Genomic DNA, 57466 nt, shown 5'->3' with positions numbered 1-57466 from the left:
TGAACTGGTGCACGCCACCGGTCCAGGCCGGGAAACCGATGCCGAAGATCGAGCCGATATTGGCGTCGGCGGTGGTGATCAGCACACCCTCGTCGAAGCACTTCTGGGTCTCGATCGCCTCGATGAAGAGCATGCGGTCGATCAGATCCTGCAGCGGCACCGTGAAATCGGCGGTCGTCTTGAAGTGATCGCGCAGGCCCTGGAAGATGCCGATGCGCTTGCCGTCTTCGTCGTAGTCGTAGAAGCCGGCCTTCTCCAGGCGGCCCGGGCGACCCTGCTCGACCAGGTAGTCGATGACATCCTGGGCCGGGTGACGCTTCTTGCCCAGGGTGGCGTCGCCGTGCGAGGCCGCCTCGAGGGTCTCCTTGGCGATCTTCTGCATGAGCTTGAGGTTCAGCTCATCCGACAGCTGCAGCGGCGCGGCCGGGTAGCCCGCCTGCAGACCTGCCTGCTCGATGGTCGCAGGCTCGATGCCCTCGGTCAGCATGGCGATCGCCTCGTTGACGAAGGTGCCGATGACGCGCGAGGTGAAGAAGCCACGGCTGTCGTTGACGACGATCGGAGTCTTCTTGATGGCGAGGGTGTAGTCGAACACCCGAGCCAGTGCCTCGTCGGAGGTCTTCTCACCCTTGATGATCTCCACCAGCGGCATCTTGTCGACCGGCGAGAAGAAGTGGATGCCGATGAAGTCCTCCTGGCGCTTCACGCCGGTCGCGAGACCGGTGATCGGCAGGGTGGAGGTGTTCGAGCCGAGCAGCGCGTCCGCGTCGACGATGTCCTCGATCTCCTGGAACACCTTGTGCTTGAGCTCGGTGTTCTCGAAGACAGCCTCGATGACGAAGTCGACACCGGCGAAGTCGGCCGCATCCGCGGACGGCTTGATCCGGTCCAGCAGCGCCTTCGACTTCTCCTCGGTGGTCTTGCCACGCGAGAGGGCCTTGGCCTCGATCTTCTCGGAGTAGTTCTTGCCGCGCTCGGCCGCCTCGATGGTGACGTCCTTCAGCACAACCTCGTAGCCCGCCTTGGCGGAGACGTACGCGATGCCCGCGCCCATCATGCCCGCGCCGAGCACGCCGACCTTGCGGATCTCCTTCTTCGGAACATCCTTGGGTCGCGAGCCACCGTTGTTGATCGACTGCAGGTCGAAGAAGAACGCCTGAATCATGTTCTTCGCGACCGGGCCGGTCAGCAGGTGCACGAAGTAGCGCGACTCGATGAGCGACGCGTTGTCGATGTCGACCTGCGCGCCCTCGACCGCGGCGGACAGGATCGCCCGCGGCGCAGGCATATTGGTGCCCTTGAGCTGCTTGCGCAGGTTGGCCGGGAACGCGGGCAGGTTCGCCGCGAACGCCGGGGTGGACGGAGTGCCACCGGGGATCTTGAAGCCCTTCTTGTCCCAGGGCTGCACGCCGCCCTCGGGGTTGGCCTTGATCCACGCCTTCGCGGCGGGCACCAGCTCCTCGATCGAGCCGACGACCTCGTTGATCAGGCCGATTTCCTTGGCCTTCGCCGGGCGGTACTTGTTGCCCTGCAACAGCACCTGCATCAGCGCGCCCTGGAGGCCGAGCATGCGCACGGTACGGATGACACCGCCACCGGCCGGCAGCAGGCCGAGGCTGACCTCGGGGAGGCCGAGCTGCACGCCGGGCACGTCGGCCGCGATGCGGTAGTGGGTCGCGAGGGTGATCTCCAGGCCACCGCCGAGCGCGGCACCGTTGATCGCGGAGACGACCGGCTTGCCGAGGGTCTCCAGGCGACGCAGCGCGCCCTTGATGTTGGCGAGCTCGTCCATGAGGGCCTGGCCGTCTTCCGGGCCGACCTTCATCATGTTCTTCAGGTCGCCGCCCGCGAAGAAGGTCTTCTTCGCCGAGGTCAGCACCACACCGGTGATGTTGTCCTTCTCGGCTTCGAGGCGCTCGACGGTCGCGGTCATCGAGTTCTTGTACAGCTCGTTCATCGTGTTGGCGCCCTGGTTCGGGTCGTCCATCGTCAATACGACGATGCCGTCCGAATCCTGCTCCCAACCGATCATGTTGGTCTCGCTCACAGTTCTGTGTCTCCTTGTGGATTAGCGGCGTCCGCGGGCCTGACGCGAACGCCGCTGTGGAATCTGAAGTCTCGGTTGGGGTTTAGACGCGCTCGATGATGGTGGCGACGCCCATGCCGCCACCGATGCACAGGGTGATCAGCGCGTAGCGGCCGTTGCGGCGCTCGAGCTCGTCGACCATGGTGCCGGTGATCATCGCGCCGGTGGCGCCGAGCGGGTGGCCCATCGCGATGGCGCCGCCGTTGACGTTCAGCTTCTCGTCCGGGATGTTCAGGTCCTTCTGGAACTTCAACACCACGGAGGCGAACGCCTCGTTGATCTCGACCAGGTCGATGTCGTCGAGGGTCAGGCCCGCCTTGGCCAGCGCCTTCTTGGCGGCCGGGGTGGGACCGGTCAGCATGATGGTGGAGTCGGCGCCGCTGGTGGCGGTGGCGACGACGCGCGCACGCGGGGTCAGGCCGGAGGCCTTGCCCGCCTCTTCGGTGCCGACCAGCACCAGCGCGGCGCCGTCGACGATGCCCGAGCTGTTGCCGCCGTGGTGCACGTGGTTGATCTTCTCCACGAAGTGGAACTTCTGCAGCGCGACGGCGTCGAAGCCACCCATCTCGCCGACGACGGCGAAGGACGGGTTCAGCTTGGCCAGGTCCTCTGCGGTGGTGCCGGGACGCATGTGCTCGTCCTTGTCCAGCACGATGATGCCGTTCTGGTCCCTGACCGGGACGACCGACTTGGCGAAGTAACCGCCGGTGGTGGCCGCGGCGGCCAGCTCCTGCGAGCGCACCGCGTAGGCGTCGACATCATCGCGGCTGAAGCCCTCGATGGTCGCGATCAGGTCGGCGGAAACACCCTGCGGAACGAAGTAGGTGTCGTAGTTGGTGGCCGGGTCCAGTGCCCAGGCGCCACCGTCGGAGCCCATGTCCACACGGGACATGGACTCGACGCCACCGGCGATGACCAGGTCGTCGAAGCCGGAGCGGACCTTCTGTGCAGCCAGGTTCACGGCCTCGAGGCCGGAGGCGCAGAAGCGGTTGAGCTGGAAGCCGCCGACGGTGTCGGGCAGGCCCGCCACGGTCACGGCGGTGCGCGCGATGTCCATACCCTGGTCGCCGACCGGGCTGACAACACCGAGGATGAGGTCGGAGATCCGGTCCTCTTCGAGGTTGGGGAAGCGGTTACGCAGCTCCTGGATCAGACCAACAGTCAGGTCGATCGGCTTCACCGAGTGCAGCGAACCCGTCTTCTTGCCGCGGCCACGTGGAGTGCGGATGGCCTCGTAGATGTAGGCCTCTGTGGTCATATCGGAGTGTTTCCTTCCTTGGGGTGCGAAGGCCGAACTTCCGTCCGTCCAAGCGCTCTCTGCGGTGGCGCCGCCTATCCGGCGCGGCCGCGGGTAACCTCGTCGACCGATCCTTCGACCGACCGTCCTGACGCTGTATAAAACTCGGCAAGCAGCGGCGGACGAACATTCCGGACGCCCAGACGCCTGGGCATACCATAGAACTTCGCCATACCGGAGCTCACGGCCACCCGTTCATACTACCGTGGTGTGCGAACTCCGGTTAACTTAACGTCGTCGAGGCGGGGCTTGTCAACCATCCAGCCGTGTGGCACCCAGCTCACTCTTGAGCAATTCGAGAGCGATCTCGTCGGGGTCGCGCCGCTCGCCGGGGGCCACCGGCTTCGCCGACTCGGCCAGCATCTCCCGCTCTTCCTCCGGAGTCGCAGGTGGCGGCACCCCATCCACCGGCGCATAGTCCACCGGCCCCGGGTCATCCGGTAGATCGGGGAAGTCCGGCGGCGGAATGTCGTCCTCGGCCGCACGCGACCGTACGTCGGGACCATCGCTCGGCCGCTGCCCACTCCCGCTCCCCGCGGCATCCGCGGCCGCGCCACGAGCCTGGCTCGGCCGCGAGAATCGCGGCGGCGCGGCGGCATCCGAACCGCGGCCCGTCGCGGCGCCGGGTTCACGTGCCGACGCATTCCCGGTTTCGCGGGCGCCCGCACCCCGCCCGCGACCTGCCGCGGCCGCGGTGGCCGCCGGTCGCGGCGCGGGTGCGCCGGCCTCCCACCGCACCTCGTGATCACGGCCGAGCACGGCCTGCACCGCAGATCGGACCGCCGCGAGATTCCGCGGATCGGACAGGCGCTGCGCCAACGGCGCGTGCTGATGGGCGAACACGATCACGTTCCCCTCCAGCCGCGACACCGACGCCCCGGACAGCAATGCCTGCACGGTGGGCCCGAACTCCCGCACCTTCGCGCGAATGTCCACCCAAGCCGCCTCGACCGCCCGCAACAGATCGGCGTCCTGCTGGACCGGAGCGGCCACCGGAGCCTGCGCTGACGCAGCAGATTCCCGATCGACTTCCTCCCGGCCCGTTGCTGCTGGCATCGAAACCTGTTGCACTGCTGCAGATTCCGTAGACTCTGCGGCCGGGGCCGGGGCCGGGGCAACGTCCGGAGCGTGGGCGGCGACCGAGGTCGGCCCAGCGGTTGCGGCCTGCCCAGGAACCGACGCATCTCCAGCGGCTGGGATTCGCCCAGCGCCGGAGACCTGCCCACCAGCTGACGCGTTCCCAGCTGCAGAGGTTTGCCCAGCGACTGAGGTCTGGCCGCCCGGCGGCGGCTCAACTGCCGGGGCGTGCTCGGCAACCGGAGCAGCCGCGGCAACGGGGGTCGCCTGAGCGATCGGAGCCGACGCAGCGTTCGCGACGCGCCCAGCGTCCGCAACCTGCTCAGTGCTCGGGGCTTGTCCCGGGCCCGGGGTATGTCCAGCGCCCGGGATTTGCCCAGTGCCGGAAGCAGGTTCAACGACAGAAGTCGAGTCAGGGACCGGAGCTTGCTGAGCCGGCGGAGCCGACTGCGTGGCAGCGGGAGCTTGCGGGGGCGCATTCCGGCCCGCGGCGGCATTCGGTTCGGCGACTCCGGAGCCTTCGCTTGCGGCACGAGTCTCCCGTCGTGCCGCCGCCAGCAGTTCCGCCCCGCGGCGACGCGGTGGCTCCGCGGCCGAACCATGCGCAGGCGCGACCGGTGCCGAGGCGGGCGCGGGGCTCGGCGAGGCGACGCCTGCACCCGTCGCCTGCGGGACCACGCCACCGGCAATGCCGCGCTCGAGCTGCTCGATGCGCTGCAGGGTCGCCGATTCGGCATCCGATACCGAGGGCAACAGCATTCGGGCACAGACGATTTCGAGCAACAGCCGGGGCGCGGTCGCACCACGCATCTCGCCGAGACCTTCGTGCAGCAGTTCGGCATGGCGAGCCAGGGTGGCAGGGCCGAGACGCTGCGCCTGGTCGCGCATGCGCTCGAGCACATCGCCCGGTCCGGAGACGAGGCCGCGATCGGCGGCGTCGGGGACGGCGCGGAGCAGGATCAGGTCACGCAGGCGTTCCAGCAGGTCGACGGCGAAGCGGCGGGGATCGTGGCCGGCCTCCATGACCCGGTCGACGGTGCCGAACAGGGCCGCACCGTCACCGGCGGTCAAGGCATCGATGGCGTCATCGATCAGCGCGACATCGGTGACGCCGAGCAGCGAGACCGCCCTCGGATAGGTGACGCCTTCGGGGCCCGCGCCGGCAAGCAGCTGGTCGAGCACACTCAGGCTGTCGCGCGGCGAGCCGCCGCCCGCGCGGATCACCAGCGGATACACCGCCTCGTCGACCGGGACGTTCTCCTGCTCACAGATCTTTCCGAGCAGTCCACGCATAGTCGCGGGCGGCAGCAGCCGGAACGGGTAGTGATGGGTCCGGGAGCGGATGGTCGGCAGCACTTTGTCCGGCTCGGTGGTGGCGAAGATGAAGATCAGGTGCGCGGGCGGCTCCTCGACGATCTTCAGCAGCGCGTTGAAACCCGCGGTGGTGACCATGTGCGCCTCATCGACGATGAATACCCGGTACCGGGACTCGGCGGGCGCATAGAAGGCACGGTCACGCAGTTCACGAGTGTCGTCGACACCGCCGTGGCTCGCGGCGTCCAACTCGATCACGTCGAGGTTCCCAGGGCCGCCGGGGCCGAGCGCTACGCAGGAGGGGCACACACCACACGGCGTCGAGGTCGGGCCCTGCACACAGTTCAGCGAGCGCGCGAGAATGCGTGCCGAGGAGGTCTTGCCACAGCCACGCGGGCCGGAGAATAGGTAGGCATGACTGATCCGGCCGGTGTCGAGGGCGATGCTCAGTGGGTCGGTGACGTGCTCCTGGCCCACCACCTCAGCGAATGTTGCCGGTCGGTACTTCCGGTACAGAGCCACGGCCAGAGGTTACCGGCGCGCACCGACAAAGAACATTCCCGCAGGCGCCCGCACCCGGCGCGGCGCGGCAGCCGCCAACCCATGACCCGAAACGTGACATAGATCACAAGATGCACGAAGATTATTTCTGCCCGGATGATCAGCGACGCAGGCGGCAACAGGAGAGCAATCGCCCGCCGAGCGGGGGTCGAATCCGACACCTTGTCGCTTGACCACCCCTCTTGGCAAGCATTAGTTGAACTCACGCCCCGGTTTTCCGCCCGTTTCTGGAGATAACGAAACCATCAACTCGAGTGACATCGACGCTATCGGCTGGCTACCGTGGTTATCGGCAACTTCGGTAGCCAAACCTTCATCAGGTTGGTGGCCCCGGCCGGTCCCTCATCCCGACCGGGGCACAACCTGGAATCCGCAGGCAGTTCGCCGAACACTGACGCTTCCACCGGAGGGCCGTTTCCCCGTGCCGTCTTGTGACGACATCGCCGCCGCCTGGCTTTCGAGCACCGACTTCGCCGACGACCACGCGGCCGTCGACCTGCTGAGCCGGGCGATCAGCCCACAGGATTTCGCGATCAAGCGCGACTCGCTACCGGTGGCCGCCGCCGCCGATCCGGCGACCGCCGCAGCGATCCTGGAACTACTCGAGCGCGGCCAGGTGCCGACCATGGCTGCCATCCGGACCCTCACCGCACAGAACGAGATGCGACGCGAAGCCGAGCGCATCGAACGTCTCGGCCGCCGCGCCCAGCGCAGCATCGACGATTTCGGCCGTGTCCTCGCCCAGCTGGCCCACGACCACTGGACCGAACACGGCACCGGCCCCATCCGGCGCGACGTGTTGCAGTCCGCGCCGGTGATGGCCCTGATCAGGGAACTAATCGGCGATATCGCACCCGGCGCGGTGAAACACCTCTGGCTGATCGAGCGCGCTCAGCGCGCCGGCTGGATCGCCTCGAATGCCGAGCCAGGATCACTGTGCGCCGCACGACGTTTCCACGCCGCCAAGTACGGCAACCGGGTGTCGCTGCGCCCGGTCAACGCCATCGGCACCCTGGTAGCGCGCTTCCTCGACGAGCACCTGACCGAGCACGACCGCCCGCCGCGCTGGTCGGTCCTCGCCCACGATCTGCGTGACGATCGCGGCCGTCGGGTCTTCCACGACACCGCCGACGCGCGCACCCAGCAGCTGTGGCTCACCACCGCCGAATGGATGGCGGTGCGCGATGACCTCCCGGTGCCGGGCCGTCGCGGTGCGCGAGCACTCGCCCGCAAGCCGAAACGCTGATCCACGGGCCGCGCTCGGCTAAAACACCTGGTGGTGCGCGGCCGGATCGTGACCATTCGGTAATTTCCTTGCAACGCATTCCTGCGTGAAAGGAGTTACCCGTGTCTTCAACCATCGATCCCGCGGCCACCGCCTGGCTGCTCATCAGCACTGCACTTGTGCTGCTGATGACACCGGCCCTGGCCATTTTCTACGGCGGGATGGTGCGCTCGACCGGCGTACTCAACATGCTGATGATGAACTTCATCGCCATCCCGCTGGTGACCGTGGTCTGGTTGCTCGCCGGCTACAGCCTGGCCTTCAGCGAGGACGCGGGCGGCGGCCTGATCGGCAACCTCGGCCACTTCGGCATGGCAGGCATCGACCCGAACACCGTGCACGGTTCGGTTCCCGAGCTGCTGTTCGCCACCTTTCAGCTGACCTTCGCCATCCTGACCGCGGCACTGGTCAGCGGTGCGATCGCGGACCGCGCGAAGTTCGCCGGCTGGATGGCGTTCGTGCCGTTGTGGGCGCTGGTGGTGTACGTGCCGATCGCGCACTGGGTGTGGGGTCCGGACGGCTGGCTGGCCTCCTTCGGTGCGCTCGACTACGCGGGTGGGCTTGTCGTGGAGATCGCTTCCGGTGCGTCCGCGCTCGCGCTGGCAATCGTGCTCGGCCCGCGCATCGGATTCCGGATTGATCAGATGCGTCCGCACAACCTGCCCTTCGTGCTGCTCGGCGCGGGTCTGCTGTGGTTCGGCTGGTTCGGCTTCAATGCCGGATCGGCACTGTCCGCCAATGGTGTCGCGGCAGCGGTGTTCCTGAACACACTGGTCGCGGGCTGCCTCGGCATGCTCGGCTGGCTCGCGGTCGAACAGATCAGGGACGGGCGGCCGACCACCTTCGGTGCGGCCTCCGGCGTGGTGGCAGGTTTGGTCGCCATCACCCCGTCGTGTGGTTCGGTGAACACCCTCGGCGCGCTGATAGTCGGGCTCACAGCCGGTGTGGTGTGTTCGTTCGCGGTCGGCTGGAAGTTCAAGGCGGGCTATGACGATTCGCTCGACGTGGTCGGCGTGCACTTCGTCGGTGGTGTCGTCGGCACGCTGCTGATCGGCCTGCTCGCCAACCAGGTGATGACCGGCGGCGTCAAGGGCCTGCTCTACGGCGGCGGTGCGACCCAGCTCGGCAAGCAGCTCGTCGGCGTGCTCGTGGTCGCGGCGTACGCGTTCGGTGTGACCTTCGCACTGGGCAAAGGCATCGACCGTGTCATCGGCTTCCGGGTGACCAAGGAAGACGAGACCGCGGGCATCGACTTCGCACTGCACGCCGAGACCGCGTATGCCGAAGGCGTGCACGGACATGCGCCGCGCCGGTTCGGTGAGGGACACTTCGGCCATCCGCACGGCGGCGCCGAAGACCGGGACCGCTGACCCGCGAGAACGCAGGCACCCGGCTGCCGCATCGGACCGGTGTTGTGACGACACCGGTCCACGGGCGACCAGCGGGTGCCGCCGCCGGGCCCGGGTCGCCGCACGCCGTTGTCAGCTCACCGCACCAGCCGGAGCGGTGAACGTATTGCACTGTGCCGCACGGTTTTTATCCACACCGATCTCGAACCAAGCGCCGCCGTTCTCCGCGGTGCCGTGATCGCGCATATCGCCGCGCTGATCGCCGCGGCCGTGCGCATCCCGCTTGGCGAGGCTGATCTGGTTGCCGGTCAACGAGCCGCCGCCGGACGCGGACGCCATGTACATGCCGTCGAAACAGTTGGCCTGCAACTCGACTCGGCGCGATAGCTCCAAACCCTTTTCGCTGCGCGCACCCGCGTCGACCCGCTCGCTGTTGGCTTTGCGCAGGATTCCCGACATGGCCTGGACATGATGGCCGTACTCGTGCGCGAACACCGAAAGATAAACCACCCAGTTGTCTTTGAACAGCTCGGTCTGCAGCTGGCTGATCGGCATGTAGATGGTCTTGTTCGCCGGGCAGTAGAAGGCCGCGAAATTACTGGTGGTTCCGGTGCACGGCGTGGTGATGCCCGAGGTCGTCGCGCTGACATTGAGCGCAGGCGGCTGAAACGGCAGATTCGACTTGGCCAGCACCGGTTTCCACGCCGCCTCCAGGCAGCCCGCGGCAGACTCGAAGAACTTGCGTGCCGTGTCCACCTGGGTGCCCCACGGCGAGTAGTTGCAGCGCGCGGGAATCAGGGTCGAGCTCGGATCGGTCAGCAGCGGGTTGGTCCCTGTCTCCGCGCTGCCCGCCGCGCCACTGGGATCCGGAGTGAAGGTGAAGCTGGGCGCGGGTCCCGACGACTCGGCGCTGTGCCTACCCGTCGAAATCGCGTAGCGCACCAGGGAACCCGCCACCAGGAACACAATGACCAACAGCAGCGCGGTCAAACCACCGCCACGTTTACGGGGCGGGCCGGGCGGACGGCCGGGTGGGCCGTAGGGCATCGGCGGCGGCATGGGCGGGCGGAATCCGGGCGGCGGATAACCAGGGGGCGGACCGTATGCGGGCGGCGGGCCATATCCCGGAGGCGGTTGATAGCCGGGCGGTGGGCCGTATCCGGGCGGGGGCCCATAGCCGGGCGGCGGCGGAACCGGACGCCCACCAGGCGGAACCGGTCGATAACCGTACGGTGGTTGTGTCACTCCCCCGTACCCCCTCATCTCATGATCGCCGACAGCCGCTGACGCAGAATAGCAACTTGTCTAGAGTAGGCAGCCATGCTGACTTTTCGGGGGGGCGCCGCTGGTAGCGCCGCGGCGCTGATTCTCGCAACCGCGGGAATGATTGCGGCCGCTCCGTTTGCCCACGCTCAGCCCGAGCCCGACGGCGTGCACATCACCGCCGATCTGAAACTCAGCACGCAGGGCGTGCTCGAGGTCGTCGAGCAGGTGGTCGTGCCTGCCGATAGCGAGTTCAAGATGTCGCTGCCGCTGCGACTCAAGGTCGGCGCGGACGTCGAACGCGTCTTCAAGGTCACCGATGTCGACACCAAGGGCTCCGGCACCGCGACGGTCGCGAACGATCAGTTCACCATCGACGCGAAACCAGGCGAGTCCACCTTCACCTACGCGATCCACAACACCGTCAGTGATGCGCCGGGCACCCAGGTCTTCCGCTGGCTGGGCATAATCAATGCCGATGTCGCCTCGATCAGCGCATCGTTGATCAGCCCGTCCTACGAAATGGGCATCGTAGACTGCAAACTCGGCCCGCCCGGGAACCTCAGACAGTGCTCCGACCTGCACATCGAGGCGGATGGGGTGCTCTTCTGGGAGCAGACCGATCTGCACAAGGGCGACACCATCGACCTGACATTGCAGCTGCCGCCCGGCACGGTCCCGTCCAACGCCGACGTCCGCGGCGGCGGCGCACCCGGCCCGTTCGCCGTCACCACACCGGTTCTCGTCGCCTTCGGTGTGCTACTGCTCGCGCTGGCCGGACTTGCCGCCTTCGTGCTGCGGGCGCGGCGCGAAAACGCTGCTGCCGGAACCGGATCGAACACCATCGATCCGCTGCTGCGCGAGGGCGACCGCGTGCAGTTCACCTCCCCCGACGGCATCCTGCCCGGCGAAGCGGGCCTGGTGCTCGACGAGCACGCCGACCCCGCCGACATCGCTGCCACCGTGGTGGATCTCGCGGTGCGCCGCTATCTGTGGATCACTCCGATCGGCGACTCCGACTGGCGGATCAACCGGGTCAACGCTCCCGACGACCAACTTCGCGACTACGAGACGACGGTCTACCAAACCCTGCTGCCCGAGGGCACGAACTCGGTCACCATCACCGAACTTCGCGCACCCGGCCGCGTGCAGGCCGAGCCGGTCCGCACCGCCATGCTCGCCGACGCGATTGCCCGCGGCACGTTCATCGCACGGTCCGGCCTCGGTCCGACGACCTGGCTCGGCGGTGGCCTGATCGTCGCGGGCATCGCGACGACCATCGCACTCGCCGCCACCTCCGGCCACGCCCTGGTCGGCGTAGCCATCCTGCTCGCCGGCATCACGACCTTGCTGCTGCCCCGCTACCTGCCTGCCCGCACCACACCGGGCCGCGCGCTCGCCGGACAGGTCCGCGCACTCCAGCGCGGCCTCGATGCGACTGTGCGCGAACAGATTCCGCCCGCCGACCAGGAACTCGTGTTCTCCAGGGCACTCCCCTTCACCGTGATCAGCGGCCGCGCCGACAACTGGATCCGCGCCTTCCGCGACCTGAACCCCGCCGCGGACTCCCAACCCGGCCTCTACTGGTTCGGCAGCTTCGAACGCGACCACAACCTCCAGCGCTTCGCAGGCCACTTCCCATTCTTCATCACCGCGCTCGAAGGACTCTTCAGCACTTCGGGCGGCAACAGGTAGGTCAGGGCAAGCCGGCGGAGCACACCGACGGCCGGGCTCATGGCCCGGCCGTCAGCTCCTAGCGATCGGTCGTCGCAGCGATCAGTCCACAGTCGCGGCGCGGCGCATCGCGGACAGCGGGTCCGCGTAGAGCGCGCTGAGCGAGGTGACCACAGCCGCGAATTCCTGGACCTTGCCGCCGAATCCGCTGATTCGGATGTCGGTGGGCGGCAGGGTCGAGGACTGTTGGAAGGCGCGCGCCACGTGTGTCACGGCCGGGCGGTAGCCGGTGAAGGCCTGCCCGCCCAGGATCACCCGGTCCGGGTTGAGCATGTCCCGCACCAGCGCCACGGTCTGGCCGAGCGTGGTCGCCCGCTCCGCGAGCAGTTCCTGGGCCGGCTCGGAACCCGCCTCGGCGGCCCGGTACAGATCGGCGATGGTGGAACCCGCGGTGCCGTTGTAGGCCGGAATGATCCCGCGTCCGACGGCCCTCGCGTGCAGCGACCGGTCACCGACCGTCACCTCGAGGCAGCCACGCCGGCCGCAGGGGCACACGACATCGGAGCCGGTCGGCAGGTGCGCGATCGAGCCGGGCCCGTTGCTCGGCGTGTGCACACGGCCATCCAATGTGACTGCGACACCGGCAGTTTCGCGGACGTAGAAGTACAGGCTGCTGCCGCGTTCGGTTCCGGCGCCGCGCGCGTCACGCTGGTCGGGAGTCGGAAGCAGCAGCTCGGAAGCCGCCATGGCCTCCACATGCGGCGCAACCGAAACCGGCAGCTCGAGCACCTCGCCGAGCACCGAGCCGATCTGTGCGCCCTTCCATTCCAGCTTGGGGTGGTCGACAACGCCGGTGAGCGGGTCGACCCGACCGCCGATCGCGACACCGGCCCACAGCGCCTTGCGCCGGTGCCAGCGCTGCAGGAAAGCCTTGGCGCTGCGGGCGACGGTCGTGGTCGCGAAGTCCTGACCGGTCTGCGGGGTGGCGATGGCGAGTCCACCGAGGATCCGCCCGCGCACATCGGCCGCGATGATCTTGGTGGCCGCGGCGCCGATGTGAATGCCGAGGGTCAGGTACGCCTCGTGGTCGATCTCGAAAGGCACCCGCGGACGCCCCACCGCACCCGAGGCGGTCAGGTCGGGACGTTCCCGCAGCAGGCCCGCGGTGAGCAGCGCGGACACCTGACGGTTGACCGTCGCGATGCTCAAACCCGTTGTGCGCGCAGCATTGTCGCGGGAAACCGGACCACCGGTCGCGGCGCGCAGCACGGCTGCCGCCGGATTGTCGGCGATGCGGAGTTCCGGTGCGACAACGGGACGCTGAACACGAACACGACCGTTCGCAACCCGGGAGAGGGGTCGCTCGAGAGTGAGGGACATATGAAGATTCCTTGCCGAAGTCCCGTAACTACGGGACGTGCCTACATGTGTGGCGACGAGGCAGCGCGCGAATGCGAAGAATCGCTCAGCTGCAGCGGCAGGAACGACACAGTTCCCGCGTCAGCGGCAGCCGCAGACCCAATGCGGCGGTCACGTAAGTGACCCGCAGTGCGGTCGGGCGGCTAGTAGACATGGGATCAAAGTTAACACCGAAATCGCCGCCCACCAAGCCCCCTCGACAGCTTCGGGCGATCCCACTATAGTAGCGCGCTCCGAAATCCTTGCCCCACACCGGGTTCCGATCCCCTGTGTCCCAGCGCACGAAGTGTCCAGAAATGCCGAATGGGGCCGCCGATACGGCGACCCCATCGGGTGACTTGCTTTCCCCTTACGCGGCTTCGGCAACCACCTGACGGCGGGCCAGCAGTGCGGTGGCCGAGGCAGCGAGTCCGACCAGCGCGACCACGGTGACCAGGTACAGGCCGGGCCGGTACTGGGCGATGCTGGTTGCAGCGCCACCGCTGATCAGGCCGGTGACGACGGCGAGCACGACCGCCCCGCCGATCTGACCAGAGGTCTGCACCAGACCCGAGGCCAGACCCTGCTCGTGGTCGGCGATGCCCTCGGTGGCCTGGACCATGACCGAGGAGAAGCCGAGCGCAAAGCCGAGGCCGAGCAGCAGGAAGGCGGGCAGGTAGTCGACGACGTAGGTCGGGTCCGCGCTGCCGCCGAAGGCGATGAACCAGAGGTAGCCGAGCACGAACGAGGCCATCGAGGCAATAATCATCGGAGTCGTGCCGTAGCGGTCGATGAGCTTGCCCGCGACCGGCGACAGGATCGCCACGATGATGCCCGCCGGAGCCAGCGCGAGCGCCATCTTCAGCGGCTCCCAGCCGAGGGTGTTCTGCAGGTACAGCGAGACGATCGTCTGGAAGCTGATGTAGGAACCGAAGATTGCCAGCGCGGCCAGATTGGCCCGCACGATCGACTTGACCTTGAAGATGCTCAGCCGGACCAGCGGATGGGCGACCTTGTTCTCCACCACGAAGAACGCGCTGAGCAGCGCGACGGCGACGACGGCGGTGGCGAGCACGCTTGCGGTGAGGCCCTTTTCGGGTGCGGTGACGATCGTGTAGACGGCGGCGAGCATGCCACCGGTCAGCAGTGCGGCGCCCGCGAAGTCGATGCGGCCCTTTTCCTTTTCGATGTTGCGCGGCACCACGATGTAGGCGGTGACGACGACTGCGGCGACGACAACGACCGGCACGTAGAAGGTCAGCCGCCAATCGATGCCGGTGAGCAGACCCGAAACGATCAGCCCGGAGGCGTATCCGGTGGCGCCGAAGACCGTGAAGATCGACAGCGCACGGTTGCGATCATGGCCTTCTTTGAAGGTGGTGGTGATGATCGACAGGGCAGCCGGTGCGGTGAACGCGGCGGCGACGCCCTTGACGATGCGACTCGCGATGAGCAGCGCGCCGTCGTCGACGAGTCCGCCTGCCAGCGAGGCCACACCGAAGACCACCAACGCGGTCAGGAAGACCTGGCGGCGGCCGAGCAAATCGGCGGCCCTGCCACCCAGCAGCAGCAGACCGCCGTAGCCGAGGATGTAGCCGTTGACGATCCACTGCAGGCTCTCGGTGTTCAGCCCGAGTTCCGATCCGATGGACGGGAGTGCGACGCCGACCATCGAAACGTCGAGTGCGTCGAGGAACATCGCCAGGCCCGCCACGAACAGCACGGCCCACAGCTTGGGCCCCCAACGACCCGGGACGTGATCGGTTGATGCGGTGTTCAACGCCCCTGGGGCGGTAGCTGTCATAGTCACGCCGGTAAATTTAGATGCATGCGCATTAAATGTCAATGCATCTAATGCAGGCGCACAAACCGCCTGGTCGGACCGGTACAGCGAAAGGCCCCGCCCGGTCGAGAACCGGGTGGGGCCTGTTTCCGCGGCGGTGACGACCGTGGATGTCGATTGCGCGCAGCGACCTACTTGGCCGGAGCCGGAGCCGGAGCGGCAGGTGCGGCCGGGGCAGCCCCTGCGTTGAAGGGCTGATTGACGGTGGTGAAGTACTGGATCGCCGCACCGATCGCCACCGGGGCGGTGATGAAGATTTGACCCAGCACGGTGCCGACCGCACCAACCAGGGCGATACCCGCGATGCAGCCGACAGCAGCCGCGGGGAGGAAGGGCCCGAACAGGCCGACGATGGTGCCGAGGGCGACCGTGCCGCCCAGGATGCCGCCGAGGACGCAGCCGATGGCCGCGCCGCTGAGCCCGCCGACCAGGGTGCCAACGGTGGCGCCCATCGCGATGGTGCTCGTCAGCCGGGTCCAGGCGGCCACCTCACGGTCGTACTCGGTCTTCCACGGCGCCTTGTCCTCATACGGCAGGGCAACCGGCTTGTAGACCGCCTTCGCCGCATCGATCTGCGGAGTGAGAGTCGCTGTACGGCCGGAGATTTCGGTAGCGATCGGGAACTCGAACTCGTCGAGTCGGAACTTCAGCGGCGCGCCTGCGACAACAGTGCCGTCGGCGGCCTTGATCTTCAGTGCGTCGTCCTCGACGACGAGCGAGCCGGCATCGATCGTCACGATCGACTGCGTTTCGGTGGTCTGGGCGGTGAAATTGATTGCGTCGCCGGTCTGTTCGGTCGCCGCCGGCGCCGCGCCGGAGGTGCCCGAAGCAACCCCGGTCGCGATGGTCACCAGCGCCGCGACAACGGCGAGCTTCCTCATCCTCATGTACTGCAATCCCTCATCTCAGGTGGAGCTTCCGAGGGGAAAGCATCGACGAGAAATCACGAGGGGACGAGGGAAAAACGCAGACAGATTCCAAATAGGCAAACCTGGAGCGAACAGAATGGAAACTACTTCGCCTTCGCGGCAGCCTTGGCCTGCTTCTTGAACGCGCGCACTTCCAATAGCGAATCGGCATCGACGATGTCGGCGGCGGACCGGCGCGAACCCTGCTCCGAGTAGGCCCCCGCCGCTGCTTCCCAGCCTTTCGGACGCACTCCGAGCTGTTTGCCGAGCAGGGCGAGGAAGATCCGCGCCTTCTGATCGCCGTATCCGGGCAAGGCGTTCAGGCGCTTGCGCACCTCCTTGCCGTCCGGGTCGCCCGCGGTCCAGATCGCCTCGACGTTGCCGTCGTAGTGTTCCAGCACATACTTGGCGAGCTCCTGGGTCCGGCGTGCCATCGACCGGCCGTAGCGGTGAATCGCCGGCGGCGTCGCACAGAGTTCCTCGAACTCGGCGGAATCGGCCTCGGCGATCCGGTGGATGTCGAACCCACCCATCCGGTCGGCGATCTTCTTCGGACCGCGGAACGCGTGCTCGAGCGGAAACTGTTGATCGAGCAGCATGCCGACCAGCAGCGCGAACGAACTCTCCGACAACAACTCGTCCGCCTCCGGGTCCTGCGCGAGGCACAGCTTCACAGTCACGGACTTCCTTTCCCGGTCTTCGACGCCACGATCGACTCGTCCTCGATCATCTCATCAACCGACCGCGCGTGGTCTCGGCCACCCGGATCGGCGGACGCCCCGATCGTGATGCACCTCACAGACCTGCCGTGCGATGTGGTAAGCCCCCGCGTAGGCTCTCGGCCATGCCTCAGACGACGGCCGAACCGAGGGACGGAATCGGGCCAATGGATTCGCACGGATTGCGCCCGGACCGCTTCGACAGCGCGGGTCAGGATCAGTTGGTCGATGTACGCGATCTACATGCGGCGCTGCCCGGCATCCGGAGACTGCGGACCTGGGCCCACGACGCACTCGCACTGCAGCCGGGCGAGCGCGCGGTCGACATCGGCTCCGGCTCCGGATCGGAGGTGCTCGCCTTCGCGGACGCGATCGGACCGACCGGAACCGCGATCGGCGTCGAACCCGACCCGCACCTGCTCGCTGCCGCCGAACGCCGCGCGGCCCAGGCCGGGTCGACCGCCAAATTCCATTCCGGCGATGCCTACGGCCTGCCCTTCGGCGCCGACAGTTTCGATGCGGCACTGTGCGAGCGGGTCTTCCAACATCTGACCGCGCCGATCCGCGCCGCCAACGAGATCGCGAGGGTGCTACGTCCCGGCGGTCGGGTTGTGGTGGTGGACAGCGATTGGGGCACCGCGATCGTGCATCCCGGCAATCGTCAGGTGGTCAGGGAGGTCGTCGACACCCTGCTCTCGGCGACGACCAACCCGCTGTCGGGCCGGCTGCTGCCCGGACTGCTGACCAAGGCGGGCCTGGTCATCGATGAGATCGGATCCCATGCGCTGGTACAGGACCGCAGTGTCGGCGCCGGTGCGCTGGTCAATCGGATCTCGGCAATGGCGGTGGCGCGCGGCGTCATCACCGAGGCGCAGCGCGATCAGCTGATCGCCGACCTCGAGGCGGGCGCCGAGAGCGGCGATATCCATCTGTCGGTGACCATGTTCGCCGTGCTGGCCCACAAGCCGCTCTGACCCCCGAGAACGCGACAGCGGGCGCCCACCGGATTCGGTGGGCGCCCGCTGTCGTTGCGGGCTACCTGCCGAGGAGCTTCTCGGTGGCGGCCAGCAGCACACAGGTCGCGAGGCCGTCCATCGCCTTCTCGAGTTCGGCTTCCTTCGGGAAGCTCGGCGCGATTCGAATGTTCTTGTCCTCCGGGTCATTCCGGTAGGGGAACGCCGAACCCGCCGCGGTCAGCGCAATCCCGGCGTCCTTGGCAAGCGCGATCACCCTGGCCGCGGTGCCTTCGAGCACATCGAGGCTGATGAAGTAGCCGCCCTTGGGTTCGGTCCAGGACGCCACTTTCGACGCGCCGAGCCGGTCCTCGAGAATCCGCAGCACCAGCGCGAACTTCGGTTCGAGGATGGCGCGGTGCTTCTGCATGTGGGCACGCACACCGTCGGCGTCCTTGAAGAAGCGCAGGTGCCGCAGTTGGTTGATCTTGTCCGGGCCGATGCTCTTCTTCGACGCGTGCCCGAGGTACCAATCCAGGTTCGCCGTCGAGGCGCCGAGGAAACTGACTCCCGCACCCGCGAAGGTGATCTTGGAGGTGGAGGCGAAGACGATGGGGCGGTTGGGGTTTCCGGCCGCGGCGGCCAGTCCGAGTACGTCGATGACCGGGGCGGCGGTGTCGGTCAGTGGATGCACCGCATAGGCGTTGTCCCAGAACAATCGGAAATCCGGCGCGGCGGCGGGCATCGAAACCAGTTCCCGAACAACCTCTTCGGAGAACACCACACCGGTCGGGTTGGCATAGTTCGGCACCGCCCACAGACCCTTGATCTGCGGGTCGTTCGCCAAAAGCTCTGCGATGGCGTGGGTATCGGGGCCGTTGTGGTTCATCGGGACCGGGATCATCTCGAACCCGAGCGCCTCGGTGATCGCGAAGTGCCGGTCGTAGCCGGGGCTCGGACACAGGAACTTCACCGTGGGCTCGGCCGCCCAGCGCTGTTTCGACTCGGGCGTGCCGTACAGAATCGCGTAGGTGATGACGTCGTGCATCAGCTCGAGGCTGGCGTTGTTGCCCGCTATCAGGTTGTCCACCGGAATGCCGAGCAGCTCACCGAAGATGGCGCGCAGCTCCGGGAGTCCGTGCAGCCCACCATAGTTGCGGCAGTCGGTGCCGGTGCCATCACGGAAGTCGCCGGCACCGGGCAGGGAAAGCAGCTCCGCGGACAAGTCGAGTTGTTCCGGCGAGGGTTTTCCCCTCGTCAGGTCCAGCGTGAGCTTCTCGGTCCCGAGCTTCGCGTAATTCGCGTGTTGGGTCTCGTGTTCCGACACGAGCTCCGCGTGGCTCATCAAACCGATCTGCGTTTGCCGGGGCATCCTGGGCAGCCTTTCGAAGCAGCAAAAGGGGCGAGTGGTGACGTCCGGCCGATGTCCGTATGACCGTCGGCGGACCGCTGTTCACGTTACCCGGCGGTTGCTCCGAATTGGAGTGGATAAGCGGCTCGGGATCGTCGACCCGCCGAGCGCTGAAATTAAGGGGACCCCGCGCACCCGGCAGAGCCCGTTGACCCTTGCTGCCTTCCGGCCCTGGGGGAGTTCACAGGATGCGCGCCGCGCGGGATCCGTTGGCCAGTGTAGCGGCTCGTCGATCACACCCCACCATCCGGGGCCCACGCACACTCGCGAGCACTGGTTACGATCTTTCCAATACCGGAGGGGCTTCCCCACCGTACGAGGGGATCGACAGGTGACAGACAAGAATCCGCCGCACAGCGGCCATGAGGTGCCGGCACCGGCGGCGTCCAGCGACGCGGAGCCGACACCCCAGTGGTGGGAAGCTCCGACCACCAGCGACAGCTCCGGCTCTTCGTCGGGCGCCGACCCGACGATGGTCCGGGTACCAGGACAGTTCGACGCCTACACGCCGCCACCGCAGCCCTACGCGCCGCCACCAGGGCCGTACCCGCCGCAGCAGCCGCCACAACAGCCGTACACGCCACCGCAGCAGCACTACGCGTCGCCACAGCAGCCCTATGCACAGCCGCAATACGCACAGCCCGCTCCCCAGCCCCCTGGGCCGCCCAGTTATCCACAGGCGCCGGTCTACGGCGCCGGCTACCCCGGCACGCCACCGCGGCGGCGGAGCAACACGGGGTGGATCATCGGCGGCATCGCCGCGTTGGTCGTGGTCATCGCCCTGATCGGCGGCCTGGTCGTCGCGGCGAAGAGCATCGGAGGCGACAGCAAGTCCTGGACCGGCGACTACGCCATGGACAAGGTGACGGACTCGTGCAGCCTCATCACGCCATCGGTCCTCACACGGTGGGCGCCCACCCAGAAGGAACTCACGCACACCGAGGACCAGCCCGACAGCGACTACGGCGGCGGTTCGCTGAACTGCGATGCCAAGTACGAAGGCACCAGCATCAACAGCGCGTCACTGACCATGGACGCGGACTTCGCGAGCAAGTACGGGTCGCCGCATTACAACATCTGGAAGGACATCGACACCGGTACCTCGGGCACCGGACGGAGCTCCGGCGCAGTCAGCGGACTCGGCGAGGAGGCGTACTTCTCCTACCGCGAGGACACGTCCACATCCTTCAACTCGCTGGACTACACCATCGGCGTGCTGGACAGCAACCTCTCGCTCCAGGTCGAGATCAGCATCTACTCGAAGACCTCGATCGACCGGTCCGCAGTCGCCGCCGCCGCCGAGGCGCAGGCCCGCCAGGTCATGGCAGGCCTGCGAAAATAGCTCCCCACCAGGCCCATTTGGCGACCGACGGGGGGCACCCGCTATGCTGCTCCACGGAGGATTCGCCTAGTGGCCTATGGCGCTCGCCTGGAACGCGGGTTGGGTTAACGCCCTCAGGGGTTCAAATCCCCTATCCTCCGCCACGGCAAACGCCTCTGACCAGACTTTACTGGCTGGTCAGAGGCGTTTTTCGTCACCTATCCGTGCCGGCAAACGCTCAGCGTTGTTGACCATAAGGCCTGTTCAGGGCGGTTTTCAGAGCCTCTTACAGTCATTTTCGCAGGTAGAGGGCGTGTTGACCGCGTCAACAAACCTCGGGATAGGGGATCAGCTCCCCTGGGTGTTCGGCGCGGCCGCAATGCGCTGAACAGGAGTCGGCAATCTGAACACGGTGCGTAGTGCGCGCAGCGCGGCGCGGTCACCGGTCGCGACGGCCGTGGCGTTCCGGACGGCGGCTGCGAGAGTGGTTCGGCCAGCAGCGATTTCGCGGAAGGTGCGATCATCGGTGGTGATGGTGAGATCGGGGTGCCGAACCGGACCGTGGACGGTGTCGATGGTGCCGTCGTCGATCCGAGCGTGGAAGACCTCGTCGCCGACGCGGAATTCGTAAACCACCCGCAGGCCGGACGCGGCGTCGGAGTCGAAGCACGCGCGCAGGGCGAGGACGGCCCAGCCCGGGTGGAATACTTCGTCGTCGCGGGGGTCTGCCATCGCCCACTTCATGCCCCAACGGGCCAGACTCAGCACTGCGGGGGCGAGCTCAGCACCGGCCTCGGTGAGCTCATAGGCGGGTGCGCGTGCGGGGGGCGGCAGGGTGATCTTCTGGGCGAGCCGTTGCTGTTCGAGGTATTTGAGCCGCGTCGAGAGCAGTCCGGTGCCGAGACCGCGGAGGCTGCGCTGAAGGTCGCTGAACCGTTTGGGGCCGGTAAGCAATTCACGGATCAGCAGTAGGGTCCAGCGCTCCCCGACGATGTCGAGGGTGCGTGCGGTCGCGCAGTACTGGTTGTAACTTCGCTGCTCCACTACATAATTCTAGACTTTCAACCCTTGTTTCTTGAACTCTGTGCTGCACAAATCTGAATGAGCAACCGGGCGAGCCGCGCCGGATGGGTGAGCATGACGTCGTGTGGTCCATCCAGTCCTACGGCCGCATAGCCGATATCGGCAGCGAGTCGGTCGAAAGGATAGGTCTGCGGGCGGCAGTAGATGGCGGTGCCAGGGATTCGGTCGACGGCGCCGATCAGACGGGTGCGGTCGGTGAAGGTGCGCAGCGGATGCGGTCGCAGACTGCCGGCCAGCAGCTCCGCGTCGACGGGGTCGGTGATGCCGAAGGCAGCCGGAGGCGGTGGCGGAATGACCGGCCCGTCGCCACCCGGCCTGGCGGCGGTGCGGATGGCGGTGACAAATGCCGGTGGCGCAAGGTCGAACATGCCGGTCCCATCGGGACCGGCCCAGCCATCGACGAGGATCACGTGGTCGACGAGATGCGGACGTAGATCGGCGGCCTGTCGCACGACAAGACCGGCGTAGCTGTGCCCGACCAGTACTACATCATCCGCGCGCCGAGCATCCTCACCATGCACGAGGCCATCGAGAGCGGCGAGGACCTGATCGACGTGCGTTGATAGATCCGCGCCGCTAGCGGCGGTCAGTTCGGGGACATGGGTGTGTGCCGCCGCCTCGTGGAGCAGCGGGGTTATCCGATCCCAGGCCCACGGGCCGTGCCAGGCGCCATGTACGAGAACGAAACGGGTCATCGACGGTCTCCGAGCGTGAGTAGAGGCAGGACATCTGCGGCGAACGCACCAGTGCCGCCTGGTGGTCTTCGACCGCCAGGCGGATCACCAAGTGGCGAGCACCAGCCGTGAGGTAGGAGTTGAGCCAGTCGGCGGCCTGCGCGACGGTTCCAGCGAACATCGCCTGCACCGCTTCGACTGCCTCGAGTGCAGCGCCGGGAGCAGCACCGCGGTGCCCAGGGTGATCCGGTCGGTCACCGCGGCAATAGCCGACAGCAGCAGGAGCGGGTCCGCGCGCGGGCGAGCCACTGGGCTGTCCCCGGCCCACACCGAGTCGAAGCCGAGGAATTCCGCGCGGCGTGCCTGCTCGATCAGGGCGCGCAGGTCGTAGCGGCCGACCGCGACGTCATCGCGAGTCGGTAGCAGATAGCCGACCTCTGGCTTGCGCATAGCACTCTCCTGTCTGCCCGGCAGCTACGCAACCACGCAATTGACTTCTTGTTTTTGAAGCTTAAGATCGATTTTCAGGAAGTCAACTTGAGGAGTTGTAGTGACGAAAGCGCTGTACACGGCACAGGCACACGTGACGGGCGGGCGGAACGGCCGCGGCCGCACCGAAGACGGTCGACTCGATCTAGATCTGCGGCAACCGAAGGAGCTGGGCGGCGACGGCGACGGCGCCAACCCGGAGCAACTCTTCGCCATCGGCTACGGCGCGTGCTTCGCATCCTCACTGGCGCTGGTCGCAGAGCGGCGCGGGCTTGCGGCAAGCGATGTGACAGTCGACGCGAGGGTGATGCTGGTTCCCGCAGCGGACGGCCGATTCCGGCTCGGCGCCGAACTCGACGTCTCCCTACCGTCGATCGCCGACGTCGACCAGGCCGTCGATCTGGTCCGCATCGCACACCAGGTATGCCCATATTCGAATGCGACCAGCGGCAACATCGCCGTCGCACTGACCGCCAACGGAACTCGCCTATGAAGTCGTTGGGGGCCCACTAACCTGAGCAATACCTCGCGACCGGCGTTGACCACGTCAACACCTGGCCCTGACGTGGGCATCGTCAGTAGCGCCGAAACAGCCTGAAACGCAGCAGATCCGACTGGTCGCAGAGTTCACCTGCGGAAACGGATGGGTTCAAATCCCCTCTCCTCCGCCGGGAAGGACGCGGGTCCACACTCCGGTCCACAAACCAGAATCCGAGGGGATTCGGCGCCGTGACCTAGCGAGGCACGAGCATGACCACTAGCTCGAAAGCTGCCAGGGGCATTTGTATTAGGCGGTCCCACTTTTGCGGGTACGGATGCGGGGCACGATCCAGGGTGCTCAACAGCCCGGAAAGTCCTGGTGATGGCCCTGGTTCGAACCTGTCACGGCATGCTCGACCATCCAAGACGCCCCGTGATCCGAATGCGAATCGACAAGGTCTCTGCACTGTGAAAGGTAATAGATTGGGCACAGGCAAGCACAGGAAAGTCAGTTCGCGTCAACAGAAGGTGGGGTCGATGGTAGTGGCGGGAGCGGTTCCCGTTGTTCTCACTCTGGTGGGTAGCAGCGGTACCGCGAACGCCGAGCTCGACCGGTACGTTCCGGTGAGCCAGACCGAGCACGGCGGCCACGTTGCCTTCGTGGCCGACGACACGGATTCAGGCGAGGGGACCCCTGCCGTGCAGGCAGAGCAGACGGAGCAGTCCACGGACTGGCCCGCCGCCCAAGCGCCGAATGTGCTCCCGTACCGGGGAATGCGAATCCCGGACCACACGCTCAGTTCGCTGCAGTGGGCGCGGCCGGTACCGAAAAGCGAGTATCTGTCGCCGGTCGAGCTCCTGCACGGCCCGGTCCCGGTCGCGCCGGTGCCGCCGATCGCGCCGCCGCCGGGCATGTTGCGTTTCGGCAACGTGCAGGTCGAGGCGCCGGATTGGCTGCCACGGGAGCCCGCCATCCAACTCAACGACGCTGCGGCGGTCACCGAGGCCGATCTCGCAACGTTCTTCGACTCTGTCGGTATGGAACGCACTCGCTCCGATCGTGTTGCGAGTCAGACCGTAGGCTCCGCGGCGCTCGGTGCTGCCGCAGGCGCAGCGATGGCAAGCCCGTTCGCACTGATCGGCGCAGGTTTCGGCGGTGCACTCGGTCTGGCGATCGGCTTGCCGTTCGCACCGATCGGTCTCGCCGCGGTGCCCGTCGGCGCCACATACGGCGCGGCCCTCATGGTGGCACCGCTCGCCGCCATCGGCGCGGGAATCGGCGCGGGTCTCGGCGCGACGCAGGCCCTCACCGCACCCCCACGAGTCCTCGACCCAGCTGAGGCTGCCACAGACGAACCCGCGACCGATTGACAGACGTTCCACTTTGTCGAACAGGTCTCGGTACCGCCTGAAATGGACCGGCAGATATATCGGCTGCGGCCCGCGGCCCCTTTGGCCTGTTGATTTGTGACAAGTCAAAGGGGCTGAGGTATCCCGGAAATGTCACCGACATCGGCGAGTAGCCTGGCCGCGCCGGCCGGTCCGATGCCGTTCAGATCGGTCAGCGTGGAGCCATGCTCGGTGACGAGCCGGCGCAGTTCTCACTGGCACGTGTGATCAGGACGCACCCAGAAGATTTGACGCCGGGGCTGATTCGAGGTGTCTTACAGACCTTCGCGGAAGACGAAGCCGCGCAGTGCCAGGAAGCGCATACCGCCGACCGCCGCCATGAGGGCGATCACGGCGCCCGCCTGTGCGATCTCGCCGAGGCCGGGTGCCCAGAACTCGAGACCGGCCAGCGCCGCCGTGCTGATCAGCAGGCCGATCAGCGCCAGCCCGCCGCCTTCCCACTGTGCGGTGAACCAGCCGACCCGTCCGGCCGCGCGGAAGGTGAGCTGCCGGTGCAGTTCGTTCGCGATCACCGTGCTGACGATCGAGCCGGCGATATTGGCGACCAACGGGCCGAACCCGTTCATGGCCATGAACAGCAGCACGTAGGCAATGTTGCTGGAGCCGCCGACCAAGGCGAAGCGGATCAGCTGGGCGAAGGCGTGGTCACCGCGCAGATACTGCATCACGCGGGCGAGTCGGTCGAGCCATTCCGTGCGCAGCATCGGGTAGGAGCCGGCACCGATAGTCAGATCGAAGCCATCGAGGATCGTCTTGTGGACGTATGGCTGCCGCAGCCCGGAAGTGGCGATTGCTGTGCTGTTCACATGAGTACTGTCGCCAGCGTGGTCGACACCGACCTGATGCCGACCTGACACGCCCGCTGACACGGTGTTCGGCCTGGTCACAGCGGGCAAGGGGTGACGAATAGGCACCGGTCTGTGCACGGGATCATCGGCAGCGGTGCGGCCCGACAGGACGTCCCGTCAATGTGACCGGCCCTCCCGGCAGGTGCGACAAATGATCGGCGGTGTGCTCGTCGACCGTCGACGCGATCTTCACCGCCCGGCCGTCGATGGTGGTGTCGAGCTGGAGGGGCCAGGCATCTTGCAGGCCCGCTGACCGATCCGTCAATTGACCTGTGCGCGTCGGGAATCCGTTCGATACTTGGGAGATTGCTTCGCGACCAACTCCGGAGGAATCATGACCGAGATCGCTTCCAACACGGCAGTTGACACCATCTACTTCGGCGGGGATATCGTCACCGTCGACGACGCCCGACCCAGCGCGGAGGCGGTCGCTGTGAAGGGTGGTCGAATCGCGGCCGTCGGGGACCTGACCGATGTGTTGGCGCAGGCCGGTGAGGATACGCGGCTGGTGAATCTGCGCGGCCGGACGCTGCTGCCGGGGTTCGTCGACGCACACAGCCATCTGTCGCTGACCGGGTTCCAGGCAGGCACGGCGAATCTGCTGCCCGCGCCCGATGGCGAGGTCAACGACATCGCTGCGCTGCAGGCCGCGCTAAAGGCGTGGACCGACACCGAGACCGGGAAGGCGTGGACTTGGATCATCGGATTCGGTTATGACGATGCCCAATTGGCGGGCCTCGCGCATCCGACCCGTGATGATCTGGACGCCGTTTCGGTAGAGCGCCCGGTGCTGGTGATCCACCAATCCAGCCATCTGGGGGCCGTCAACAGCAAGGGCCTCGAGCTGCTCGGGTATGACGAGAGCTCCGAAGATCCCGAGGGCGGGGTGATCCGGCGCTGGCCCGGAACCCTGGTGCCCAATGGGGTACTGGAGGAGACTGCCTTCTTTGCGGCGTGGGGGAAGTCAGCAGAGGACTTCGACGACAAGGAGCGCCGCCGGCTGATCGGGCTCGGTCAGCGGGCGATGGCCGCGTTCGGATTCACGACCGCGCAGGACGGCCGGGTAATGACGACGACGGATCTGGACGCGCTGCGAGCGGCCGCCGATGATGGCCTGTTCGATATTGATGTGGTCGCCTACCCGGACAGTTCGCTGGCTGCGAAGCTCGAAGAGGCGCCGGGGCCGCAGTACACGAACAGACTGCGGATCGGCGGGCTGAAGCTGGGGCTCGACGGGTCGCCGCAAGGGCGGACCGCCTGGCTGACCCAGCCGTACCTGACGCCCCCAGAGGGCAAGGACCCGAAGTACCGGGGGTATCCGGCGATGACGGACGACATGGTGCTGGACGCGGTTTGCGGCGCATACAGCAAAGGGTGGCAGATCCTGGCGCATGTCAACGGCGATGCCGCTCTTGACCAGTTCATCACCGCGTTGCGTCAGGCCACCACACGTTATCGGCCCATTGATCCGCGGCCGGTGGCGATCCATGCGCAAACCGCACGGGAGGATCAGCTCGATGCCATGCAGGAGTTGGGCGTGATTCCATCGTTCTTCTCCATGCACACCTTCTACTGGGGCGACTGGTACCGGGAAACTGTGCTCGGCGAACGGCGCGCGGCCCGAATCTCGCCTGCCGCATCCGCATTGCGGCGGGGTCTGCGCTACACCTCGCACCATGATGCACCGGTGGCGCTGCCCAGCTCGATAGCGGTGCTGGCCAGCCAGGTCACCCGGGTCACCCGCAGCGGACATGTGCTGGGCGAGGATCAGCGGGTTTCGGCGCTCGACGCCATCAAGGCGACCACGCTGCACGCCGCTCACCAGTACTTCGAAGAGGCGACCAAAGGCTCGATCACAGTGGGTAAGCTGGCCGACTTCGTTGTGCTGAGCCGCAATCCGCTCGCAGTCGAGCCGGACGAGATCAAGAACATCCAGGTGCTCGAGACCATCAAGGAGGGGCGGACCATCTACCCGGAGCAGGAGTAGTGGTGCTGGACCTCCCCGGCCGTGCCCCCGGATCCCCACCCACTCCGGCCGCCAAAGACAGGGCAGGCAACCGGAACCCGGCGTAAACCGACCCACACCGATCGCGATCAGGTCGTCACGCCGGATGAACCGGACGAGGACGACGAGTATTTCAACAAGTAGTCCTGGCTGGTGTAGACCATGGGTAACCGCTGCCAGGAGGAGTTGTCGTGGGTAGATACCGGAGTTCATCCGACTTGCCGCTGCCGGCGGACTGGGATCGAAAGGCGTTCGGCGCGTACCGATATGCGGTAATTCCGTTCGTGATGGCGTTGGTCGCCCTCCCGATGGTGCTGGCCGGGATATGGGCAATTGTGACAAATCGGGAATCGGTGTGGCCCGGGCTTGTCCCGCCTTTGCTCATGTCCTTGGTCTGGGTCGCCCCGTTCGCCGGCTGGGGATGGTCGGTCTGTCCACGAGAAGCTCCGACGGCCGCTGACATCCGCTCCACCGACACCGGCAATGCGCTTGTGCTGCCGGTGCAGCTCCCTTCCCGAATCGCTACTTTCGCAACGGGGGCGGTCGGGGTACTCCTGCTCGGGGTCGGACTGTGGCAGCTCATCGCATCGTTCAACCACGACTTGTCGACCGGAATCGCGGCTTTCTTCCTGCTGGCCCTGCCCGGTATGGTCGCCCTCCTTCTCTTCGCCGGCATCTATCGACGCGGAGTAAAAGCCGACAACACCGGCATCCTGCTGACTGCACGTCACATCACGATCAATTACGGCGACGACCCCACCACCGTTGCCTGGCACGACATCTCGGCAATCGGCGCCCGCTGCTATCGAGAGGGCACCAGCAGGTTCGCCAGCCGAATCAACGCCACCACCCTTGTCACCGGCGATGCCGACACCGGCTACCGGTCCATCGACATCGCCCACAAGGCTCTCCGCACCGACCCCACCCGGGTCTACCACCAGCTCGTGTTCTACCTGCGCAATCCCGGGCTGCGATCAGAACTCGGCACCGAAGACGGGGTGGATCGGTTCCGCCGCGGCGGCTATTCGCCGGAACACCCGCTTTCCTTCGTCGACAGTCACATTCGCGAGGCGAACGCCGAATAGCACTGCACGGCATCACCTGCGGTCACGATCGACCGAGCAGCCTCACGCGGTCGCCGCCGTGATCCCGGCTCGGGTCACGCCCTGCACGATCTGGATGACATTCGGCACCATCCCGAGAATCGTCGACGTCTCCGTCGCCAGGTGGGCCAGTGCGTTGGATATGCTCATGGCCCCGGTCGAGATGCCGGTGGTCGCGCGGACGATCGCGGCAAAGGACGCGGTGCCACCCGAGGCAATGATGATGGCGGCGGCCTCGACCAGGATCCCGGCCAGGGTGTTCAGAATTTCGGTCACGACGCCGCGAACCCCCTCGACGAGGTTACCGAGCGCGGCATTCACTTTGCTCAGCGAGTCGGCGAGCGAGGCCTGGGCCTGGATGTCGGCCATGAACGCGTCCGCCTTGGCTTTGTAGGCGTCGCTGGCAGCGCCGGCCCAGTCGCTGACGCCCTTTTCGAGTTCCGTGTTCCACGTTTTCGCGGCCTCGCTCAGCGCTGTCGAGATTTTCGTCCAGGATTCGGAGTACGCCTTGACCATGTCCGGGTTACCGGTGACCCAGTCGAGTGCCTTGCGCAGCGGTTCGACATTCTCGAGCATCCAGCCCATCAGCAGACCGCCCACGATGTTGAAAGGATCCACCTTCGCCAGCGGGACGCCAAGCGCAAGATTCTTCCGAAATTCCAGCATGTCCACGACGCCGGAGGCGGCTGCGGAGGCTTTGAGCGCCGCACCGTACAGGTTCGTGCCGGTATCCTGGCCGCCGACGGCCGCCTTGACCGCGCCGACGGCTTCCCACGCATCGCCCAGCGGCGTTCCTTTGAGGAGGCCTGGTTCGGCGCCCTCGCTGGTCAGCGTGGGCATCAGGGGCTTGTCCTGGAAATATACGTTGCGTTCGTCGACTTTCGAGTCGAGCAGGTCGTTGCCTTCCGGCGCCGCGGCGTCGTTGAAAACCATGCGCTTCCCCTCTCTAGTTGATCTGGCTCTGCTGACGCTCGATCTCGGCCTTGCGACTCGCCTCGAGGTTGTCGAAGACATCTGCGCAGTGACGCAGCGTTTTCGGCAGCGTCTCAGTCGTTTCGACAATCTGCTTCAGGCTCGAGGTGATCCGATCGTGCAGCGAATCCACCATCAAACCCGCGAGCCACCCCACCAACGACCCGTAACCGTCATCCACCTTGGCCAGGTAGTCTGCGGCCTCCTTCGCTTTGCTGACATTCTCGAGCGTCGATTCGACCTGCCCGGCGTGCGCGCGTACCCGGTCCGGATTGACAACAACGTCATCGCTGTTCCACATCTACCTGCCCTCACTCGCCCCGATACAGCCACCAAATGATGGCCTACTTCTCTTGGACGCGGGCAAGGCCCAAACGGTTGCACCGAGTTTCCGCAGCGCGCCAACGGATCGGGCGGTGGACGTCTCGCTCTCCACCGTCCCAGCCGAGTGCGACTTATCCACGGTCGAGGACAAAGTCACTCGGTGACGACGTTGACCGTATCAACACCCGGGCCTAACGTTCGCATTTTCAGCAGCGCTGAAACAGCGTGAAACGCAACGGATTCAGCTAGAAGTTCGAGCGTCATGCGAGAGGGATAGGTTCGAATCCCCGGTCCGCCACCGGCAATATCGAACCGGCCGCTGACAGCGCGAAAGCGCGACAGCGGCCGGTCTATGAGTTGGCGTCGTCCGCCCTTGAATCGACGATCAGGAAGCGGGAGCGCCGCCGCTCTTGGATGAGCCGCTGCTCAATGCGCCGAGCAGGTCCAACAACACCTTCAACGGCAAGGGACAACCCTGGTTGGTGCACCCGATGCCGGACGACTAGCCCTCAATCTCGGGGTCTCACCCATAAACGGTCCACCAGCCGTGGCATCCGAGGGCTGTCCTAGAAGCGGTCCGCGTGCTCGCCAACCCATTGCTCGAAGGTGCGGGCCGGACGCCCGGTCGCCTTCGCAACGGTGTCGACCACATCGTCGCATGACACCAGCGGTTGCCGAACATCCGATGGGATGAAGGCGAGTTGAGCAGTGCGGCAATGTGTTCGGGGGTTCCACACGCACGTGCGATGGTTCGGTGCCGCGACTATCAGGCGGCTGGTCCGGTGGTCCGCCCTCGAATCCACTGGGCGATCGCGATCAGGGCCGAGATGAGCGAGATGGCACCGGCGAGCCATGCCCAGGTCGTGAGACTGGCGGTGGCATAGGCGACCTGACGCATGCCAGGCACCGGGTATTGGCCGTTGCCGGTAGCCCAGCGAACCAGTAGCCCGACCTGGGTACCCGCATCCCGGGCGGATCCGTATCCGACCATGCGTTTCACGTCGGCCGCCTTGCTGTTCAAATGGGCCACCACGATGACTATGAGAAGCGCCAGTGTTACCGAAGAACCCACCGCGACATAGGAAAGCACCTTGGTGCGTGCCCGAAGGTTCACCAGTACGGCGAAGACGGTGACGGCGCTGGCCGTGCTGGCGAGGACGCCCCAGGTGCCGTTGACATCCGCGGCGGGCGGCGGCGATCCGGACCAGAGGCTCGCCAGTGATGTGGATATCTGAAGCCCACCGAACGGATCGGCGCTGATCTGGCCGTCGGTGCCGGAAGCGGTGAGCCACGGCTTGAACAGCATGCGAAAGGTGATGATGCTCCCGACCGCGGCGCACAGGTAACCCCAGTTCCCTCGAAGCGATGCCAGAACCTTCGCGACTTCTTCCCTGCGCTGCGAGACAATGCGTTGTACAGTGCTCGGCGTATCGACCTTCCGATAGCGAATCTTGTTTGCTTGCCATGGAGTCGGCTGCACCATCAGCCCAGCCTATGAGGCCGGCAATCATTTTTGCCGTTAAGAACTGCCAATCTTCCGATGCATCCGGACCGGTTCCTGAAAGTTAGCTACAGAGACAGAAATTCCGCATGCAGCGAGGCTCCCAGTCAATTCGTCGTTCGTACCAGCAGATTCACAAGGCACCCTGACCCAAGGCCCACTCGTCAGCGAAATTTTGGCAACCGTCGATTGGTGCCCGGCGACCATGCCGATCATCGAATCGAGGTGCGGCCGTTAATGAAGCGCAAATATCGCGTCCAGGTCGGCACTTCGCAAAGCCCTTCGCGAGCCCCGCATCATCCCTTCGTCAGCTCTGAAACCCGTTCCCGGCACAGTGAATTCATTTGCGGTCGCACCGAGGACATCGCGATGGTGCGTCGACGGACGGTCGATTCGGGATGGTCGGCGTCCCACCGGGTACCCGAGACCATCACGTCATTGCGGTGTTCGGCCGCCCATTCGGCGACGGGCCCCGAGCACGAAGGTCAGCTGTGCCCCGTGGTTGTCAGTGTGTACCCGACCTGAGCGGGGACGGTCGCGACACCGTCCGATCGACGAGACCGTCGCGTTCGAGTCGGCGCAGGGTCAACGTCAGCAAGCGCTGTGAGATCCCGACTCCCGGCAGCCCTCCCGGCTGACAGATCCCATCTGTGGTCTCGACGCGTACTCCACTATCGCGGGTGACTTCCTGACCCGCACGAAGAGCGATCTCGGCGAGCTGCTCGGCAGGCCCAGCGCCCAGCGCTGCAAGTGATCGCCGACGCCGATGGCAGACGTCCGCGAGCCGATCGTTCGGCCGAGCGATATGGCCATATTCAGGGCGTACAGGGTATTGACTAGAAGCAAATCCGGAGGAGACTAATCATTACACCGGAACACCGGAGAGAGCCGCACTGTCGGCAGAGACGTCTGTCGTAGGCGTTGACCCTTTTTCCAGGATCTGGCCAGGCCCCCGGCAAGCCAATCGAATACCGGAGCTTCGAGCGACGGCTGAAGTTCATGGATTCGATGGAGACTACCGGGGACTGTTCTGTGTGGGGGTGTTTCCGGGCGAGGTCTCCGGTGGGCGGCTCGAGTTGCCCGTCAGAGCCATTCGGCTCACGAAGTGAACCAGCGCCGAATCCGCGTGGTGGCGAATTCGGCTTTCTCGATCGCGAGTTCGGCCGAGGGCGGTCGAACGGTGCGATCGGCGTGGCCCGGAAAGGAAGTCGGCGTCGACCTTGCCGACGAGGCCGTCCCCGAATTCGATGTAGCAGGAGCCTCGGCCGAGATACTTCTCGGGATCGGGCGTGCCGTGCAACCGTGCACCGATGTGCGCTGCCACCGTGCGGGCGGCATTCTCGGCGAACACACCGGCTCGTGGGACCGGCGCGTCCGCGCAGTCACCGATCGCGTAGACGCCCGGATACCGGGTGGCGAGCGTGCGCGGGTCGACGTGGATCCAGCCGTCGGCGCCGCCGACAGTCAGCCCGGATGCCTCGACCACGGGCGAAACACAGTGCGTCGGGATGCCGATGAACAGGTCGTAGGCGAGGTCACCGGCGTCGGTGGCCGCAACATGGTTCTTCGGATCGAGCGCATGGACCCGCATTCCCGGGGAGTAGTCGATCCCCCGTCGGGCGAGCGCCTCGACGAGCGCGGCAGAGGTGTCCGCGGAGACGGGAATCGGTGAGTCCATGGGGGTAAGCATGTGCATGCGGGTGCGGTCGCGAACGCCACGCCGCGTCAGCAGCTCATGCAAGAGCATCGCGCCCTCGTAGGGTGCGGGCGGGCACTGGAACGGCACCCTCAACACCGCGGTCAGAATGGTTCCGCCGTCGAAAAGGGCCAGTCGATCGCGGAGTCGGCAAGCTCCTTGGATCGAGTAGTACTCGTGGCCGTCCTCGACGAACCCCGGGGTGGCGGCCGGGTCGTAATCGGCGCCCAACGCGACAACGAGGAAGTCCGGTTCATAGTTGGCGGCATCGGTGACGACACGGCGGTTCTGCGGGTCGATCGACGTCACCGTTTCCTGTCGGAACTCGACGCCGGGACAGGCGAGATCGGCGTAGCGGATGCGGACGGATTCCGGTGTCCGACCGCGAAAAAGAATGTCCAGTTTGGCGAAACCGAACGTGAACCCATCGTTGTGGTCGATGAGTTCTACGTCCGCCTCGGGCAGTGACTCCGACAGGCAAGCGGCGAGCTCCAGCCCGCCGAAGCCGGCGCCGAGGATAAGCACCGTCGGCTTTCGAACGTTGTCGGCGATCGACATTGCGCACCCCACGACGCAGCAGCGGTTGGACGAGTCATGATCGGGCTATTTCTCGAGCCGTGTTGTCGGCGCGGGCGGGCATCATCGCTACTCCCGGTTGAACCGCGCCCGAATCACCTCCATTCGCGCCCGCAACTCCTCCGGGGTGATCAGTCCGCGATCCATCAGCGTGTGGGCCGTCACGACTACCGATCGGGTTCGCACGGGAAAGCCGTGGTAGATCGTCTCGCCGAGCGCATCCTCGACATGGCGGCGTTCCAGGTTGTCCAATGTGTCGCGCCAGGACAGGCATTCGCACGTCGCCTGCATGCTCGACTCCCACGGGTCCGGCTTGCGGTCGAGTTCGGGCAGCGTGCTCTCCCGGTGCGACTCGGGGTCCAATGTGTGCAGCAGAACCTCGTACGGACCGCTTGTCACTGCCGACCGCCTCGTTCCGTGGCGGCCTCGGCCTGGTCCGGCGGCGCCTGCGCGGTCCAGTCGACCTGCGGCAGTGCCACGCCGATCATCGTGTCCCGAGTGACGATGGCCGCCAGTTGTTCCTCCGTCCAGCCCTCGGTGCCTTCGGGCCGCATCGGCATCACCATGAACCGGGACTTCTGGTTCGAGTCGTGCACCCGGACCTCGACGTCGGGCGGAAAGTGCAGGCCGAATTCGGCGAGCACCTCGCGGGGCCAACGCACGAGGCGCCGACGGTAATTGGGGGTGCGGTACCAGTCCGGAGACATACCCAGAACCGGGCGCGGGTAGCACGAACACAGCGTGCACACGATCACGTTGTGCACTTCGGGCGTGTTCTCCAGCACGTAGAAGTAGGTGTAGTCGCTCGGCGTTCCGGAGCCGGTCGGGTCACGCCAGTCGATGCCGACCTCCTTGCACGTCTCGGTCCCGTCGGCGAGCAGGCGCGCCTTGAAATCTGGATCCGTCCACGCCTTCGCGACCAATTTCGATCCGCCGTGCGGACCGACCGATTCGGCCCACTCGGAGAAGCGTCGGTGATCTTCCCGCGAGAAGAGGCCCTTTTCGATGGCGAGTTCGCGAATCGCCGTCTCCAAGACCTCGAACTCGCTGATCTCTCCGGTCGTCTGGATCGCTGCGTGCGCCCCGTGATCGTGGGTCCGACTCACTTGGCATCCTCCTCTGCGGGCTCGAGCCAACGCTCGGAGACCTCCGTCTCCAGGGTGTCGACGGCGAAGCCGGTGTATTTGGGCCACAGATCTATCTGGCGGAACCGCACCACGTAGAACGGTTCGACGCGGCCGTCGTCGCGGCCCCATGCCTCGTCCTCCGGAATCACCCACTCGGGCCGGTGTTCGACGACAACACCCGTACGCCCGCGGGTGTAAGCCTGGGTGCGGGTGTGGAACATCGACGTCTTGTCCCGAACCCGAACGCGATCGCCGATCTCGTACTTCCTGGTCATGTCCGCGCCTCCATCCGTGCGCGTACCTCGTCCAATTTCGCCGACAGCTCGTCGGGGGTGATCAAACCCTTGTTGATCAGGTACTTCGCGGCGACGGTCGCCCACCGTGCGTAATAGGGCAGACCGAAGTACAGCGTCGCACCGAGGTCGTTCTCGGCTCGACGGCGTTCCTCGGAATTCCACACGCCACGCCAGCCGAGGCATTCGCAGGTGACGTAAGTGTTCATCTCCCAGGGTTCTTCGACTTTTTCCTGGTATTCGACCGGCATATCCGGCTGTCCGCCGACGTCGTGCAGGACGTGACGGAGAGCGGCAAACAATGCGTTCGAGATCTCGTACGGGGAATCCAGCGGGGTACGGAACACTGGAGCGATGTCTGCGACGCGATGTTGAAGTTCGTCGAATCGGTTCGGTGAACTCATGAGGTCTCCGTTGCGACAGATCCGATATCTCCCGACAGGGTGATTACATACGGCGCACACCAGACTATGGCCGGCCGCTGGAGCGGCTGGCCGAAAAACCCGCAGGTGGGAAAAACACCGGCGGCAATGTGACACCTATCGCAATTGCGTCATCCGCTTGCCAAGGGTACACGTCAAGATCGCTGTGCTGAAGGGTGCTCGAGCTCAGTGTTTCGCGTCCTTGAATACCACGGGTAGGTCGTCGTGCCGCATCGCCACGCGTGTGCCGAAGCCGCGGCTTATGTGCTCGATGGTCTCGCACAGCCATCGGGATTCGCTGCACGCGGCCGATTCGAGGCGCATGCGCCGAACCCGCAGCGGAATCATTTGCACTTCCACCGCATCGATATCGATGGTCACCAGATACAGCAGGCGAAGATCGGTGCGGTACCGCTCATGGCCATGGATGCCCTCGTAGTCGTCGATGACATCGCCGCACCCGTACAGAATCGGTTTGCCCCGATAGATTTCGATCGGCCGCGGATGGTGTGCGGAATGCCCGTGCACCAGGTCGACGCCGGCATCGATCAACCGATGTGCAAACTGCGTTTCGCTCAGTGCCACCCCGTAGCCCCAGTTGGGTCCCCAATGTATGGAGACGATAGCGATATCGCGAACACCCTTATGTGCCAAAACATTTGCCGCCACCTCGTCGGCGGCACGAACACTCGGCGAATTGCCGACCCACCACAGCCCTGGCCGATCACGACATGCGGCCCAGTATTCCGGAACCCCGCTCGATCCCGCCGCGACCGAGACGATCACCGCCCGACGTCCGTCCTCGAGTTCTGATATCGCCGGGGCCAGGGCGTTGTCGAGATCCGCGCCCGCTCCGGCGTGGTGGATACCCGCGGAATCGAGCGCTTCGAGGGTGTCGGCCAGGCCTTCGATACCGAAGTCGAGGATGTGGTTGTTGGCCAGTGCGCACACGACCGGTGCGACAACGGTCAACACCGGCAGGTTGTCCGGATTCATCCGGTAGTGGATGCCTTTGGCAGGGTCGAATGCGCCGTCGGCCGTGATCGCGGTTTCCAGGTTGATCAACCGCACGTCGGGATCGAACTGAGCGAGGATCGGCAGGACAGCACCCCACGGACGGCGGAAATCCACCGGGCGGATAAAGAGACCGTTCGCACGTTCGGCCAACTCCACATATGTCCGTGCATCGTCGACATATCGTTCGCGCAGCCTCGGATCGCCGGGATGCGGCAGAATCTGGTCCACTCCGCGGCCCAGCATGACGTCGCCGCCCAGCAGCACCGTCGTCATACCACCATTGTCGTTCATTTCCGAATTTCTGGAAATCAGTAATGTGGGCGGCCGGTCCGCGATCCGGCACAGTGCCGAAATAAACAGAATCGCGCAGTGCTGGCGATGACAGGTGGCGCGGTCTTAAAATCAGGAAGTCGGGGAATGTCAATGAGCTCGACAATCGGCGAGTCGGTCGCGCGACGAACTCGCCGGAAGTAGGCATCATGATTATCAACAGGACGCACAGCACCGGCACATGCCGGCTACTTGCGAATATCGCGCTGGCGTGAGCCGCGGCGGCGATTCCAACACCGGCGGTAGCAATTCCTGCCATAGCGGCACCAGCGCTCACACCCGGTGTGGTGCAAACGAATTACCCTCAATGTCACAGTGACGACCTATGGTGCAATCGCGACAGCCAATGGGGCTTGATCAAGGAAAAAGAGAACGACAGCGAGGACGAAGAATGCGGCTACGGCTGGGACCAGGGCTGGAGCAAAGGCGAGAAGCACCGCGAGAATCAGGGCGGTAAGCAGGGCGAGAACTATGGCTGGAACTATGGCGGGAGCCCCATGTCTCCCAACGGCTGGTCCCGCAGATAGCTGACGGCGCATTCAACGACAGGCCCGGCCCTGAATATATGGACCGGTTGCCAGTCGCCGGCACCGTGCTGCGGCAGGACTTCAGTATCGACGAATCAGCGGCCGAAAACACTCGTCACGATCTCGGTGGCCCACCTGTTCATCGGCGTCGCGATGTTCACGTTGCCCCAGGGCACACCCAGTGAAAGGTGATGCGGCAGAGGGGATCCAGCAGTTCGGTCTGGTCGCCTACCTTGCCGGATTCCGAATCAGCCGGCTTCGTCGGCCGCCTCGTGCGCTCGCGCTATCTCACTCAACGCTGCGACCAGCAGGTCCGAGTAGACATCGATATCCGGCAGCGCCGCCACGTCGGCGTGGATCGAAATCGTGATCGTCGCGCCACGACCCTCGGCATCCTCGCTGAGGCCGTGCACGCCGTGGGTCAGGTGCATGACCGAGCCGAGTGCGGGGAAACCCGCGGTGAAGAGGACTCGGCCGCCACCGAAAGTGAGGTCGGCGGGGCCGCGGTGGACGCTGGAGACCACGGTGTGGCCTGCGATCGAGTCGGGGACGGTGTCGAGCGGGTAGCGATCGATGTCGCGACGCAATAGTGCGGCGGGGACGACGGCGGTGACTCGGTCTTGCGCGGCGAGCAGCGGATGCCCGGCGCGGGCCATCCGGTCACCGAGGGCATCGGCGATTCGACGCGAGCGCAGGCGGATATCGGGTTCGGCGACGAAGAGGTCGACACCGAGGCTGCGGTAGTTGTTGCGGGGTGTAGACACCCCCGGTAGCGCCATCGGCACCTGCGCGCCCAGCCGATCCACCTGTGCACCGCGCGATTCGAGGTAGCGCGTGAGCGCGAGCGATATCGCGGTCAAAACAACCACGGTCACCGTCCGGTCGGGGGTGCGCAACTGATCCGGCGTGCAAACGATCATGCGCACTCGACGATCGGAATCGCCGACCTCCGTCGCGGGGTTGACCAGGCTGGGCGTGAAGCCCGGCCCCGGCGCGGGCACTTGCCCGGTGGCGGTGAGTTCGGCCAGCTTCTGCTGCGACCGGTAGGCGTGATAGCCGCGCACGGCGGTCCGTATCACCTGGTTGGGTGTGCGCAGCAACCCGAGCACGGCAGCCGTCCGAGCGGAATCGAGCAGCGCAGATCCGGCCGGCGCCCACCTCGGCAGCGGCGTGCGTGGTGGGGAGCCGGTGCGCTCCTGGTCGGTGGCAGCGGACTCCGAGAACAGCGCGCGGGCGATCTGCGCGGCCCGTCGCCCATCGGCCAGGGCATGCGACATCTGGAGCACCACCACTGTCGCGGGACCCGCATCGGGCAGCTGACTCGGCACTCCGATGACGTCACGGAAAAGGTGTAATCGCCAGGGGCGCACCGTCGCGTCCAGCACGGTACCGAGTAGTTTGCCGAGCACCTTCAACACTGTCGGCCAATTCGACTCCGCCGGCCGGTGTTCCATGAATTGCTCGGGAGCGAAATCACAGGGTATCCACGATGGATAGTCCAGATCCGCCGGCACTTCGCGTAAGCGAAGACGCAAGTCGGGTATGTGCGCGCTGCGCCGGGCGACCAGCGCACGCAGCTCCGCGGCCGGACGGCCGGAGTCGGCGAAGCAATACAGCAGGAACAGATCATTGTGAGTACGCCTCGACAGCCAATACATCGTCGCGTCCTGGGGTGCCATCGAACTCACTCGTCGAACGATATCGGCTGTTGTTCGCGGCGGCCGGAGCGGGCGGGCAAGCGCTGAATGATCTTGTTCCGCAGCGGCGTTCGGTGAAAGCTATCGATTCTGACCAGCTCCTCTGCTACCGTCTGTAGTAGAACAAAATCCCACTCACCCAAAGGGGCGGGGTGTCGATCATGGCTGGTCAGATAAGTCGCAAGCTCAGCGCGCAAACCGATGCCGCGGACGAGCGATACCGGGCTGCGGCATTCGTCAAACGGTCGATCAACAAGGTCTTTCCGACCCACTGGTCGTTCCTGCTCGGCGAGATCGCCCTCTACAGCTTCATCATCCTGCTGCTCTCGGGCGTCTACCTGACCCTGTTCTTCGATCCATCGATGACCGAGGTCGTCTACAACGGCGCATACCAGCCGCTACGCGGCGTGACCATGTCGCGGGCCTACGAGACCGCGTTGAACATCTCCTTCGAGGTGCGCGGCGGCCTGTTCGTCCGCCAGGTCCACCACTGGGCCGCGCTGCTGTTCGCGGCGTCGATCATCGTGCATCTTTTCCGCATCTTCTTCACCGGTGCGTTCCGCAAGCCGCGCGAGGCCAACTGGGTCATCGGCTCGCTGCTGCTCATCCTGGCGATGTTCGAGGGATACTTCGGCTACTCACTGCCCGACGATCTCCTGTCCGGCACCGGCCTGCGCGCGGCGTTCTCCTCGATCACGCTGGGCATACCGATCATCGGCACCTGGATGCACTGGCTGATGTTCGGCGGCGACTATCCGGGCAACATCATCATCCCGCGCCTGTTCATCGCACACGTGCTGCTGTTCCCCGGCATCATGCTCGCGCTGATCGCCGCGCATATCGCGCTGGTCTGGTACCAGAAGCACACCCAGTTCCCCGGGCCGAGTCGCACCGAGCGCAACGTGGTCGGCACCCGCATTGTGCCCGTCTTCTCGCTGGACCAAGGCGCCTTCTTCGCCTTCACCCTCGGCATCGTGGCGATCATGGGCGGCCTATTGCAGATCAATCCGATCTGGAATATGGGCCCCTACAACCCTTCTCAAGTCTCCGCGGGTTCACAGCCGGACTTCTACATGATGTGGACCGACGGCATGATGCGCCTGATACCGCCGTGGGAGCTGTATCTCGGCCGCTACACGGTGCCGGCGCCGGTCTGGGGCGCGCTGATCATGGGACTGGTGTTCACGCTGCTCATCACCTACCCGTGGATCGAGAAGCGGCTGACCCGAGACACGGTCTCCCACAACCTCTTGCAGCGACCGCGAGATGTACCGGTGCGCACCGCAATCGGCGCCATGGTGATCGCCTTCTACGTGGTGCTGACCCTCTCGTGCGTCAATGACATCCTCGCCTACAAGTTCGACATCTCTCTCAACGCGACCACCTGGATCGGCCGGATCGGCATCCTGATCGCGCCTCCGATCGCGTACTTCGTCGCGTACCGGATCTGCCTCGGCCTGCAGCGCAGCGACCGGGCCGTGCTGGAACACGGCGTGGAAACCGGCGTGATCAAGCGGCTGCCGCACGGCGAGTACATCGAAATCCATCAGCCGCTCGGCCCGGTGGACGACCACGGCCATCCGATTCCCTTGGAATATCAAGGTGCGCCGGTACCAAAGAAAATGAGCAAGCTCGGCGCGGCAGGCAAACCGGGCACCGGCGCCTTCCTACGCGCCGACCCCCGGCCGGAGTCCGAGCGCAATCTGGCGGTCGAGCACGAGGAAGAGCGCAAGCAGCTCGCCGTGCTGCGGCGGTATCAGGACCAGGTCAACGGCCACGAGGGCAACGGCCACCGGTCGCACTGAGTTGGCGCCGCGCGTGCACATCAGCCCTGAACAGCGCGAAGGCCCCAAGTCCTTTTCGACTCGGGGCCCGTGCTGGCCGGTTCGACGCGACTTCGGTTAAGCGCGACCGAACTCCCCTGCTGCTACTCCCGTTAGGAATGCGTCCCACGCACCCGGCGCGAATGCCAGCGCCGGACCACGTCCGTTGTTCTTGGTGTCGCGAACCGCTACGTTGCCGTCGACGAGAAATGCGACTTCCACGCAGTTTCCGTCGGGACCACTGTGTGTGCTCTTGCGCCACACAGCGCCCGTAAAGTCAACCTCCACGGCACTAGCTCCTTTGCTGCGTCGAGAACGAGAATTCTTCTGACATCGCTCTAACTAGCACCGGCACTCGGCAGGAACGCCGAATCCCGTGGTGCGCCTAGTGGTAGCGCGCCGCTTTCACGGTGCGTCGTGATCGCACTGCGCTCGAGGTGGAATACACCCCCGGGGTTGCCCCCGCGGGCTAAAGACTAGCAGGTTCATCGATAATTTGCCGATCTCTTGCCGGTTCAATCATCGCATTTGCCAATCTTGCGAAGATGAAATGTTGCGGAGACATTGCCAGTCGGTGACTTTCATTCGGACAACAGGTACATCGCTAACTTTTGCACCGATGTGATTACTCCGTGATCCGTCAATTAATCGCCAAGGGCGCCCTTCCCTCGACAGCTTCGCAACAGGCCGTGGATCATGGGGGCATGGTCGAACGCCCCCGCGACGAGGCAGGTCGTGCCCGCAATCCTCGCCCACGCGACAGGTTCGGGCGCCCGCTACCCCCTGGCAGCCCCGGTATACCGCGAATTCCGGATGACCTGAATCTGCCTCCTCAGCAAACTCTTTCGTACGCTCAGCAACTGCTGGATGAAGGCCTGGCATTCAACGCACACGAGGTATTGGAGGCCGCATGGAAGAACGGACCGTTCGCCGAGCGGATGCTGTGGCAGGGTCTCGCGCAATACGCGGTCGGTCTGACGCACATCCAGCGCGGTAATCCCAAGGGCGCGCGTACGCTGCTCGCCCGCGCCGTGACCCGGCTCAGCGCCTACCAACCGGACGATAGCGGCGAAGCGGATACCGGCGCACTCTATGGAATCGACCGGGCGGGCTTGATCGCGCACGCCGAGGCCCTGCTCGTCGAACTGGATTCCGAAACGCCGATCCCCGCCGACCGGCTCAAGCCACAGCTGCTGGGCTGACCACGCCGCCTACGATGACAAATGTGCGCTTTCCAGATGCAGTGACAGGCGCGGGCCGGTACGCACCGAGCCCGTCGGGCGATCTGCACCTCGGAAACCTGCGCACCGCACTGCTGGCCTGGCTGTTCGCCCGCGCATCGGGCAGGCGCTTTTTGATGCGCGTAGAAGATCTGGATCGGGTGCGCCCCGGCGCACAGGCGCGGCAGCTGGCCGATCTGGCCGCGATCGGTCTCGATTGGGACGGACCGGTGATCAGGCAATCCGAACGGCTGCCCCGCTACCAGGCAGCCATCGATCGGCTGACCGAGTCCGGGCTCGTGTACGAATGCTATTGCACCAGAAGGGAAATACAGCAGGCCGCGACCGCACCGCACGGGCCGATGGGCGCATATCCCGGTACCTGCCGCACGCTGAGCAAGGCCGAACGTGCCGAACACCATGCCAACGGCAGACCCGCCGCGCTGCGACTGCGCGCCGCGGTGACGGAGTTCGAGATCGTCGATGAACTACACGGGCGCTACCGCGGCCAGGTGGACGACGTCGTGCTGCGCCGCGGCGACGGCACGCCCGCCTACAACCTCGCCGTCGTGGTCGACGACGCGGCGCAAGGCGTGGATCAGGTGGTGCGCGGCGACGATCTGCTGTCGTCCACTCCGCGACAGGCGTATCTCACAACGCTGCTCGAGCTGCCCGTTCCCCAGTACGCGCATGTGCCGCTGGTGTTGAACAAGGACGGAATTCGGCTGGCCAAACGCGACGGCGCGGTGACACTCGCCGATCAACTCGCACTGGGCAACACGCCCGAGCAGGTCGCCGCGGCGCTGGCCTGTTCGCTCGGATATCCGCCGTTGTCGCCGGTCGAGGTCCTCGCCGGTTTCACACCCGCCAATCTGCCCAACGAACCGTGGATACTCGACGAGAATGGGTTGTTGCAACGCAGCCGATGTCCGTAACGTACGCACTCGACCGATCTACTGATCACTGACGAGGACTGAATATGACAAGCGGTGGGTACGACCCCAATAAGCATCCGCAAGGCGGGCAGCAGTATCCGCAAGGTGGCCAGCCGGATCCGTACGGGCAGCAGCCGCCGCAGTACGGCCAGCAGCCCCAGTACGGGCAGCAGCCGCCCCAGGATCCCTATGGCCAGCAGCAGCCACCCCAGTACGGGCAGCAGCCGCCGCAGTACGGCCAGCAGCCCCAGTACGGGCAGCAGCAGCCGCCGCCGCAGTACGGCCAGCAGCCCCAGTACGGCCAGGACCCCTACGGTCAGCCCTATCCGCAGCAGCAGCCGCAGTACAGCGGGCAGCAAGGCGGTTACGGCGGACAGCCCGGTGACATCGGGACCAGGATCGGTGCCCGTGTCATCGACCACCTGATCGTCGGAATCCCGGTCTCCATCATCATTCTGCTGATCTTCGGCTTCAGCAACACCGGCCAGTTCATCAACGGCGCAGTGGTTTCGCTGGCACTGCTCGGCTACTTCGTCGGCATGGAGACCACCCAGGGCACCACCCTCGGTAAGAAGATGCTCGGACTCAAGGTCCTCGCGCCCGGTGGTGCGGCGAAGATCGATCCCGAGACCTCGCTCAAGCGCAACATCTACGTCGCGGCGTCGATCATCCCGTGCGTCGGTGGCCTGATCTCGCTCGGCCTGATCATCTACATGATCATCTCCACCTCGCAGGACCCGAACAAGCAGGGCTGGCACGACAAGTTCGCCGGCGGCACCCAGGTCGTCAAGAGCTGACACCGCCTCGCACGACCACGACATACGTCAGGGGCGCACCCGATAACGGGTGCGCCCCTGACGTTTTCGGAGAGTTCGACGTTCAGGCGCTGCCTGCGATGATCACGAAAACGAACCACAGCACCGACAGCACGATGGCGCCGAGACCGACCCAGATGCCCGCGAGCGCCATGCCACGGCCTTCCTGACCGGACTGCTTGATCTGATTCAACGCGATGGCGCCGAGGATGATCCCGACGATCGACCCGATGCCACAGGTGACGAACCCGGCCAGGGACGAGATCAGCGCGCCGATGGCCAGACCGCTCGTGCCTTGCGGCTGGGGATAGCCGTAGGGCTGGTAGCCGTAGTTGGGCGGCTGCGGATACGGCTGCGCGACCGGCGGCGGTGTCTGGTAACTCGGGTACTGCGGCTGCGGCGGCGGTGTCAGCTGCGGCGCGGGCTGCTGCGGGTACTGCGGAGCCGACTGCTGCGGGTATTGCGGAGCGGACTGCTGCGGGTACTGCGGAGCCGACGGATATCCGGACGGTTCAGCGGTCGGATATTGCGGTACCGAGCTCGGTGCGCCAGCTTCCGGCGACACGCCTTCGCCGCCGTATTGCTTCCACCACTCGTCGGAATCGCCGGGATTCGTCATTGCTACAGCCTAATGGGTACAGCCGCACGCAGTCCGGCCGAAGTCGGCAGCCCCTCGTGCACAACCTGGTTGGATGAAGCGCGTGAGTGAGTCGAACAAAACCGAAGAACACGAAGAGTCTGGGCGCCCCGCGCCGGACCATGCGGCATTCGCCCAGGTCGCGCGGGGTTACTACGCACCCATCGTGGCGTTGTTCACCGCAACGCTGATCATTTCCAACATCTGCGCAACAAAAGGCGTCCAGTTCTTCACCGATCACTCGGTGCAGCTCGGGCCCGTGGAGATACTGCCGATCTCCACCGACGGCGCCTTCTTCCTCTTCCCACTGGCCTATATCCTCGGCGATGTGCTCAGCGAGGTGTACGGCTTCCGCGCCACCCGCCGGGCCATCTACTACGGTTTCGGCGCCCTGCTGCTGACCGTTCTGTGCTTCAGCATCGCCATCCGGCTGCCCGCCGCGGTGTTCTACGAGAACCAGGAGGCGTTCCGCACCGTCATCGGCACCACGCCGCAGCTGGTGGCCGCGGGCCTCGCCGGATATTTCGTCGGCCAGCTGCTCAACTCGGCGACGCTGGTCTTGATCAAGGAACGCACCAGGGAGAAGCACCTGTGGGCCAGGTTGATCGGCTCCACCATCGTCGGCGAGCTGGCCGACACCTTGATCTTCTGCTCGATCGCGGCCACCGCGATCGGCATCGACAGCTGGCGTCAGTTCGTGAATTACGTCATTGTCGGATTCGTGTGGAAGACGCTGTGCGAGGTGCTCGTGATGCCGATCACCTATCGGGCGATCGCGGTCCTCAAGAAGCACGAACCGAGCTATGCGCCACGGGAATCCGACCCGCTGCACGTCTGATTCGCGCCCCCGTCGCCCCAGCGTCGGCGCCGGTCGGCGACGGGGCTCACGGGGTCGCGATGCGGCCCTTCCAGACACCGAGGGTCGCTGCCTTGTAGTCGTCGAAGTAACCGCCCTCGATGCTGTCCCTGATGCGGTCGACCAATCGAATCGTGTAGCGCTCGTTGTGGATTGTGCACAGCGTCGAGGCGAGCATCTCCTTCGCCTTGAACAGGTGATGGATGTAGGCGCGCGTGTAATGGGCGCAGGTATAGCAGTCGCAGGTGTCGTCGATCGGCGTGAAATCGCGACGGAACCTGGCGGTATTGATATTGAATCGCCCCTCGGCGACGTAGATGGCGGCATTGCGGGCGACCCGGGAAGGGTTCACGCAGTCGAAGGTGTCGGCACCGTTTTCCACAGCGGTGAAGATGTCCTCCGGCTCGCTGATGCCCAGCATGTGACGCGGCTTGTCCTCGGGCAGTTCGTCGCAGCACCAGCCGACGATGGCCCCGAGGTTGTGCTTCTCCAGCGCACCACCGATGCCGTAACCGTCGAAACCCGTTCCGGCGCTGCCCCGAATCGATTCCAGCTCGCGGCAGGCCTTGCGGCGCAGATCTTCGTACTGTGCGCCCTGGATCACCGCGAACAACGCCTGATACGGGCGATGGGTGCGCGCCGCGGTCAGCCGCTCGTGCTCCTCGATGCAGCGCTGCGCCCACTCGTGCGTGCGCTGCAGCGACTTCTCTTGGTAGCCACGAGTATTGAGCAGGGTGGTCAGCTCGTCGAAGGCGAACATGATGTCCGCGCCGAGCTGATGTTGGATGCCCATCGACACCTCGGGCGTGAACCGATGCTTGGCACCGTCCAGATGCGAACGGAAGGTGACGCCGTCGTCGTCGACGGTCGCCAGCCGCTCCTTGCCCTTGGCGATGACGTCGTCGCTGCGCACGTCGACCGCCTCCATCGCGAGCACCTTCTTGAACCCGACCCCCAGCGACATCACCTGGAATCCGCCGCTGTCGGTGAACGTGGGGCCCGGCCAGTTCATGAACGTGCTGAGCCCGCCCGCCTCGTCGACGATGTCCGAACCGGGCTGCAGGTACAGGTGGTAGGCGTTGGCGAGCAGCGCCTGCGCGCCGAGCTCCTTCATGGTCTCGGGTAGCACCGCCTTCACCGTCGCCTTGGTGCCGACCGGGATGAACGCGGGCGTCGCGATCGAGCCGTGCGGTGTGCTGATCACGCCCGACCGACCGTGCCGCCCGTCATCGAGGCGGTTGGTGACGGTGAAGGAGAAGGATTCGGGTGTGGACACGCTGCCATCCTCTCAGGCGTCGTCGAGTGACCGTCGCCGCACGTCGGCCGGACGATAACCGCCGGTCCGCGAGGACTACCGGCGAGGCACCCCACGTCCGGCACATGACGCGCAGCGGCGGTCACGCATCGGCGGCGGCCGCTGCGAACTGGGCGTTGTAGAGGCGGTAGTAGGCGCCGCGCTCTTCGAGCAGGCGCTCGTGGGTGCCGTGTTCGACGATGCGGCCCGCCTCCATGACGACGATCAGGTCGGCATCGCGAATGGTGGACAAGCGGTGCGCGATGACGAAGCTGGTGCGATCGCGGCGCAGCGCGGCGGTTGCGTGCTGCACGAGCGACTCGGTGCGGGTGTCCACCGAGCTGGTCGCCTCGTCGAGCACCAGGATGGACGGCTTCGCCAGGAAGGCGCGAGCAATGGTGATGAGCTGCTTCTCGCCCGCACTCACCCCCGAACCCTCCTCGTCGATCACCGTGTCGTAGCCGTGCGGCAGCGCGTGCACGAAGCGGTCGACGTAGGCGGCGCGGGCGGCGGCGAGAATATCCTCCTCGCTCGCATTCGGATTGCCGTAGGCGATGTTCTCCCGAATGGTGCCCTTGAACAGCCAGGTGTCCTGCAGCACCATGCCGATGCGGGAACGCAGGTGGTCGCGGGTGATCTGGGTGATGTCGACGTCGTCGATCGTGATGGTGCCGGCGTCCAGTTCGTAGAACCGCATCAATAGGTTCACCAGCGTGGTCTTACCTGCGCCGGTCGGGCCGACGATGGCAACCACGTGTCCCGGCTCGGCGACCAGCGACAGCCGTTCGATGATCGGGGTCTCCGGTTCGTAGCGGAACGAGACGGCCTCGAATTCCACTCGGCCGCGATCGACCGGGCGGGCGTTGTCCATCACCGGGTCCGGCGATTGCTCGTCGGCGTCGAGGATCTCGAAGATCCGTTCGGCCGAGGCCACGCCGGACTGCAACAGGTTGGCCATCGCGCCGATCTGGGTCAGCGGCTGGCTGAACTGCCGGGAGTACTGGATGAACGCCTGCACCTCACCGAGCGAGATGTTGCCCGTCGCCACCCGAAGACCGCCGACCAACGCCACCAGCACGAAGTTCACGTTCCCGAGAAACATGATGGCAGGCATGATCAGTCCGGAGATGAACTGCGCCTTGAAGCTCGCGTCGAAGAGGTCGTCGTTGCGCTTGTCGAACTCGGCGCCGACCTCGCGGCTGCGACCGAACGCCGTGACGATCTCGTGGCCGGTGAAGGCCTCCTCGACCTGGGCGTTCACCATGCCGGTGTACTTCCACTGGTTCACGAAGTGCGGCTTGGATCGTTTGGCGATCTGCGCGGTGACGACGATGGCCGCCGGGACGGTGAGCAACGCGATCACCGCGAGCAGCGGCGAGATCCAGAACATCATGATCAGGATGCCGAGCACCGAGAACACCGAGGTCAGCAGCTGACTCATGGTCTGCTGCAGGCTCGTCGAGACATTGTCGACGTCATTGGTGACCCGGCTGAGCACATCGCCGCGCGGCGCAGAATCGAAGTAGCTCAAGGGAAGTCGATGCAGCTTGTCCTCGACATCGCTGCGCAGCCGCTTCACCGTGCGATTGATGACGATGTTGAGCAGGAAGCCCTGCAACCAGCCGAACACCGCCGCGCCGATGTAGAGCAGCAGTACCAGGATCAGCACCTTGCCGACGGCGTCGAAGTCGACGCCGACACCGGGGATGACGTCCATCGCGCCGAGCATGTCGGCAAAGGTGTTGTCACCCTTGGCCCGCAGTGACTCGACCGCCTGGTCCTTGCTGATGCCCTCGGGCAGCTGCTTGCCGACCACACCGTCGAAGACCAGGTTGGTCGCCTTGCCCATGATGTACGGACCGAGCGTATTGAGCACCACCGCGGTGATGACGAGCAGCACGATCACCACGACGTACACCCGTTCCGGGGCAAGCCGGGCGAGCAGCCGCTGCAACGACGGCTTGAAGGACTTCGCCTTGGCATCCGGCGCACCGGGATTCGGCATTCCTGGCCTCATCGCACCTCCTCCGCGCTGAGCTGCGACGCGACGATTTCCTGATATTCCGGACAGTCACGCATCAACTGTCCGTGGGTGCCGATCCCGGCCATTGCACCGTCCTCGAGCACTACGATCTGGTCGGCGTCGCGGATCGTGGAAATCCGTTGCGCCACAATGATTACCGATGCGTCCCTGGTCTCCGGCCGGAGCGCTTCGCGCAGCCTGGCGTCGGTGGCGACATCCAGCGCGGAGAACGAATCGTCGAACAGGTAGATCCGCGGCTTCTTCATCAGCGCTCTGGCGATGGCAAGACGCTGCCGTTGACCACCCGAGACGGTGGTGCCGCCCTGGGCGACCGGCGCCTCCAGCCCCAAGGGCATATCCCGCACGAAGTCGTCGGCCTGCGCGATTTCCAGGGCCCGCCACAGGTCCTCGTCGGTGGCGTCCGGATTGCCGTAACGGAGATTGCTGGCGATCGTCCCGGAAAACAGGTACGCCTTTTGCGGTACCAGGCCGATCTGCTGACGCAGCAGTTCGAGGTCGATGTGACGGACATCGGTCGCACCGACGTAGACCGCGCCGTCGGTCACGTCGATCAGTCGGGGAATCAGATTGAGCAGCGTCGTCTTGCCCGCACCGGTGGATCCGACGATCGCGGTGGTTGTGCCGGGTGCCACCGTGAATTTGATGGCGCGCAGCACCGGCTTCTCGGCGCCGGGAAAGGCGAACTCGGCGAACGCGATGTCGATCGATCCGGGATCGCCCTTGAACTGCTGCGGCAGTCGCGGCGGCAATACCGAGGATTCGGTCTCCAGCACCGCACCGATCCGGTCGGCCGAGACCGCGGCGCGCGGGGCCATCATGGCGAGGAACGAGGCCATCATGACGGCCATCAGGATCTGCATGATGTAGGACAGCATCGCGGTGAGCGAGCCGATCTGCATGGTTCCCGCGTCGATCGCGTGGCCGCCGAACCAGATCACCGCGACGGCGGTGACATTGCTGATCAGCATCACCAGCGGGAACATCAGCGCCGCCAGCCTGCCGACATGCAGCGCGGTGTCGGTCAGCTCGGTGTTGGCGACACCGAAGCGCCAGGTCTCCTGCCGCTCCCTGACGAACGCGCGCACCACGCGGATACCGGTGATCTGCTCGCGCAGCACCCGGTTCACCTCGTCGATCTTGGTCTGCATGGCGCGGAAGCCGGGCACCATCCGCGCGACGATGAAGCCCATCGAGATGGCGAGTGCGGGCACCGCGATGAGCAGCAGCCAGGACAGGCCGAGGTCCTCGCGCAAAGCCATCACCACGCCGCCGACGCACATGATCGGCGCCATCACCAGGATGGTCGCGGACATCACGATGAGCAGCTGAACCTGCTGCACATCGTTGGTGGTGCGGGTGATCAGCGACGGCGCACCGAACATCCCGACCTCGCGGGCGGAGAAGGTGCCGACCCGGTGCAGCACGGCGCCACGCAGATCCCGCCCCGCGGCCATCGCGGCCTGCGCGCCGAGATAGACCGAAAACGCGGACGCGACGATCTGCACACAGCTCACCGCGAGCATCCATAGCCCGGTGGTCCAGATGTAGCCGATATCACCTTTGGTGACACCACTGTCGATCAGATCGGCGTTCAGACTGGGCAGGTACAACATCGCGATGACGGAGATCAGTTGCAGGACAACGACCCCCGTCAATTGCGCCCGGTAGGGGTATAGAAATGTACGCAGCAATCTGATCAACATGATGCTTGGCAGGCTACCTGCAAACAGGGAGGCAGGTCGCGATGAATATCGACGTGCGGGAATGCACCGCCGCCGTGCGCTTTACCTGCGCGCCCACGCGCCGGGGTCCTCGGTCAGTGCCTCGACGAATCCGGGCAGCTCGTCCTGCGCGATGTCCTCGATGGAGACATTTTCCAGCACCGCGCGAATATTCACCCGCAGCGCGATCCACACCCGTTGCAACGGTTCGGCCGCGCCCGGATAGTTCACATCTTCCGGGCGCTCACCGCGCACCGAAGCGAGCGGTCCCTCGATGGCCCTGATCACGTCGGCGATGGAGATCTCGGCGGCCGGGCGGGCCAGCCAGTAGCCGCCGTCGGGGCCGCGCCTGCTGATCACCAGATCGGCCCTGCGCAGCTCGGCGAGAACCGTTTCCAGCACCTTCGGTGGAATGCGCTGCGCGGTCGCGATGACATCGGCCTTGACCACAGCGGCGGCCGTGATCACCGGGCCTGCCTGCGCGAGCCGGGTGGCCTCGAGGGCCGGGACGGCCGCCGGCTGGGCCTGGCTCACCCGCGGTGCGCGGGCGATCTCGAGCAAGGTCCGCACCGCGTAATCGACCTTCGCGGTGATGTGCACAGCACCAACTCCCTGAACTCTCCGATGACCTGGTCGAATCTACGCGGCACCGCGAGCGGTCAATACACAGGTTGCCGCGTCCAGCAGTGTCGATTCCAGCAGGGAGTCGGCGGCGCCCGGCACGAACTCCTTGGATAGCAGCGCCACCCCGAGCACTTCCAGCGCCGCGCAGGCGCGCAGCATCGCCTCGTCGTCCGCGTCCGGCCCGGCCAGCCAGGAGCGCAGACGTTGATTCGAGTCCATCATGTCGGGGTACCGGTCGGCCATCGCGTTGATGATCGCCACGGTGTCGCGCACGCACAGCGCCCCGGCGTCGCGGTTGCGAATCATGCCGCGCAGATAGGTGCGCAGCACGGCGCGCACACCCTCCGCATTGTGCGGCACCGCGTCGATGTCTTCGACGACCGCGCGCATGTGATCGATGATCGGATCGATGATCGCGAGAAGCAGATCGAGTTTCGAAGCATAGTGATAGTAGAGGGATGCCTTTGTGATTCCTACCGCATCTGCGACCTCGCGCAGGCTCGTCTGCTCGAATCCTTTGGCTCCGAACAGCCGCACCGCAGCGTCGCGAATCGCAATTTTAGTCCCTCCACCTGCGGTAACGGTGTCGGATGCGGCACGGACTGCCATGGGATGATCCTCTCATCACTCGTGCGCTGAGCTAACGTTGCCACCAAAATTGAGGTTGTACCTCCGCTTAGGCAATAGGTAGTCTACCTACCGCACGGTAGGCAGAAAGCGTCAGTGGAGGCGGGGGCGGCAGGGCACCCCGCGAGCGTTGTCTACAGGCCGAGAACCAGCACGCCCCCAGTCATCGCTAGGAGAATCCCTCGTGTCCGTTTATCTGTATAGATGGGGAAAGTTCGCTTTCCGCCGGAAATGGATAGTGCTTCCGGTCTGGCTCATCCTCTTCGTCCTCCTCGGCGGCCTCGGGGCGCAGCTGAAGGAGCCGATGAGCAACGACTTCAGCATGCCGGAGCTACCGTCCGCGCGCGCAAACGACATCCTCGACAAGCACTTTCCCGGCGCCTCCGACGCCTTCAAGTTCGACGCCGTCACCGGAACGTATGTGATCGGCGTGCCCGCCGGTCAGAAGCTGACCGACCCGGCCAACCGTGCGGCAGTGGACGCGCTCATCGCCAAGCTCAGCGGCCTGGATATCGTCGACCACAGCAAGCCGGTCGCGAACCCGATCGAAGCGGCCGAGAAGATGGGCTGCCTGGCCAACCCCGATCCGTCGCAGTGCAGCGGCGCTCCGCTGAATGTGCTGAGCAAGACCGCGCCCGATTCGGTCGCGTTCATGAGTGTGCCGTTCTCGATCAAGAAGTTCACCGACGTCACCGACGAGCAGCGCACCGCGGCCTACAACGTGGCCGATGACGCGCGCAACGCCGGACTCACCGTCGAGATGAGCGGCTCGATCGCGACGAAGCAAGAGGGGCCGAGCGGCAAGTCCGAGCAGATCGGCATGGGCATCGCGCTCATCGTCATGATCGTCGCGTTCGGTGCCATCGTCGCCGCCTTCGTCCCGATCATCACCGCGATCGTCGGCCTCGGCGCGGCCACCTCGCTGATTTTCCTCGGCACCTCGGTGATCGAGGTCCCGAGCTTCACCACCTTCCTCGCCTCGATGATCGGTATCGCGCTGTCGATCGACTACGCGCTTTTCATCGTCTCCAGGTACAAACATGAACTGGCGGTACAGGATTCGCCGGAAGAGGCCGCAGGCACTGCGCTCGGCACCGCAGGCTCTGCGGTGGTGTTCGCGGGTCTCACCGTGATCATCGCGCTCGGCGGTTTGAGCATCGTCGGCGTCGAGTTCCTCACCTTCATGGGTCTGGGTGGCGCGATCGCCGCCGCGTTCGCGGTGCTGACCGCCATCACGCTGATGCCGGCACTGCTCGGCGCGTTCGGCCGGTTCCTGTTCAAGCCCAAGCTGCCGTTCGTCGCCAAGCACGATCCGGAAGACGACACCTCGATCAGCAACGGCCAGCGCTTCGGCAGGCTCATCGGCAAGGCACCCGCCGTCACGCTGCTCCTCAGCGTCGTCGTCCTGGGCCTGCTCGCCGCGCCCGCGGCCGGCCTGAACCTCGGCCTGCCCGGCGATGACAGCATGCCGAAGACCTCGACTGTCCGAAAGGCGTACGAGCTGCGCACCGAGGGCTTCGGGGAAGGCAGCAACGGCGTGCTGAACGTCGCCGCCGACCTCACCAACGTGCCTGCCGACCGCCGCGTGGATGCGGTCAACGCACTGCGCAACAAGCTCGCGTCCTACTCCGGCATGGACTACGTGACCGAGCCGCAGTGGAGCGGCGAGGACAAGGCTGGTGCACTGCTCAACGGCGTGCCGAAGTCGGGCCCGAACAACCAGGCCACCAAGGATCTGGTCAGCGACGCTCGCAACGCCGAGGGATCGCTGAAATCCGAGTACGGCATGGAATACGGCATCACCGGCACCACGGCGATCTTCGCCGACGTCGACCATGTGCTGCTCGGCAAGATCGTGCCGTATCTCGCGATCGTCGCGGGCGCTGCGTTCCTGCTGCTGATCCTGGTGTTCCGCTCGATCCTGGTGCCGCTGACGGCCGCGCTCGGGTTCCTGCTCTCCATGGCGGCGACCTTCGGTGCGACGGTGCTGATCTTCCAGGAGGGCAAGTTCGGGCTGATCGACGACCCGCACCCGATCATCAGCTTCCTGCCCATCATGTTGATCGGTCTTGTGTTCGGCCTCGCCATGGACTACCAGGTGTTCTTGGTGACCCGGATGCGCGAGGAATTCGTGCACGGCAAGTCACCCAAGGACGCGATGGTCAGCGGCTACCACCACGGTGCCCGCGTGGTCACCGCGGCCGCGGTCATCATGATCTCGGTGTTCGGCTCGTTCCTGCTGGAATCCGATGCCACAGCGAAGTCGTTCGGCTTCGCGCTCGCGGTGGGTGTGCTGCTCGACGCGTTCATCGTCCGAATGATCCTGATCCCGTCGCTGCTGGTGCTGATGGGCAAGTGGTCCTGGTGGATGCCGAAGTGGCTCGATCGGATCCTGCCCGACATCGACGTCGAGGGCTCGAAGCTGCGTGAACTGCAGCAGCAGTCCGTCGGGGTGGACAAGGAGCCCGTCCTGGTCGGCTGAGCCGACCGCTCCTGAAACAACCGCTCGGCCCCGCACCCAAGAACCTGGGTGCGGGGCCGAGTGCTTTCCGTCCCGGTTTGATCTTGTGCGCGCTGAGCGCGGTACCGGCCGCTTCCGGATAGGTACGACGAGACTCCCGCGCCCCCATCCGATCGGTTGGGGGCGCGCTCATGTCGGCGGCACCTACTGGCTGGGTTCGGGCAACACGCAGTCGGTGACCGTGGGGTTCAAACCCGCGTAGTTGAGTGGGCCTGCGAGGGCAGTGACGGCAATGGTGCCCCAACCTGCGCAACTGAGCGGGCCGCTATCGAAATAGTGGCGCTGACCTGCGGCGATAAGGCCGATGGCCAACCAGACCAGAAGCAGTGTGCTCAGCAGCCCAGTACCTCTTCGGTGTACCGGTCGTGGGTCGATCGTTCGCTCGCGCATTGTCATCGCCTTCTTTCTGCACTCGCGTCTACCGTGGGTACCCCCGTTTACCCCGATCACTCCCCGCGCGAGGCAACACAATCTGCGATACAGTCCGTCACATGCTCCACGTTTTTAATCAACCGACCAGTCTTTTGCCTGCCACTTAGAGCACCTATCTTTCGCTCGTGAAGGCAATGCCGCCGATGGCGAACCCGCACCCCACCGCTCGGCCACCGGCCTGTACTACGTCGACGTCCGTCGCCTGACGGACCCTCCCACTCGAATCCCGGACATCCCCAGCCCATTCGTGCTGATACCGAATGCGAAACGCCTGGATGATCCCGCGCGCTACGAGCGCGCGCCCATCTCCACGGATATGTCCAATCTCCCTCCCGCACAACCGAATACGAGATCCGACCGCGCACCCCCGGCACGCACCGGTGGCGTAGGCGCGTGTCCGCAGAATGGAGTCACCCGTTGGTTATCGGCCCGGTCAAAGAAATTCCACCCGCCGTTGCATTTCCGCAATCACACACTGGCAGAACCGCTTCCATGTTCGGCAGCGCACCCGTCCTCATCCTCGCCGCCATGCTCAGCATCCAATTCGGCGCAATCATCGCCAAGCAGCTGTTCGAAGTCCTCGGCACCGGCCCGACCGCAGCCCTGCGGCTGCTGATGGCAGGCATCATCGCGATGGCGCTGTGGCGGCCGTCGCTGCGCATCGAACGGCACGCACTGCCCGGCATCATCGGGCTCGGAGTGTCTGTGGCCGTGATGAATTCGTTCTTCTACGCGGCGATCGATCGCATTCCGCTCGGCATCGCGGTCACCATCGATTTCCTGGGGCCGCTCGGCGTCGCGGTCGCGTCCTCCCGCCGCGGGCGCGACCTACTGTGGGCGCTGCTAGCCGGCGGCGGTGTGCTGCTTCTGATGAAAACCGGTGGGCCCATGTCCTGGACCGGCGTGCTGTTCGCGCTGCTCGCGGCTGCGGGCTGGGGCAGCTACATCGTGTTCAGCAAGGTGGTCGGCGAACACACCTCGGGTCATGACGGACTGGCCTGGGCATTGGGCTTCGGCGCGATTCTCGCGTTGCCCCTGGTCGCGGCGGACGCAAGCTCGGCACTGTTCGACCCGATAGTGCTGCTCGGCGTTGTCGGTATCGCCGTGCTGTCTTCTTTGGTCCCGCACGCCATCGAACTGCAGACGCTGCGCCGAATCACGGCCTCGACGTTCGGGGTGCTGATGAGTTTGGAGCCTGCGGTCGCGGCCGGGGTGGGGCTGCTGTTGCTCGGTGAGGGGCTGCACCTCACGCAATGGATCGGAGTCGGCCTGGTGATTGCCGCGGCAGCGGGGGCTGCTCGCCTCACCGGCGAGCCGAAAACCCAACCGTCGCAGTCGCAGTCGCAGTCGCAGTCGCAGTCGCAGTCGCAGTCGCAGTCGCAGTCGCAGTCGCAGTCGCAGTCGCAGTCGCATCGAGAGATCGTCGCGGCGTAGGACGGCACCGTCTATCGCACCCCGTTCCGGCGAGCAAGCGCTCCCCTGCTCGCCGGAACGGGGCATGTCCGGTGCACTCGGAACAATGCGGCTATGAACTCGGTTGCGGGACATTGCAGTCCGCAACCTTAGGGTTCACGCCCATGTAGTTGAGCGGGCCGACGAGCACGGTCAATGCGATCGAGCCGAACCCGGCGCAATTGATCGGACCGCTGTCGAAATAGTTACGCTGGCCCGCCGCGATCACGCCGATGACCAGCCAGATCAGGACAAGAGCAGTGCCCCGTTTCATGTTTCACCTGCGCATCGTCGCGGCACGGGCCGTGCCACGACGCATCCTGCCTGGCGTCGGTCCCGCGCTTCCTCTCGAGCGGAATACCCGCACGTGTGCCGATTATCCGCGTAAGAGCGCAACCCGCCCACCTGTTCGCCGAAGTTTGCGCGCCGCGCTCTCGGGCCGCACTGTTGCGGTGGACCACCGCGAACGGAGGACCAACCGGCCGACGCTGCCCTAACTGCTACGGACTAGGTTGCGGCACATTGCAATCCGAGATCTTCGGATTCACACCCATGTAGTTGAGTGGACCGGCGATCACGGTGACGGCGATGGTGCCGAACCCGGCGCAGTTCACCGGGCCGCTGTCGAAATAGTGGCGCTGACCCGCTGCGATCACACCGATCACCAACCAGATCAGGACCAGCAGACTGCCAATTCTCATATAACTCTCACTCATATATCTGCCGCGCATGGTTCCCACGCGGACTCTTCGGCGGCGCATTGTCATCGCGTCCTTCCTGCATTCATCTACTGCGCGTATACCCGCGAATTCGAAGATCACCCACGTCCGCCGCGGATTTCGAGTCATCCTCCGGCCGAGCGCCACGCGGCCCACCGAAGCCGAGTAGCCCCGCGCACCTAGTGGTGCGAAACCCCGCACAACATGCGCATCCATGCCGCTGTCACACTCCGGCGCTACGGTTCGTCTGTTCCTCAGAAGACTGACAAAGGAGCAGACCATGAAGATCGCAGTAGCCGGAGCAAGCGGACGGATCGGCCGCGAGGTGGTCGATGTGCTGAAGAATCAGGGCCACGAGGTAGTCGCCATAGCCCGCGCGATCGGCGTCGATGTCTACACCGGCGAAGGTCTCGCCGAGGCGCTGGCCGGTGTGCAGGTTGTCGTCGACGCGGTGAACGCACCGACCGCGGAAACCGACGCGGTGACAGACTTCTTCGGCACCACCGCCCGAAACCTGCAACAAGCAGCGGCCGAGGCTGGCGTCACCCGAATCGTCCTGGTCTCGATCATCGGCATCGACCCGTTCACCGCCGGTCACTACGCCGGAAAGCTCGTGCAGGAACGCACCCTGAACGAGGGCCCGGTGCCCGTACAGATCCTGCGTGCCGCACAGTTCCACGAGTTCACCGAGATGATGCTGGACTGGACCACCC

The 57466-nt window shown here is 65.5% G+C and carries 52 protein-coding genes, 1 tRNA gene and 1 other RNA gene (2 of these 54 cut by a window edge); 19 read left to right on the top strand and 35 right to left on the bottom strand.

Going from position 1 to position 57466, the window contains the following annotated elements:
* The 3 genes from OHA42_RS06670 to OHA42_RS06660 all read right to left on the bottom strand — a co-directional run.
* A protein-coding gene (locus OHA42_RS06670; RefSeq protein WP_406235437.1) for a 3-hydroxyacyl-CoA dehydrogenase NAD-binding domain-containing protein crosses the window boundary here: on the bottom strand, positions 1-2047 show its 5' portion. Its footprint begins 104 nt before the window's first position; the window shows 2047 of its 2151 coding nt (coding positions 1-2047); its start codon is at positions 2045-2047; the stop codon falls past the left edge of the window.
* Between the two features lie 82 nt (positions 2048-2129).
* Positions 2130-3344, bottom strand: coding sequence for an acetyl-CoA C-acetyltransferase (locus OHA42_RS06665; protein WP_406235435.1), 1215 nt, complete (start codon positions 3342-3344; stop codon positions 2130-2132).
* A gap of 291 nt (positions 3345-3635) precedes the next feature.
* Positions 3636-6296, bottom strand: coding sequence for a DNA polymerase III subunit gamma and tau (locus OHA42_RS06660; protein ID WP_406235433.1), 2661 nt, complete (start codon positions 6294-6296; stop codon positions 3636-3638).
* A 460-nt stretch (positions 6297-6756) separates the two neighbouring features.
* On the opposite strand from OHA42_RS06660, the gene OHA42_RS06655 reads away from it, so the two are divergent.
* Positions 6757-7581, top strand: a complete 825-nt coding sequence (locus OHA42_RS06655; RefSeq protein ID WP_406235431.1) for a hypothetical protein — start codon at positions 6757-6759, stop codon at positions 7579-7581.
* A 167-nt stretch (positions 7582-7748) separates the two neighbouring features.
* Positions 7749-8990 (top strand): ammonium transporter, encoded by a 1242-nt coding sequence (locus tag OHA42_RS06650; protein WP_406239139.1) that lies wholly within the window; start codon positions 7749-7751, stop codon positions 8988-8990.
* Between the two features lie 111 nt (positions 8991-9101).
* On the opposite strand, the gene OHA42_RS06645 is transcribed toward OHA42_RS06650, so the two are convergent.
* On the bottom strand, positions 9102-10028 hold the full coding sequence (locus tag OHA42_RS06645; protein WP_406235429.1) for a neutral zinc metallopeptidase: 927 nt from the start codon (positions 10026-10028) through the stop codon (positions 9102-9104).
* Positions 10029-10289: 261 nt separating this feature from the next.
* On the opposite strand from OHA42_RS06645, the gene OHA42_RS06640 reads away from it, so the two are divergent.
* Positions 10290-11927: a DUF2207 family protein gene (locus OHA42_RS06640; protein WP_406235427.1), complete on the top strand. Its 1638-nt coding sequence runs from the start codon at positions 10290-10292 to the stop codon at positions 11925-11927.
* 81 nt (positions 11928-12008) lie between these two features.
* Here OHA42_RS06640 and OHA42_RS06635 read toward each other — a convergent pair whose 3' ends face one another.
* From OHA42_RS06635 to OHA42_RS06620, 4 genes are all read right to left on the bottom strand, one after another.
* The gene (locus OHA42_RS06635) at positions 12009-13286 is read right to left on the bottom strand and encodes an ROK family protein (RefSeq protein WP_406235425.1); all 1278 of its coding nucleotides are present in this window, start codon (positions 13284-13286) and stop codon (positions 12009-12011) included.
* 388 nt (positions 13287-13674) lie between these two features.
* Entirely contained in the window at positions 13675-15108 is a 1434-nt protein-coding gene (locus tag OHA42_RS06630) for an MFS transporter (protein ID WP_406239138.1), read from the bottom strand.
* Between the two features lie 170 nt (positions 15109-15278).
* On the bottom strand, positions 15279-16034 hold the full coding sequence (locus OHA42_RS06625; protein ID WP_406235423.1) for a hypothetical protein: 756 nt from the start codon (positions 16032-16034) through the stop codon (positions 15279-15281).
* A gap of 125 nt (positions 16035-16159) precedes the next feature.
* Positions 16160-16735 carry an HhH-GPD-type base excision DNA repair protein gene (locus OHA42_RS06620; RefSeq protein WP_406235421.1) on the bottom strand — a complete coding sequence of 192 codons (576 nt, stop codon included), beginning with the start codon at positions 16733-16735 and terminating at the stop codon, positions 16160-16162.
* 164 nt (positions 16736-16899) lie between these two features.
* On the opposite strand from OHA42_RS06620, the gene OHA42_RS06615 reads away from it, so the two are divergent.
* Entirely contained in the window at positions 16900-17748 is an 849-nt protein-coding gene (locus tag OHA42_RS06615) for a methyltransferase domain-containing protein (protein WP_406235419.1), read from the top strand.
* A 61-nt stretch (positions 17749-17809) separates the two neighbouring features.
* Here OHA42_RS06615 and OHA42_RS06610 read toward each other — a convergent pair whose 3' ends face one another.
* Positions 17810-19099, bottom strand: coding sequence for an aminotransferase class I/II-fold pyridoxal phosphate-dependent enzyme (locus OHA42_RS06610; protein ID WP_406235417.1), 1290 nt, complete (start codon positions 19097-19099; stop codon positions 17810-17812).
* A gap of 155 nt (positions 19100-19254) precedes the next feature.
* Positions 19255-19349: signal recognition particle sRNA small type (gene ffs / locus OHA42_RS06605), an RNA gene on the bottom strand.
* A gap of 120 nt (positions 19350-19469) precedes the next feature.
* Between ffs and OHA42_RS06600 the strand changes: the two genes are divergently transcribed.
* Together OHA42_RS06600 and OHA42_RS06595 are read left to right on the top strand one after the other, a co-directional pair.
* Positions 19470-20480: a hypothetical protein gene (locus OHA42_RS06600; RefSeq protein ID WP_406235415.1), complete on the top strand. Its 1011-nt coding sequence runs from the start codon at positions 19470-19472 to the stop codon at positions 20478-20480.
* Positions 20481-20535: 55 nt separating this feature from the next.
* A tRNA-Ser gene (locus tag OHA42_RS06595) sits at positions 20536-20623 on the top strand.
* A gap of 184 nt (positions 20624-20807) precedes the next feature.
* Here the strand turns inward: OHA42_RS06595 and OHA42_RS06590 are convergent.
* The 3 genes from OHA42_RS06590 to OHA42_RS06580 form a co-directional block, all read right to left on the bottom strand.
* Positions 20808-21503 carry a winged helix-turn-helix transcriptional regulator gene (locus OHA42_RS06590; RefSeq protein ID WP_406235414.1) on the bottom strand — a complete coding sequence of 232 codons (696 nt, stop codon included), beginning with the start codon at positions 21501-21503 and terminating at the stop codon, positions 20808-20810.
* A gap of 17 nt (positions 21504-21520) precedes the next feature.
* Entirely contained in the window at positions 21521-22237 is a 717-nt protein-coding gene (locus OHA42_RS06585; RefSeq protein WP_406235413.1) for an esterase/lipase family protein, read from the bottom strand.
* Positions 22238-22321: 84 nt separating this feature from the next.
* Positions 22322-22666, bottom strand: a complete 345-nt coding sequence (locus OHA42_RS06580) for an LLM class flavin-dependent oxidoreductase (protein ID WP_406235411.1) — start codon at positions 22664-22666, stop codon at positions 22322-22324.
* A 100-nt stretch (positions 22667-22766) separates the two neighbouring features.
* Here OHA42_RS06580 and OHA42_RS06575 point away from each other — a divergent pair, with 100 nt between their 5' ends.
* Positions 22767-23198, top strand: coding sequence for an organic hydroperoxide resistance protein (locus OHA42_RS06575; RefSeq protein WP_406235410.1), 432 nt, complete (start codon positions 22767-22769; stop codon positions 23196-23198).
* 524 nt (positions 23199-23722) lie between these two features.
* Positions 23723-24556 carry a hypothetical protein gene (locus OHA42_RS06570; RefSeq protein ID WP_406235409.1) on the top strand — a complete coding sequence of 278 codons (834 nt, stop codon included), beginning with the start codon at positions 23723-23725 and terminating at the stop codon, positions 24554-24556.
* A 293-nt stretch (positions 24557-24849) separates the two neighbouring features.
* On the opposite strand, the gene OHA42_RS06565 is transcribed toward OHA42_RS06570, so the two are convergent.
* On the bottom strand, positions 24850-25299 hold the full coding sequence (locus tag OHA42_RS06565) for a GtrA family protein (protein ID WP_406239136.1): 450 nt from the start codon (positions 25297-25299) through the stop codon (positions 24850-24852).
* Between the two features lie 478 nt (positions 25300-25777).
* Between OHA42_RS06565 and OHA42_RS06560 the strand changes: the two genes are divergently transcribed.
* Positions 25778-27430 (top strand): amidohydrolase, encoded by a 1653-nt coding sequence (locus OHA42_RS06560; protein ID WP_406235408.1) that lies wholly within the window; start codon positions 25778-25780, stop codon positions 27428-27430.
* A gap of 209 nt (positions 27431-27639) precedes the next feature.
* Positions 27640-28533: a hypothetical protein gene (locus tag OHA42_RS06555; RefSeq protein ID WP_406235406.1), complete on the top strand. Its 894-nt coding sequence runs from the start codon at positions 27640-27642 to the stop codon at positions 28531-28533.
* A 42-nt stretch (positions 28534-28575) separates the two neighbouring features.
* Here OHA42_RS06555 and OHA42_RS06550 read toward each other — a convergent pair whose 3' ends face one another.
* The 10 genes from OHA42_RS06550 to OHA42_RS06505 form a co-directional block, all read right to left on the bottom strand.
* Positions 28576-29484 carry a WXG100 family type VII secretion target gene (locus tag OHA42_RS06550; RefSeq protein WP_406235404.1) on the bottom strand — a complete coding sequence of 303 codons (909 nt, stop codon included), beginning with the start codon at positions 29482-29484 and terminating at the stop codon, positions 28576-28578.
* Positions 29485-29497: 13 nt separating this feature from the next.
* The gene (locus tag OHA42_RS06545) at positions 29498-29824 is read right to left on the bottom strand and encodes a type VII secretion target (RefSeq protein WP_406235402.1); all 327 of its coding nucleotides are present in this window, start codon (positions 29822-29824) and stop codon (positions 29498-29500) included.
* Positions 29825-30613: 789 nt separating this feature from the next.
* On the bottom strand, positions 30614-31330 hold the full coding sequence (locus OHA42_RS06540; protein ID WP_406235400.1) for a hypothetical protein: 717 nt from the start codon (positions 31328-31330) through the stop codon (positions 30614-30616).
* Positions 31331-31853: 523 nt separating this feature from the next.
* Positions 31854-31937 carry a hypothetical protein gene (locus OHA42_RS06535; protein WP_406239134.1) on the bottom strand — a complete coding sequence of 28 codons (84 nt, stop codon included), beginning with the start codon at positions 31935-31937 and terminating at the stop codon, positions 31854-31856.
* 426 nt (positions 31938-32363) lie between these two features.
* Positions 32364-33602: an NAD(P)/FAD-dependent oxidoreductase gene (locus OHA42_RS06530; protein WP_406235398.1), complete on the bottom strand. Its 1239-nt coding sequence runs from the start codon at positions 33600-33602 to the stop codon at positions 32364-32366.
* Positions 33603-33689: 87 nt separating this feature from the next.
* Positions 33690-34019: a ScnB gene (locus OHA42_RS06525; protein ID WP_406235397.1), complete on the bottom strand. Its 330-nt coding sequence runs from the start codon at positions 34017-34019 to the stop codon at positions 33690-33692.
* Positions 34016-34726: a thiocyanate hydrolase subunit gamma gene (gene scnC, locus OHA42_RS06520; RefSeq protein WP_406235395.1), complete on the bottom strand. Its 711-nt coding sequence runs from the start codon at positions 34724-34726 to the stop codon at positions 34016-34018. Before scnC ends, OHA42_RS06525 begins: the two co-directional genes overlap by 4 nt.
* Positions 34723-35022 carry an SH3-like domain-containing protein gene (locus OHA42_RS06515; protein WP_406235393.1) on the bottom strand — a complete coding sequence of 100 codons (300 nt, stop codon included), beginning with the start codon at positions 35020-35022 and terminating at the stop codon, positions 34723-34725. The genes scnC and OHA42_RS06515 overlap by 4 nt, the downstream gene beginning before the upstream one ends.
* Positions 35019-35444 (bottom strand): hypothetical protein, encoded by a 426-nt coding sequence (locus tag OHA42_RS06510; RefSeq protein WP_328408175.1) that lies wholly within the window; start codon positions 35442-35444, stop codon positions 35019-35021. The genes OHA42_RS06515 and OHA42_RS06510 overlap by 4 nt, the downstream gene beginning before the upstream one ends.
* A 204-nt stretch (positions 35445-35648) precedes the next feature.
* Positions 35649-36770 (bottom strand): CapA family protein, encoded by a 1122-nt coding sequence (locus OHA42_RS06505; RefSeq protein ID WP_406235392.1) that lies wholly within the window; start codon positions 36768-36770, stop codon positions 35649-35651.
* A 392-nt stretch (positions 36771-37162) separates the two neighbouring features.
* On the opposite strand from OHA42_RS06505, the gene OHA42_RS06500 reads away from it, so the two are divergent.
* The gene (locus OHA42_RS06500) at positions 37163-37336 is read left to right on the top strand and encodes a hypothetical protein (protein ID WP_406235391.1); all 174 of its coding nucleotides are present in this window, start codon (positions 37163-37165) and stop codon (positions 37334-37336) included.
* 248 nt (positions 37337-37584) lie between these two features.
* Here OHA42_RS06500 and OHA42_RS06495 read toward each other — a convergent pair whose 3' ends face one another.
* Entirely contained in the window at positions 37585-39015 is a 1431-nt protein-coding gene (locus OHA42_RS06495) for a wax ester/triacylglycerol synthase domain-containing protein (RefSeq protein ID WP_406239132.1), read from the bottom strand.
* Between the two features lie 179 nt (positions 39016-39194).
* On the opposite strand from OHA42_RS06495, the gene OHA42_RS06490 reads away from it, so the two are divergent.
* Complete coding sequence (locus OHA42_RS06490; RefSeq protein WP_406235390.1) at positions 39195-40838, top strand: cytochrome bc complex cytochrome b subunit; 1644 nt, start codon at positions 39195-39197, stop codon at positions 40836-40838.
* A 96-nt stretch (positions 40839-40934) separates the two neighbouring features.
* Here OHA42_RS06490 and OHA42_RS06485 read toward each other — a convergent pair whose 3' ends face one another.
* Complete coding sequence (locus OHA42_RS06485) at positions 40935-41144, bottom strand: DUF397 domain-containing protein (RefSeq protein WP_328408169.1); 210 nt, start codon at positions 41142-41144, stop codon at positions 40935-40937.
* Positions 41145-41560: 416 nt separating this feature from the next.
* On the opposite strand from OHA42_RS06485, the gene OHA42_RS06480 reads away from it, so the two are divergent.
* From OHA42_RS06480 to OHA42_RS06470, 3 genes are read left to right on the top strand one after another with little or no spacing between them, the layout of a single operon-like run.
* Positions 41561-42058: a DUF309 domain-containing protein gene (locus OHA42_RS06480; RefSeq protein WP_406235388.1), complete on the top strand. Its 498-nt coding sequence runs from the start codon at positions 41561-41563 to the stop codon at positions 42056-42058.
* A gap of 14 nt (positions 42059-42072) precedes the next feature.
* Positions 42073-43011, top strand: coding sequence for a tRNA glutamyl-Q(34) synthetase GluQRS (gluQRS, locus tag OHA42_RS06475; RefSeq protein ID WP_406235387.1), 939 nt, complete (start codon positions 42073-42075; stop codon positions 43009-43011).
* Between the two features lie 44 nt (positions 43012-43055).
* On the top strand, positions 43056-43808 hold the full coding sequence (locus OHA42_RS06470; protein ID WP_406235385.1) for an RDD family protein: 753 nt from the start codon (positions 43056-43058) through the stop codon (positions 43806-43808).
* 82 nt (positions 43809-43890) lie between these two features.
* On the opposite strand, the gene OHA42_RS06465 is transcribed toward OHA42_RS06470, so the two are convergent.
* Complete coding sequence (locus OHA42_RS06465; protein ID WP_328408161.1) at positions 43891-44445, bottom strand: DUF4190 domain-containing protein; 555 nt, start codon at positions 44443-44445, stop codon at positions 43891-43893.
* 73 nt (positions 44446-44518) lie between these two features.
* Between OHA42_RS06465 and OHA42_RS06460 the strand changes: the two genes are divergently transcribed.
* Positions 44519-45301: a queuosine precursor transporter gene (locus tag OHA42_RS06460; RefSeq protein ID WP_406235384.1), complete on the top strand. Its 783-nt coding sequence runs from the start codon at positions 44519-44521 to the stop codon at positions 45299-45301.
* A 46-nt stretch (positions 45302-45347) separates the two neighbouring features.
* Here OHA42_RS06460 and tgt read toward each other — a convergent pair whose 3' ends face one another.
* The 5 genes from tgt to OHA42_RS06435 all read right to left on the bottom strand — a co-directional run bounded on the left by tgt (position 45348) and on the right by OHA42_RS06435 (position 51611).
* Positions 45348-46595: a tRNA guanosine(34) transglycosylase Tgt gene (gene tgt, locus OHA42_RS06455; RefSeq protein ID WP_406235382.1), complete on the bottom strand. Its 1248-nt coding sequence runs from the start codon at positions 46593-46595 to the stop codon at positions 45348-45350.
* Positions 46596-46716: 121 nt separating this feature from the next.
* Positions 46717-48630 (bottom strand): ABC transporter ATP-binding protein, encoded by a 1914-nt coding sequence (locus tag OHA42_RS06450; RefSeq protein ID WP_406235381.1) that lies wholly within the window; start codon positions 48628-48630, stop codon positions 46717-46719.
* Positions 48627-50360 (bottom strand): ABC transporter ATP-binding protein, encoded by a 1734-nt coding sequence (locus tag OHA42_RS06445; protein ID WP_406235380.1) that lies wholly within the window; start codon positions 50358-50360, stop codon positions 48627-48629. Before OHA42_RS06445 ends, OHA42_RS06450 begins: the two co-directional genes overlap by 4 nt.
* Positions 50361-50441: 81 nt before the next feature.
* Complete coding sequence (locus tag OHA42_RS06440; protein ID WP_406235378.1) at positions 50442-50978, bottom strand: RrF2 family transcriptional regulator; 537 nt, start codon at positions 50976-50978, stop codon at positions 50442-50444.
* 39 nt (positions 50979-51017) lie between these two features.
* The gene (locus OHA42_RS06435) at positions 51018-51611 is read right to left on the bottom strand and encodes a TetR/AcrR family transcriptional regulator (protein WP_406235377.1); all 594 of its coding nucleotides are present in this window, start codon (positions 51609-51611) and stop codon (positions 51018-51020) included.
* Between the two features lie 202 nt (positions 51612-51813).
* Between OHA42_RS06435 and OHA42_RS06430 the strand changes: the two genes are divergently transcribed.
* Entirely contained in the window at positions 51814-54111 is a 2298-nt protein-coding gene (locus tag OHA42_RS06430) for an MMPL family transporter (RefSeq protein ID WP_406235376.1), read from the top strand.
* A 183-nt stretch (positions 54112-54294) separates the two neighbouring features.
* On the opposite strand, the gene OHA42_RS06425 is transcribed toward OHA42_RS06430, so the two are convergent.
* Positions 54295-54540, bottom strand: coding sequence for a hypothetical protein (locus tag OHA42_RS06425; RefSeq protein ID WP_406235374.1), 246 nt, complete (start codon positions 54538-54540; stop codon positions 54295-54297).
* A 534-nt stretch (positions 54541-55074) separates the two neighbouring features.
* Between OHA42_RS06425 and OHA42_RS06420 the strand changes: the two genes are divergently transcribed.
* The gene (locus OHA42_RS06420) at positions 55075-56016 is read left to right on the top strand and encodes an EamA family transporter (protein ID WP_406235372.1); all 942 of its coding nucleotides are present in this window, start codon (positions 55075-55077) and stop codon (positions 56014-56016) included.
* 91 nt (positions 56017-56107) lie between these two features.
* Here OHA42_RS06420 and OHA42_RS06415 read toward each other — a convergent pair whose 3' ends face one another.
* Together OHA42_RS06415 and OHA42_RS06410 are read right to left on the bottom strand one after the other, a co-directional pair.
* On the bottom strand, positions 56108-56308 hold the full coding sequence (locus tag OHA42_RS06415; protein WP_328408144.1) for a hypothetical protein: 201 nt from the start codon (positions 56306-56308) through the stop codon (positions 56108-56110).
* A gap of 226 nt (positions 56309-56534) precedes the next feature.
* Positions 56535-56735 (bottom strand): hypothetical protein, encoded by a 201-nt coding sequence (locus OHA42_RS06410; RefSeq protein WP_328408142.1) that lies wholly within the window; start codon positions 56733-56735, stop codon positions 56535-56537.
* A 298-nt stretch (positions 56736-57033) separates the two neighbouring features.
* On the opposite strand from OHA42_RS06410, the gene OHA42_RS06405 reads away from it, so the two are divergent.
* Positions 57034-57466 carry the 5' portion of an SDR family oxidoreductase gene (locus tag OHA42_RS06405; RefSeq protein ID WP_406235369.1) on the top strand. 326 nt of this gene lie beyond the right edge of the window, so the window shows 433 of its 759 coding nt (coding positions 1-433); its start codon is at positions 57034-57036; its stop codon lies beyond the right edge, outside the window.

Origin of the sequence: Nocardia sp. NBC_01009 (genome assembly GCF_045208035.1) — a bacterium.
Classification (GTDB): Bacteria; Actinomycetota; Actinomycetes; order Mycobacteriales; family Mycobacteriaceae; genus Nocardia.
This window is presented reverse-complemented; position numbering and strand designations above follow the sequence as displayed.

Coding starts and splice junctions, on each gene's coding strand:
- OHA42_RS06665 (WP_406235435.1), bottom strand. CDS start 3,344: ATGACCACAGAGGCCTACATCTACGAGGCCATCCGCACTCCACGTGGC.
- OHA42_RS06650 (WP_406239139.1), top strand. CDS start 7,749: ATGACACCGGCCCTGGCCATTTTCTACGGCGGGATGGTGCGCTCGACC.
- OHA42_RS06645 (WP_406235429.1), bottom strand. CDS start 10,028: ATGCCGCCGCCGATGCCCTACGGCCCACCCGGCCGTCCGCCCGGCCCG.
- OHA42_RS06640 (WP_406235427.1), top strand. CDS start 10,290: ATGCTGACTTTTCGGGGGGGCGCCGCTGGTAGCGCCGCGGCGCTGATT.
- OHA42_RS06635 (WP_406235425.1), bottom strand. CDS start 13,286: ATGTCCCTCACTCTCGAGCGACCCCTCTCCCGGGTTGCGAACGGTCGT.
- OHA42_RS06630 (WP_406239138.1), bottom strand. CDS start 15,108: ATGACAGCTACCGCCCCAGGGGCGTTGAACACCGCATCAACCGATCAC.
- OHA42_RS06625 (WP_406235423.1), bottom strand. CDS start 16,034: ATGAGGATGAGGAAGCTCGCCGTTGTCGCGGCGCTGGTGACCATCGCG.
- OHA42_RS06615 (WP_406235419.1), top strand. CDS start 16,900: ATGCCTCAGACGACGGCCGAACCGAGGGACGGAATCGGGCCAATGGAT.
- OHA42_RS06610 (WP_406235417.1), bottom strand. CDS start 19,099: ATGCCCCGGCAAACGCAGATCGGTTTGATGAGCCACGCGGAGCTCGTG.
- OHA42_RS06585 (WP_406235413.1), bottom strand. CDS start 22,237: ATGACCCGTTTCGTTCTCGTACATGGCGCCTGGCACGGCCCGTGGGCC.
- OHA42_RS06580 (WP_406235411.1), bottom strand. CDS start 22,666: ATGCGCAAGCCAGAGGTCGGCTATCTGCTACCGACTCGCGATGACGTC.
- OHA42_RS06570 (WP_406235409.1), top strand. CDS start 23,723: ATGGTAGTGGCGGGAGCGGTTCCCGTTGTTCTCACTCTGGTGGGTAGC.
- OHA42_RS06565 (WP_406239136.1), bottom strand. CDS start 25,299: ATGCTGCGCACGGAATGGCTCGACCGACTCGCCCGCGTGATGCAGTAT.
- OHA42_RS06560 (WP_406235408.1), top strand. CDS start 25,778: ATGACCGAGATCGCTTCCAACACGGCAGTTGACACCATCTACTTCGGC.
- OHA42_RS06550 (WP_406235404.1), bottom strand. CDS start 29,484: ATGGTTTTCAACGACGCCGCGGCGCCGGAAGGCAACGACCTGCTCGAC.
- OHA42_RS06545 (WP_406235402.1), bottom strand. CDS start 29,824: ATGTGGAACAGCGATGACGTTGTTGTCAATCCGGACCGGGTACGCGCG.
- OHA42_RS06540 (WP_406235400.1), bottom strand. CDS start 31,330: ATGGTGCAGCCGACTCCATGGCAAGCAAACAAGATTCGCTATCGGAAG.
- OHA42_RS06530 (WP_406235398.1), bottom strand. CDS start 33,602: ATGTCGATCGCCGACAACGTTCGAAAGCCGACGGTGCTTATCCTCGGC.
- OHA42_RS06515 (WP_406235393.1), bottom strand. CDS start 35,022: ATGACCAGGAAGTACGAGATCGGCGATCGCGTTCGGGTTCGGGACAAG.
- OHA42_RS06510 (WP_328408175.1), bottom strand. CDS start 35,444: ATGAGTTCACCGAACCGATTCGACGAACTTCAACATCGCGTCGCAGAC.
- OHA42_RS06505 (WP_406235392.1), bottom strand. CDS start 36,770: ATGAACGACAATGGTGGTATGACGACGGTGCTGCTGGGCGGCGACGTC.
- OHA42_RS06495 (WP_406239132.1), bottom strand. CDS start 39,015: ATGGCACCCCAGGACGCGACGATGTATTGGCTGTCGAGGCGTACTCAC.
- OHA42_RS06490 (WP_406235390.1), top strand. CDS start 39,195: ATGGCTGGTCAGATAAGTCGCAAGCTCAGCGCGCAAACCGATGCCGCG.
- OHA42_RS06480 (WP_406235388.1), top strand. CDS start 41,561: ATGGTCGAACGCCCCCGCGACGAGGCAGGTCGTGCCCGCAATCCTCGC.
- gluQRS (WP_406235387.1), top strand. CDS start 42,073: ATGACAAATGTGCGCTTTCCAGATGCAGTGACAGGCGCGGGCCGGTAC.
- OHA42_RS06470 (WP_406235385.1), top strand. CDS start 43,056: ATGACAAGCGGTGGGTACGACCCCAATAAGCATCCGCAAGGCGGGCAG.
- OHA42_RS06465 (WP_328408161.1), bottom strand. CDS start 44,445: ATGACGAATCCCGGCGATTCCGACGAGTGGTGGAAGCAATACGGCGGC.
- OHA42_RS06460 (WP_406235384.1), top strand. CDS start 44,519: ATGAAGCGCGTGAGTGAGTCGAACAAAACCGAAGAACACGAAGAGTCT.
- OHA42_RS06450 (WP_406235381.1), bottom strand. CDS start 48,630: ATGAGGCCAGGAATGCCGAATCCCGGTGCGCCGGATGCCAAGGCGAAG.
- OHA42_RS06445 (WP_406235380.1), bottom strand. CDS start 50,360: ATGTTGATCAGATTGCTGCGTACATTTCTATACCCCTACCGGGCGCAA.
- OHA42_RS06435 (WP_406235377.1), bottom strand. CDS start 51,611: ATGGCAGTCCGTGCCGCATCCGACACCGTTACCGCAGGTGGAGGGACT.
- OHA42_RS06425 (WP_406235374.1), bottom strand. CDS start 54,540: ATGCGCGAGCGAACGATCGACCCACGACCGGTACACCGAAGAGGTACT.
- OHA42_RS06420 (WP_406235372.1), top strand. CDS start 55,075: ATGTTCGGCAGCGCACCCGTCCTCATCCTCGCCGCCATGCTCAGCATC.
- OHA42_RS06415 (WP_328408144.1), bottom strand. CDS start 56,308: ATGAAACGGGGCACTGCTCTTGTCCTGATCTGGCTGGTCATCGGCGTG.
- OHA42_RS06410 (WP_328408142.1), bottom strand. CDS start 56,735: ATGAGAATTGGCAGTCTGCTGGTCCTGATCTGGTTGGTGATCGGTGTG.